This window comes from Aquibacillus albus (assembly GCF_016908325.1).
GTDB classification, from domain to species: domain Bacteria; phylum Bacillota; class Bacilli; order Bacillales; family Amphibacillaceae; genus Aquibacillus_A; species Aquibacillus_A albus.
On record NZ_JAFBDR010000018.1, the window covers coordinates 1 to 57,671 of the forward strand.

At 35.7% G+C, this 57,671-nt stretch carries 53 protein-coding genes, 2 tRNA genes, 1 other RNA gene and 2 other annotated features (1 of these 58 running past the window's edge); of the genes, 27 read left to right on the plus strand and 29 right to left on the minus strand.

The features are described from left to right. Positions 1-343: 343 nt before the first annotated feature. From JOC48_RS14675 to tadA, 7 genes are all read right to left on the minus strand, one after another. On the minus strand, positions 344-610 hold the full coding sequence (locus JOC48_RS14675; RefSeq protein WP_204500906.1) for a pro-sigmaK processing inhibitor BofA family protein: 267 nt from the start codon (positions 608-610) through the stop codon (positions 344-346). 68 nt (positions 611-678) lie between these two features. Continuing rightward, positions 679-897 carry a YaaL family protein gene (locus JOC48_RS14680; RefSeq protein WP_204500908.1) on the minus strand — a complete coding sequence of 73 codons (219 nt, stop codon included), beginning with the start codon at positions 895-897 and terminating at the stop codon, positions 679-681. Between the two features lie 20 nt (positions 898-917). Further along, positions 918-1,514 (minus strand): recombination mediator RecR, encoded by a 597-nt coding sequence (gene recR / locus JOC48_RS14685; protein WP_204500910.1) that lies wholly within the window; start codon positions 1,512-1,514, stop codon positions 918-920. 12 nt (positions 1,515-1,526) lie between these two features. Further along, complete coding sequence (locus JOC48_RS14690) at positions 1,527-1,850, minus strand: YbaB/EbfC family nucleoid-associated protein (RefSeq protein WP_204500912.1); 324 nt, start codon at positions 1,848-1,850, stop codon at positions 1,527-1,529. Between the two features lie 31 nt (positions 1,851-1,881). Then, entirely contained in the window at positions 1,882-3,576 is a 1,695-nt protein-coding gene (gene dnaX, locus JOC48_RS14695; protein WP_204500915.1) for a DNA polymerase III subunit gamma/tau, read from the minus strand. 197 nt (positions 3,577-3,773) lie between these two features. Further along, positions 3,774-4,039, minus strand: an RNA gene (gene ffs / locus JOC48_RS14700) — signal recognition particle sRNA large type. Between the two features lie 124 nt (positions 4,040-4,163). Next, positions 4,164-4,625 (minus strand): tRNA adenosine(34) deaminase TadA, encoded by a 462-nt coding sequence (gene tadA / locus JOC48_RS14705; RefSeq protein WP_204500916.1) that lies wholly within the window; start codon positions 4,623-4,625, stop codon positions 4,164-4,166. 979 nt (positions 4,626-5,604) lie between these two features. Between tadA and JOC48_RS14710 the strand changes: the two genes are divergently transcribed. The 3 genes from JOC48_RS14710 to JOC48_RS14720 all read left to right on the plus strand — a co-directional run bounded on the left by JOC48_RS14710 (position 5,605) and on the right by JOC48_RS14720 (position 8,716). Then, a complete protein-coding gene (locus tag JOC48_RS14710) occupies positions 5,605-6,894 on the plus strand; it encodes a glycoside hydrolase family 18 protein (RefSeq protein ID WP_204500918.1) in 1,290 nt (429 codons plus the stop codon). Positions 6,895-7,037: 143 nt separating this feature from the next. Beyond that, positions 7,038-8,105, plus strand: a complete 1,068-nt coding sequence (locus tag JOC48_RS14715; protein ID WP_204500921.1) for an LCP family protein — start codon at positions 7,038-7,040, stop codon at positions 8,103-8,105. Continuing rightward, positions 8,102-8,716, plus strand: coding sequence for a DUF421 domain-containing protein (locus JOC48_RS14720; RefSeq protein WP_420829223.1), 615 nt, complete (start codon positions 8,102-8,104; stop codon positions 8,714-8,716). Before JOC48_RS14715 ends, JOC48_RS14720 begins: the two co-directional genes overlap by 4 nt. A 94-nt stretch (positions 8,717-8,810) precedes the next feature. On the opposite strand, the gene acsA is transcribed toward JOC48_RS14720, so the two are convergent. Beyond that, the gene (acsA, locus tag JOC48_RS14725) at positions 8,811-10,526 is read right to left on the minus strand and encodes an acetate--CoA ligase (RefSeq protein ID WP_204500923.1); all 1,716 of its coding nucleotides are present in this window, start codon (positions 10,524-10,526) and stop codon (positions 8,811-8,813) included. Positions 10,527-10,841: 315 nt separating this feature from the next. Between acsA and JOC48_RS14730 the strand changes: the two genes are divergently transcribed. Further along, a complete protein-coding gene (locus tag JOC48_RS14730; protein ID WP_204500925.1) occupies positions 10,842-11,375 on the plus strand; it encodes a YceI family protein in 534 nt (177 codons plus the stop codon). A 47-nt stretch (positions 11,376-11,422) separates the two neighbouring features. Here JOC48_RS14730 and JOC48_RS14735 read toward each other — a convergent pair whose 3' ends face one another. Then, a complete protein-coding gene (locus JOC48_RS14735; protein WP_204500928.1) occupies positions 11,423-12,076 on the minus strand; it encodes a carboxymuconolactone decarboxylase family protein in 654 nt (217 codons plus the stop codon). 177 nt (positions 12,077-12,253) lie between these two features. Between JOC48_RS14735 and JOC48_RS14740 the strand changes: the two genes are divergently transcribed. Genes JOC48_RS14740 through JOC48_RS14755 form a run of 4 tightly spaced genes read left to right on the plus strand, consistent with a single transcriptional unit; the run spans position 12,254 to position 16,277 of the window. Next, positions 12,254-13,777 (plus strand): spore germination protein, encoded by a 1,524-nt coding sequence (locus JOC48_RS14740; protein ID WP_338024328.1) that lies wholly within the window; start codon positions 12,254-12,256, stop codon positions 13,775-13,777. Beyond that, complete coding sequence (locus tag JOC48_RS14745) at positions 13,774-14,859, plus strand: GerAB/ArcD/ProY family transporter (RefSeq protein WP_204500930.1); 1,086 nt, start codon at positions 13,774-13,776, stop codon at positions 14,857-14,859. Before JOC48_RS14740 ends, JOC48_RS14745 begins: the two co-directional genes overlap by 4 nt. Beyond that, positions 14,856-16,112 (plus strand): Ger(x)C family spore germination protein, encoded by a 1,257-nt coding sequence (locus JOC48_RS14750; protein WP_204500933.1) that lies wholly within the window; start codon positions 14,856-14,858, stop codon positions 16,110-16,112. The genes JOC48_RS14745 and JOC48_RS14750 overlap by 4 nt, the downstream gene beginning before the upstream one ends. Continuing rightward, positions 16,113-16,277, plus strand: coding sequence for a hypothetical protein (locus JOC48_RS14755; protein WP_204500935.1), 165 nt, complete (start codon positions 16,113-16,115; stop codon positions 16,275-16,277). Positions 16,278-16,361: 84 nt separating this feature from the next. Here JOC48_RS14755 and JOC48_RS14760 read toward each other — a convergent pair. The 11 genes from JOC48_RS14760 to guaB all read right to left on the minus strand — a co-directional run bounded on the left by JOC48_RS14760 (position 16,362) and on the right by guaB (position 27,400). After that, positions 16,362-16,434, minus strand: a tRNA-Arg gene (locus JOC48_RS14760). Between the two features lie 231 nt (positions 16,435-16,665). Beyond that, positions 16,666-17,487, minus strand: a complete 822-nt coding sequence (proC, locus tag JOC48_RS14765; protein WP_204500937.1) for a pyrroline-5-carboxylate reductase — start codon at positions 17,485-17,487, stop codon at positions 16,666-16,668. An 86-nt stretch (positions 17,488-17,573) separates the two neighbouring features. After that, a complete protein-coding gene (locus JOC48_RS14770) occupies positions 17,574-17,957 on the minus strand; it encodes a bactofilin family protein (protein WP_204500939.1) in 384 nt (127 codons plus the stop codon). Next, the gene (locus tag JOC48_RS14775) at positions 17,947-18,963 is read right to left on the minus strand and encodes a M23 family metallopeptidase (protein WP_204500941.1); all 1,017 of its coding nucleotides are present in this window, start codon (positions 18,961-18,963) and stop codon (positions 17,947-17,949) included. Before JOC48_RS14775 ends, JOC48_RS14770 begins: the two co-directional genes overlap by 11 nt. A gap of 1,114 nt (positions 18,964-20,077) precedes the next feature. Then, positions 20,078-20,170: transfer RNA gene (locus JOC48_RS14780), tRNA-Ser, on the minus strand. A gap of 99 nt (positions 20,171-20,269) precedes the next feature. Continuing rightward, positions 20,270-21,544: a serine--tRNA ligase gene (gene serS / locus JOC48_RS14785; RefSeq protein ID WP_204500943.1), complete on the minus strand. Its 1,275-nt coding sequence runs from the start codon at positions 21,542-21,544 to the stop codon at positions 20,270-20,272. A 69-nt stretch (positions 21,545-21,613) separates the two neighbouring features. Further along, positions 21,614-21,828: a binding site (T-box leader), on the minus strand. Positions 21,829-21,868: 40 nt separating this feature from the next. After that, a complete protein-coding gene (pdxT, locus tag JOC48_RS14790; protein WP_204500945.1) occupies positions 21,869-22,462 on the minus strand; it encodes a pyridoxal 5'-phosphate synthase glutaminase subunit PdxT in 594 nt (197 codons plus the stop codon). 21 nt (positions 22,463-22,483) lie between these two features. Continuing rightward, the gene (gene pdxS / locus JOC48_RS14795) at positions 22,484-23,368 is read right to left on the minus strand and encodes a pyridoxal 5'-phosphate synthase lyase subunit PdxS (RefSeq protein WP_204500948.1); all 885 of its coding nucleotides are present in this window, start codon (positions 23,366-23,368) and stop codon (positions 22,484-22,486) included. Between the two features lie 199 nt (positions 23,369-23,567). After that, on the minus strand, positions 23,568-24,902 hold the full coding sequence (locus JOC48_RS14800) for a D-alanyl-D-alanine carboxypeptidase family protein (protein ID WP_239584394.1): 1,335 nt from the start codon (positions 24,900-24,902) through the stop codon (positions 23,568-23,570). Between the two features lie 210 nt (positions 24,903-25,112). Beyond that, the gene (locus JOC48_RS14805; protein WP_204500950.1) at positions 25,113-25,826 is read right to left on the minus strand and encodes a uracil-DNA glycosylase; all 714 of its coding nucleotides are present in this window, start codon (positions 25,824-25,826) and stop codon (positions 25,113-25,115) included. 104 nt (positions 25,827-25,930) lie between these two features. Further along, the gene (gene guaB, locus JOC48_RS14810) at positions 25,931-27,400 is read right to left on the minus strand and encodes an IMP dehydrogenase (protein ID WP_204500953.1); all 1,470 of its coding nucleotides are present in this window, start codon (positions 27,398-27,400) and stop codon (positions 25,931-25,933) included. Positions 27,401-27,634: 234 nt separating this feature from the next. On the opposite strand from guaB, the gene JOC48_RS14815 reads away from it, so the two are divergent. Further along, positions 27,635-28,594 carry a YaaC family protein gene (locus JOC48_RS14815; RefSeq protein ID WP_204500956.1) on the plus strand — a complete coding sequence of 320 codons (960 nt, stop codon included), beginning with the start codon at positions 27,635-27,637 and terminating at the stop codon, positions 28,592-28,594. Between the two features lie 107 nt (positions 28,595-28,701). Here the strand turns inward: JOC48_RS14815 and JOC48_RS14820 are convergent, their stop codons facing one another. The 8 genes from JOC48_RS14820 to dnaA form a co-directional block, all read right to left on the minus strand. Then, entirely contained in the window at positions 28,702-29,811 is a 1,110-nt protein-coding gene (locus JOC48_RS14820; protein WP_204500958.1) for an HD-GYP domain-containing protein, read from the minus strand. A 79-nt stretch (positions 29,812-29,890) separates the two neighbouring features. Beyond that, positions 29,891-32,410, minus strand: a complete 2,520-nt coding sequence (gene gyrA, locus JOC48_RS14825; protein ID WP_204500960.1) for a DNA gyrase subunit A — start codon at positions 32,408-32,410, stop codon at positions 29,891-29,893. A gap of 131 nt (positions 32,411-32,541) precedes the next feature. Then, complete coding sequence (gyrB, locus tag JOC48_RS14830; protein WP_204501072.1) at positions 32,542-34,461, minus strand: DNA topoisomerase (ATP-hydrolyzing) subunit B; 1,920 nt, start codon at positions 34,459-34,461, stop codon at positions 32,542-32,544. Between the two features lie 159 nt (positions 34,462-34,620). Next, positions 34,621-34,905, minus strand: coding sequence for an extracellular matrix regulator RemB (gene remB / locus JOC48_RS14835; RefSeq protein ID WP_204500962.1), 285 nt, complete (start codon positions 34,903-34,905; stop codon positions 34,621-34,623). A 19-nt stretch (positions 34,906-34,924) separates the two neighbouring features. Next, complete coding sequence (gene recF / locus JOC48_RS14840) at positions 34,925-36,034, minus strand: DNA replication/repair protein RecF (protein WP_204500964.1); 1,110 nt, start codon at positions 36,032-36,034, stop codon at positions 34,925-34,927. 188 nt (positions 36,035-36,222) lie between these two features. Next, positions 36,223-36,441 carry a S4 domain-containing protein YaaA gene (gene yaaA / locus JOC48_RS14845; protein ID WP_204500965.1) on the minus strand — a complete coding sequence of 73 codons (219 nt, stop codon included), beginning with the start codon at positions 36,439-36,441 and terminating at the stop codon, positions 36,223-36,225. Between the two features lie 430 nt (positions 36,442-36,871). Next, entirely contained in the window at positions 36,872-38,014 is a 1,143-nt protein-coding gene (gene dnaN, locus JOC48_RS14850; RefSeq protein WP_204500966.1) for a DNA polymerase III subunit beta, read from the minus strand. A gap of 280 nt (positions 38,015-38,294) precedes the next feature. Beyond that, complete coding sequence (dnaA, locus tag JOC48_RS14855; protein WP_204500968.1) at positions 38,295-39,647, minus strand: chromosomal replication initiator protein DnaA; 1,353 nt, start codon at positions 39,645-39,647, stop codon at positions 38,295-38,297. Positions 39,648-40,267: 620 nt separating this feature from the next. On the opposite strand from dnaA, the gene rpmH reads away from it, so the two are divergent. From rpmH to JOC48_RS14910, 11 genes are all read left to right on the plus strand, one after another. Then, a complete protein-coding gene (gene rpmH / locus JOC48_RS14860) occupies positions 40,268-40,402 on the plus strand; it encodes a 50S ribosomal protein L34 (protein ID WP_204500970.1) in 135 nt (44 codons plus the stop codon). Positions 40,403-40,557: 155 nt separating this feature from the next. Further along, positions 40,558-40,896: a ribonuclease P protein component gene (gene rnpA / locus JOC48_RS14865; protein ID WP_204500973.1), complete on the plus strand. Its 339-nt coding sequence runs from the start codon at positions 40,558-40,560 to the stop codon at positions 40,894-40,896. A gap of 166 nt (positions 40,897-41,062) precedes the next feature. Continuing rightward, positions 41,063-41,845 (plus strand): YidC family membrane integrase SpoIIIJ, encoded by a 783-nt coding sequence (spoIIIJ, locus tag JOC48_RS14870; RefSeq protein WP_204500975.1) that lies wholly within the window; start codon positions 41,063-41,065, stop codon positions 41,843-41,845. Continuing rightward, positions 41,842-42,456 carry an RNA-binding cell elongation regulator Jag/EloR gene (gene jag / locus JOC48_RS14875; RefSeq protein ID WP_204500978.1) on the plus strand — a complete coding sequence of 205 codons (615 nt, stop codon included), beginning with the start codon at positions 41,842-41,844 and terminating at the stop codon, positions 42,454-42,456. Before spoIIIJ ends, jag begins: the two co-directional genes overlap by 4 nt. Positions 42,457-42,780: 324 nt before the next feature. Continuing rightward, positions 42,781-44,157 carry a tRNA uridine-5-carboxymethylaminomethyl(34) synthesis GTPase MnmE gene (gene mnmE, locus JOC48_RS14880; RefSeq protein ID WP_204500980.1) on the plus strand — a complete coding sequence of 459 codons (1,377 nt, stop codon included), beginning with the start codon at positions 42,781-42,783 and terminating at the stop codon, positions 44,155-44,157. 168 nt (positions 44,158-44,325) lie between these two features. Then, positions 44,326-46,215 carry a tRNA uridine-5-carboxymethylaminomethyl(34) synthesis enzyme MnmG gene (mnmG, locus tag JOC48_RS14885; protein ID WP_204500982.1) on the plus strand — a complete coding sequence of 630 codons (1,890 nt, stop codon included), beginning with the start codon at positions 44,326-44,328 and terminating at the stop codon, positions 46,213-46,215. 21 nt (positions 46,216-46,236) lie between these two features. Further along, positions 46,237-46,953 (plus strand): 16S rRNA (guanine(527)-N(7))-methyltransferase RsmG, encoded by a 717-nt coding sequence (gene rsmG, locus JOC48_RS14890; protein WP_204500985.1) that lies wholly within the window; start codon positions 46,237-46,239, stop codon positions 46,951-46,953. 358 nt (positions 46,954-47,311) lie between these two features. Next, positions 47,312-48,169: a nucleoid occlusion protein gene (gene noc, locus JOC48_RS14895; protein WP_204500987.1), complete on the plus strand. Its 858-nt coding sequence runs from the start codon at positions 47,312-47,314 to the stop codon at positions 48,167-48,169. Positions 48,170-48,373: 204 nt separating this feature from the next. Further along, positions 48,374-49,156 carry a ParA family protein gene (locus JOC48_RS14900; protein WP_204500990.1) on the plus strand — a complete coding sequence of 261 codons (783 nt, stop codon included), beginning with the start codon at positions 48,374-48,376 and terminating at the stop codon, positions 49,154-49,156. Next, positions 49,128-49,967: a ParB/RepB/Spo0J family partition protein gene (locus JOC48_RS14905; protein ID WP_204500991.1), complete on the plus strand. Its 840-nt coding sequence runs from the start codon at positions 49,128-49,130 to the stop codon at positions 49,965-49,967. The genes JOC48_RS14900 and JOC48_RS14905 overlap by 29 nt, the downstream gene beginning before the upstream one ends. 125 nt (positions 49,968-50,092) lie before the next feature. Next, on the plus strand, positions 50,093-50,797 hold the full coding sequence (locus tag JOC48_RS14910) for a DUF554 domain-containing protein (protein WP_204500994.1): 705 nt from the start codon (positions 50,093-50,095) through the stop codon (positions 50,795-50,797). A gap of 285 nt (positions 50,798-51,082) precedes the next feature. Here the strand turns inward: JOC48_RS14910 and yyaC are convergent, their stop codons facing one another. Continuing rightward, the gene (gene yyaC, locus JOC48_RS14915) at positions 51,083-51,709 is read right to left on the minus strand and encodes a spore protease YyaC (RefSeq protein WP_204500996.1); all 627 of its coding nucleotides are present in this window, start codon (positions 51,707-51,709) and stop codon (positions 51,083-51,085) included. A 92-nt stretch (positions 51,710-51,801) separates the two neighbouring features. On the opposite strand from yyaC, the gene JOC48_RS14920 reads away from it, so the two are divergent. From JOC48_RS14920 to serA, 7 genes are all read left to right on the plus strand, one after another. Continuing rightward, positions 51,802-52,821 (plus strand): YkvI family membrane protein, encoded by a 1,020-nt coding sequence (locus tag JOC48_RS14920; RefSeq protein WP_204500998.1) that lies wholly within the window; start codon positions 51,802-51,804, stop codon positions 52,819-52,821. Between the two features lie 154 nt (positions 52,822-52,975). Beyond that, a complete protein-coding gene (locus tag JOC48_RS14925; protein WP_204501000.1) occupies positions 52,976-53,173 on the plus strand; it encodes a DUF951 domain-containing protein in 198 nt (65 codons plus the stop codon). 222 nt (positions 53,174-53,395) lie between these two features. Beyond that, positions 53,396-54,496, plus strand: coding sequence for a redox-regulated ATPase YchF (ychF, locus tag JOC48_RS14930; RefSeq protein WP_204501002.1), 1,101 nt, complete (start codon positions 53,396-53,398; stop codon positions 54,494-54,496). 135 nt (positions 54,497-54,631) lie between these two features. Continuing rightward, positions 54,632-54,922, plus strand: coding sequence for a 30S ribosomal protein S6 (gene rpsF, locus JOC48_RS14935; protein WP_204501003.1), 291 nt, complete (start codon positions 54,632-54,634; stop codon positions 54,920-54,922). 12 nt (positions 54,923-54,934) lie between these two features. Then, positions 54,935-55,402: a single-stranded DNA-binding protein gene (gene ssb, locus JOC48_RS14940; RefSeq protein ID WP_204501005.1), complete on the plus strand. Its 468-nt coding sequence runs from the start codon at positions 54,935-54,937 to the stop codon at positions 55,400-55,402. A 19-nt stretch (positions 55,403-55,421) separates the two neighbouring features. Continuing rightward, positions 55,422-55,652, plus strand: coding sequence for a 30S ribosomal protein S18 (gene rpsR, locus JOC48_RS14945; protein ID WP_204501008.1), 231 nt, complete (start codon positions 55,422-55,424; stop codon positions 55,650-55,652). Positions 55,653-55,860: 208 nt separating this feature from the next. Next, positions 55,861-56,092 (plus strand) — a binding site (T-box leader). A gap of 160 nt (positions 56,093-56,252) precedes the next feature. Continuing rightward, positions 56,253-57,671 carry the 5' portion of a phosphoglycerate dehydrogenase gene (serA, locus tag JOC48_RS14950; protein ID WP_204501009.1) on the plus strand. Its footprint extends 168 nt past the window's final position, so only the first 1,419 of its 1,587 coding nucleotides appear in the window; the start codon lies at positions 56,253-56,255; its stop codon lies beyond the right edge, outside the window.

Here is a 57,671-nt window from a genome sequence, read left to right on the forward strand (position 1 = left end):
TTACGCAAGCTTATCTATCCGTACGCCATTGACCAGTCGCCTACGCTTTCTATTTAACATACTGGTTGTTTTGTTCAGTTTTCAAAGATCAAATGTTTGTTGTTCCTTAACGCGACAACTTTTATAGTATATCAAGTTATTTCGCGGAAGTCAACAACTTTTTTATACTTTTTATGTTTCGTGCTGTTTGCTTAACAGCGACTTAAATAATATATCACTAACCACTTCATAATGTCAAATGTTTTTTAAAACTTATTCATTTAATCGCTTCTGTGGTTTTTCAATTAGATAAACGGCCGGTCTCTAGGCAACAAAAAAATGAGCCACCTTAGTCGATAGCTCACTATGCTAAAACAAAGATATGAAGTGCTGTTAATGATGCCAAACCAGGGAGTCCTAAAAAACCTGCAATGATAGCCGTGAATACATTGATTGGTATATGCAATCCAATAGAAGCTCCAAATACATTGAAAAAAAATAAAAACAAGACACCAATCACCAATTTAACCGAACCTTGCGCAAGAAATTGCATTGGTTTTAAAGGTGCACCCACAATTAGTAGTAAAGCAATTAATACGATCAAACTTGTTATTACTACGGTTGTATCCACTTTTTCTCCTCCTTCTATTCTTGTCCTATAGCTAAACTATGAAACTAGAAAGAGAAATAGAACATTATTTATCTTTTTGCACTTATTTTACGAATTCGAGCTTCTCTTAATAAGTAAAAATACTTCGTTTCTGCAACTGCCAAATCAAAAAGACCTGTTTCACTTGGTTCTAAACTTCTTTCAAGAATGGATTTTAAATTCATCCATTCTTGTTTTAATAGAAGGATTTCATCAAGAAGCTGTTGATCGACTTGCTTTTTTTTACGAACCTTTGTATTTGATAACATAAAAAAGTCACCTTACTTTATTATAGTTCTCTTCTTCCTTCCATTGCTTTTGAAAGGGTTACTTCATCAGCATACTCTAAGTCTCCTCCCATAGGTAAACCATGAGCAATTCTTGTTGTTCGAATTCCAGAAGGTTTTACTAGGCGCGAGATGTACATGGCAGTGGCTTCTCCTTCTATATTTGGATTGGTTGCTAAAATCAATTCTTGAACTTCTTCGTCCTTTAATCGATTTAATAGACTTGGAACATTTATGTCTTCTGGGCCAATACCATCCATCGGAGAAATAGCACCATGAAGAACATGGTACTTTCCATTAAATTCTTTCATCTTTTCCATAGCAATAACATCTTTTGGATCTTGTACTACACATATAACGGCTTTATCCCTAGATTCATCCTGACAAATAGCACAAGGATCTTGATCAGTAATCTGCCCACAAATAGAGCAGTGTGTGAGCTCTCGTTTGGCATTCACAAGAGACTTTGCAAAATCTAAGACATCATCTTCTTTCATATTAAGAACAAAAAAAGCCAGGCGAACAGCCGTTTTCGGCCCGATTCCTGGCAATTTAGTAAAGCTATCAATCAGCTTTGAAATCGGCTCTGGATAATACATGAAGCATGCCTCCTAGAACATTCCTCCAGGTAAATTTAATCCCTTCGTGAACTGTCCCATTGTGTCATTCGATTTTTCTTCCACTTGTTTCAAAACTTCATTTGTTGCAGCTAAAATAAGATCCTGTAGCATGTCTATATCATCTGGATCTACTACTTCTTCATTAATCTCTATATCGGTAATCTCTTTTTTTCCATTTGCAACAACTTTGACCATACCGCCGCCTGCTGTCGCTTCAAAAGACATTTCTTGTAACTCTTCTTGTGCCTTCATCATATCTTTTTGCATTTTTTGCATTTGTTTCATCATTTTGTTCATATTTCCACCACCACGCATGGAAATCCCTCCTTATTTTTCATATATAATTTTAATCACGTATTTCTAATAAATCATCACCAACTAAATTGCGGGCTTCTTGAATCAATGGATCTTCTTTCGGTGATTGTTCGCTCTCATTCTCTTGATTTCTTTGATTTTTTAAAAAGTCCTCCCTAATTTCCTGCCAATTAACTTCTGGGATAGGAATAATAGAAAGTTGTTTTCCAACCACTTCAGCTAATAATAATTCTATCGTTTGTTTATGGTCCAAAGCAAGTGAACAATGAATTTCGTACTTAAAACCTAATACTAATGCTTGTTCAGATGCAGCTCTAGGTTTACTATCTTGAACCGTCGCATGTGCTGGTGCACTTTTTTTCTTTAAAGCATCCATAAAATTAGCCCATTGGGACTGAACAGATTTCAGTTCAGATTTTGATGCTTCACTTAAAACATGACGAATACGTTCAAATGGTATTTTATAACTATTTTTATTGCTTCTTACTTGTGGTCTTTTTGGTGCATGATTAGGAGTCACTGCTGTTTGGCCCAGACTCTCGGAGCGTTCTTTTAATGTATGTAACTCCTTTTCGAGCTGTTCAATCTTAGTAAACAACGTGTTAAGCTTTGGACTATCTTCCATTTGAGTAGATGAAGATTGCTGCTGATCTGTTATACGAAGCAAGCATATTTCAATAAATACCTTTGGGCTATTGGTCCATTTAATCTCCTGCTGACATTGATTTAATTCAGAAATAGCTTGCTGAATCCATTGTGCATCTAATCGTTTTGCTAACTCCTCAAATGTGTCATTCAACACTGCGCGTTCCAATATATTTCCAAGTTCTGGAGCGCTTTGATACAGTAGTAAATCCCTCAAGTAATAGATTAAATCGAATACGAAACTCCCAGGGTCTTTTCCACCTTGTATCACTTCATCGACAATTCGTAATGCTTGCTGAACATCTTTATCATTCAAAGTTTCTACAACTTGAGTCAACTTTTCTTGTGAAACAGATCCCGTTACTTCCAATACATCGTTCAAGCTTACTTGGTCATCACTATAGGAAATTGCTTGATCCAATAAGCTTAATGCGTCACGCATCCCACCTTCAGCAGAAAGGGCAACTGCCTCTAATGCCTCGGTTGTAATCGATATGCTTTCTGCTTCCGTGATATACTTCATTCTATCAACCATAGATGCCTGTGAAATTCGTTTAAAATCGAATCGTTGACAACGTGAGATTATCGTTAATGGTATCTTATGTGGTTCTGTTGTAGCCAAAATAAAGATAACGTGCTTTGGCGGCTCTTCTAATGTTTTTAATAACGCATTAAATGCGCCAATGGATAGCATGTGAACCTCATCAATAATATATACCTTATACTTAACAGCACTCGGCGCATATTTAACTTTATCTCTAATATCTCTAATTTGCTCGACTCCATTATTTGAAGCAGCATCTATTTCTATGACATCAGAAATCGATCCGTCTTGAATGCCAAGACAAGCAGCACATTTGTTACAAGGTTCTAATACAGGCGATTCTTCACAATTAATTGTTTTGGCAAATATTTTTGCTGCACTTGTTTTACCTGTTCCACGAGGTCCAGAAAACAAATAAGCATGCGAAAATTTTTCCTGCATAACTGCATTTTGTAGCGTGCGCGTTATATGCGATTGTCCTACAACATCGGAAAAGCTTCTTGGCCTCCATACACGATACAGGGCTTGGTAGCTCATTTTTCACGATCCCCTCTTTAAGTTCCCTTTTATTATAACTGAAATGGAACAGTGATGTGAACTATCGAATTAGAAATAACATATGTCGTTAAACTATAATTTCACAGAACCTATTTAAAAGGTATTTACACAGTATATGCATTATGTAAAAAGCCTCTTGTCAAAGATGACAAGAGGCTTGATTGCTATATTTAACACCGTGCACCCAGCTTCGATGAAACAACCTTAAGCGCTACTCAAGTTCATGGCTCGACTCAGGCTTCCCCACGGCACACGAGAAAAACCGCTTACTGCTGCTTCCTTCCGGACCTGACAGGGTTCACGGGCACCCGTTGCGCGGGACCCGAGTGTCAACACCAATTCCTTAAGGCGGACCTTAAAATTGTTCCACCTCAGCAGGGAATTCAGCCTCGCTATAGCGGCTTGCGAGTACAGGGCACCGCTACCTCCCCGCTTAGCACGGCAAATTTGCTAACAATATTTAGTTGCGCTTTTAATAGCGCATAAACAAGTATAACGAGTTTTAATTGAAAATGCAATGGTACAAGCTTGTTAATATTTTCCGATATCACATGAAAAATTATTTATCATTCTTTTCGTTTATTCCGAAGTGTTTGAAAAAAGTGTGTTAAAAGGAGTCCACACTCTTTTTCCAATACTCCTCCTTGTACCTCGGCTCTATGATTAAACCGTGAATCGTCTAATAAATTCAGCAAGGTACCAACACAACCAGCCTTCGGATCATAGGCTCCAAATACAACTCGAGGTATTCTTGCTTGAAGGATTGCTCCAGCACACATCGGGCAAGGTTCCAATGTTACATATAGCGTACAATCCTCTAGTCTCCAGCTTCCAACTTGCTCATTTGCCTTGTCAATTGCAATTAATTCAGCATGGGATGCCGTTGTTTGTAAAGACTCTCTTAAATTAAACGCCGATGCAATGACTTCATCTTTATATACGATTACAGCCCCAATAGGTACTTCGCCAAGCTGCTCTGCTTTTTTTGCTTCTTCCATCGCCAATTTCATGTACATTTGGTCATCCAATTTAAATCACCCCACACTTTTTAAGACAAACTTCAGTTTAACTTACTTTCTATTTTATCAAAAATCATGGCTGTATTCTAAATGATTGTTTCTTTTTTATTATTATAGGATGAGACTAATGCGTAACATAAGATTAATGCGCCAGAGTGATAGCTTCGAATATCGCTGCGGAAATACACTTCGCTTTCCGCGGGCGGCTGGTGAGCCTCCTCGAGCTTTCGCTCTGCGGGGTCTCACCGATGCCATTCCTCCCGCAGGAGTCTACGTGTATTTCCTCCGCTATATAGTAAAGATTTATAAAAGCTTCTTTTCAACATCTTATCTATTGCAATGGGACAAATTCTTATTTAATCAAGAGAACAAATCCGAGCTGTTGAAAATGTCAGACTCTTCTTTTACTTTTGTGATGTTGAATACTTTAGTAGCGTTATATCGCACGCAAGAAATTGGTCTATATTTTCGAAGATTCGACCTGCCTTGTTTTGTAAAAAAAGCGAAGAGAAGCATTCCACGTAATCATGATTCCCAGTACATAAACTTACCATTAATCGTAGTATCCCTTTAAGCGTAGGCAGAATACGTAGACTCCTGCGGGAACAGCACGTGTCCGAAGACCCCGTGGATGCGCCTGCGTCTTCTAGTAACGCTTCGCAGCTTGCTTCCTCGGCGCAAGGGAACAAAGAAGCTTATTCAAGTAGCACCCTGGCTGAGGCCGTACCCGCGGAAAGCGAAGTATTCTGCCGAAGCGATTATTGCACCCGATTCAAAAAGAGTGTATTAAAGCAAATCCTTGCAAGGGTTATTGCGCATTATAGGTCAATTGTGTAGTAAAAAACGAAGAATACGAAAAAGCCAAAATAATAGAACAGCTCCAAAATTAAGCTGGAAATATCTCTACTCTAGTGTATTCACCTTTTTGCTTTTACAACATAGGCTAACTTAGGAAATATTGGCTTATTTATGGAAGGAGGAATTTGTTTTGCAAATACATGTTGTAAAGCAAGGACAATCATTATACTCTATTGCCAATACGTATGGCACAACGATGGATGCAATTGAAACAGCTAATGAATTAGATGCACCAGAAGGATTAGTCGTTGGTCAAACATTAGTAATACCAATTATTGGGGAATTCTATGACGTTCAACCCGGCGATAGCTTATATACAATTAGTCAACGGTTTGGAATATCGGTAGAAGAATTAGCAAGAACTAATAACATCTCTGTGAACCAGCCATTACCAGTTGGAATGCGTTTATATATTCCAGAAGGACCTAAACCTACAATAGAAGTAAATGCTTATGTAGAGCCATTGGGGGGGACAGTTTCTGAGACATTGGAAAATTCAACCCGTAAAAATGCGCCATACCTCACTTATTTAGCTCCTTTTAACTATCGAATTACGAGAACAGGAGAGTTGGTACCTCCACCATTAGATGATTTTGCTTCGATTGCTCAGGAAAATAACGCTACATTAATGCTTGTTGTCACCAATTTAGAAGAAGGAGAGTTTAGTGCAGAGTTAGGTAGAATCATTGTAACGGATGAAGCTGTTCAAAATACGTTATTAAACAATATCATTGCAACCGCTAATGAAATGGGATATCAGGATGTACATTTTGATTTAGAATTTTTACCGCCTGAGAACAAAGAGGATTACAATCAATTTTTAAGGAAAGCAAAAAGACGTTTATCTGCTGAAGGTTTACTTATGTCTACAGCACTTGCACCAAAAACAAGTGCTACTCAAGAAGGCGAATGGTATGAAGCGCACGATTACGCAGCCCACGGTGAAATTGTAGACTTCGTCGTATTAATGACTTATGAGTGGGGCTACAGTGGAGGTCCAGCTATGGCAGTATCTCCAATTGGTCCTGTTCGTGACGTAGTAGAGTACGCCTTAACAGAAATGCCCGCTAATAAAATTATGCTAGGTCAAAATTTATATGGCTATGATTGGACACTTCCTTACGAGCCCGGAGGAGAATACGCGAAAGCACTTAGTCCTCAACAAGCCATTTCCTTAGCAAGAGAACAAAATGTTGCCATTGAATTTGATAATGAAGCACAAGCGCCATTCTTTTTCTATACAGATGCAGAGGGTAATCGGCACGAAGTTTGGTTTGAAGACGCACGGTCTATCCAAGCAAAATTTGACTTGATGAAAGAATTAAATTTACGAGGTATCAGCTATTGGAAGCTAGGGCTTGCTTTCCCTCAAAATTGGGTTCTTCTTGAGGATAACTTTACGATACAAAAACAAGCATAATTAAAGAAAGCCGGGAGCATCATACAATGTATGCTTTCGGCTTTTCGTCATTATAACCTATTCTCGATTATCCATTTTCTCTGTATTTATTTTGCAACTTATGAAAAACATAAGAAAAAAGCAGGAAAATGGAGGGATAGAACTTGGAACAATCTAGAACTTCGAGAAATAAACAGTCAAATAGGTGGAAACGAAATATTAAATATGTACTTCTTTTCCTGCTCATCATCTTTATTAGTGTTGGTTCTTATTTAATATATGAAGTGTATACAGCTGCAAATAAGTCCTATCAAGAACTCGAGCGAGCTGACAACAAATCTGATTTACGAAAAGAAGCAATTACCTTTAGCGATGATCCAATCTCGATGTTATTAATTGGCGTTGAAAATTACTCAACAGGTGGCAAAGATGGACGAGCAGACACACAAATTGTTGTAACACTTAACCCAGAAACAAAAAAAGTGACAATGACTTCCATTCCTAGAGACACCCGAGTGAAAATTGATGAAATAGAAGCGTACAGTGGATATCACAAAATTAATGCAGCATATTCGTTTGGGTCTCTCTCTGGCTATGGTGGAAGCAAATTAACTGTGGAAAAGGTTGAAGAGCTATTAAACATACCGATTGATAAATATGTTGCTGTCGATTTTGATGGATTTCGGGATATTATTGATACGTTAGGCGGGGTTACCGTAGATGTAAAAGAAGGTTTCTGGGAAGAAAATATTTATCAAAATAACGAACGCATCTATTTTGAAGAAGGACCTACACATTTAAATGGAGAGGAAGCACTGGCCTTCGTTCGGATGAGAAGGCTTGCTGTTAATTACACATACCCAAGAGAGGAAAGACAAAGACAATTAATTAGAGCTGCGATTAAAGAAACGATTTCAGCAGGAACTATTTTTAAAGCAAATGAAATTTCTACGATCCTTGGTAAAAATATAGAAACTAATTTAAAGCCTAAGGAAATTTATCATTTAGAAAGAAGCTATTCGTCCATTGGAGAAGATGAGATGGAAACCATTCACATTGAAGGAACTAACCAGAGGGTAGAAGGTTTATCTTTCTTTATTCCAAATGAAGATAATCTAAATGATGTTTCTGAACAATTAAAGCAACAGCTAGAATTAACGAACCCACAAAAATCTATCCCGACAATCGAGGAGAAATTTGACCAGATTTATAAGGAGGTAAATCAATCGTGAATGTAGATATGCAATTCATTTTTAATTGTTTTCTATTAGTTGTTGCTGGAATACTTCTTCTCCGAATTGCTGGAAGAAAATCGATATCACAAATGACGTTGGCACAAACCGTCATTATGATTTCGATCGGTTCTATTATCATTCAACCAATAATCGAAACAAGTGTTGTTCGAACCTTGATTGCGACCACTCTTTTTGTCCTCACCCTTATTATAGTGGAATGGCTCCAATTAAAGTTCAATGTTATTGAAAAATTAGTAACGGGAAAATCAAAAATATTAATTGAAAATGGACAGCTACAAACACAGCAATTAAAAAAACATCGAATAACCGTAGATCAGCTTGAAATGTTCATTCGCCAACAAGGAATTAATCAATTGTCTGATATTAAAACTGCAACATTAGAACCCAATGGTCAGCTTGGATATGAATTAAAGGAAGATGCTCGACCTCTTACGATTGGTGAATTTAAAAAAATGATGAATCCAAGCATGCTGAATTCATCGTATTTACCTATATATCCGAATAATGATAACCAAAAACAGCAAGACCAATTATTTGATGAGCTAAAATATCAAAATAATTCAAAACATGATGATTATTTGCATTAGAGGATTAAAGTACTGTTAAAGCTATACCAAATAAGCGTTTTCCTTTCTAAAAATACTAGATACCAGCGACTGAAACGCTGGTATCTTTTATTACTTATTCTTCTAACGTAGAAGTGTCGCCAGTAGGTAACCCTAATTCCCAAGATTTTAATAAACGTCTCATGATTTTACCACTTCTAGTTTTTGGTATCGTTTTGGTAACTTCAATTTCACGTGGAGCTGCATGAGCACTTAAACCTTTTTTAACAAACAATCGAATTTCTTCTAATAAATCATCTGAATTCTTATAGCCTTCATTTAGTGTAATAAACGCTTTAATAATTTCTCCACGCTCGGGATCTGGTTTTCCAATTACCCCCGCCTCAGCTACTGCTGGATGCTCAATTAATTTACTTTCTACTTCAAATGGACCAACACGTTCTCCAGAAGTATTGATGACATCATCTAGTCTTCCTTGGAACCAGAAATAACCATCCTCATCTTTATAAGCGCTATCCCCTGAAACATACCAATCATTAATAAAATAGCTTTCATATTTACCTGGATTCTTCCAAATCGCTCGCATCATCGATGGCCAACCTTTTTTAAGTGCAAGGTTTCCCATTTGGTTAGGTGGTAATTCATTTCCCTCATTATCAATAATGGCTGCTTCAACACCTGGAAGTGGTTTCCCCATGGAACCAGGTCGAATATCCATAACCGGATAATTAACAATCATCATCGCACCAGTTTCCGTCATCCACCATGTATCATGAATACGTAAACCTAATGCATTAACTCCCCAAGTAATCACCTCTGGATTCAACGGTTCTCCTACACTCATGACGTGTCTTAGTGACGATAAATCATAGTTTTTAACAATTTTTTCACCTGCACTTACTAGCTTTCGGAAGGCAGTAGGAGCTGAATACCAAACAGTGACGTTATTTTTATCGATTGTTTCATACCATGATTCGGGTGTAAATCGACCACCGCGGATGACATTGGTCACACCGTGTAACCATGGGGCAAAGATACCGTAACTTGTTCCTGTTACCCAACCAGGATCGGCCGTACACCAATAAATGTCATCCTCCTTTAGATCAATAACCCAATCTCCCGTTGCATAATGCTGAATCATAGCGTTATGGACATGATAGACACCTTTAGGCTTCCCGGTTGAACCTGATGTGTAATGAAGTAACATACCGTCTTCTAAATCTACCCATTCGATATCAAAATGGATAGATGCTTTTTCCATCTCGACATAATAATCTACATATCTATCGGATTGTTTATCTGAATCCCCAACCAATACCACTTTCTTAAGATTTGGTAATTCGTCTTCAGGAACTCTCTCTAATAACTCTGGTGTTGTGATTAATACGCTCGCTTCACTATCCTCCAAACGATCGCGGACCGCTTGCTCCATAAACGCTTCAAATAGTGGTCCAGCAATCGCGCCAACCTTCAGGATCCCAAAGAAAGAAGCATAGAATTCCGGACTCCTTGGCATAAACAAGAAAACTCGATCACCTTTCTGCACACCTTGGTCCTTCAATATGTTAGCAAATTGATTACTCTTATTTTTTAATTGTTCAAAAGTCAATCTTTCTTCTCGATCAGGAGCAGAGTAAAGCAATGCAACTTGATCTTTTTTATCTGGGTTTTCTGCATGACGGTCAATTGTTTCATACGCAATATTGACTTTACCCGTTTGATGCCAACTGAAATTCTTTTTTACTTCTTCCCAACTGAAATTTTCTCGCTTCTTTTCATAATTAGGAAGGTTATGGTTTCCTTCTCTTGCTGGAATTGGCTGCATATCCATCAAATCACCTCTTCGTAAATTTTTGCAAACGGTTTCAAATAACCTTAGAACCTAATACATCTTATGAGAGCATCATAGATAGTATTTTAAATTTTATAAATATTCCATCATTACCCCATATTTTAGACGATTTTGATCAAAAATGAAAGGAAAAAACATTGTTTAACTTGAATTCATTCCCTTTTAATAACACTCTTTTGAAAAATATCCTAGTTTCGAGATAAAGTTGTTGACGTCTCATATTTACTAATATATACTAACTTACATAAAGTAACTTAATTATCAAAAATAACAAAATTAATGGAGGTATTTTAGATGGCTAAAACAAAGTTAGTTGTTGATCCAGCACATAGTAGTATTGATTTCTCTGTAAAACACATGATGGTAACAAAAGTAAAAGGAACTTTCCATGAGTTTGATACAGCGATTGAAGCAGATCCAGAAGATTTAACAACAGCAGATATTGAATTTAATATCGATTTAGCTAGTGTTGATACTGGTAGCGAAGATCGTGATAATCATCTTAAATCAGCTGATTTCTTTGATGTTGAAAACAATCCAAAAATGACTTTTAAAACAACAAATATCGTCAAAGCTTCAGATGATGAATACAATGTAACTGGTGATTTAACCATTAAAGATGTAACAAAATCAGAAACGTTCAAAGTTGTATTCGAAGGTCAAGGGCAAGATCCTTGGGGAAATCAAGTATATGGTTTTACAGGAGAAGGGAAAATCAATCGTGAAGACTATGGTCTAACATGGAACGCTGCTCTAGAAACTGGTGGAGTATTAGTAGGCCAAGATGTAAAAATCTCAATGGACTTCCAACTAAAACAAGACGCATAAAAAAAAGCATGAGCCTTTAGCTCATGCTTTTTTTATGAAACAGTATCTTAAGCTTCATCATAAGAATTTAATGCATTAACACTATGTGCAATAGCAGACCCTGCTTTTAATGCAGTTGCTACAAAAATGCTTTCTGCTAATTCTTCTTTCGTTACTCCTTGTTTTTTTGCACCTTTCGTATGTACATCAATACAGTAAGGACAACCAGTAGTATGAGCTACAGCAATTGCTACTAACTCCTTTTCCTTTGCCGTTAAAGCGCCATCTTTCATTGATTGCTGGTCAAAATCGATAAATGCTTTGAAGTTTTCTCCAGAAATATCAGCAAACTCTTTAATTCGATTAAAATATTCCGCTTTATACAATTCTTCATCCTGATTTTCATCATATGTATTCAGTGCATTCACTCCATGAGCAATTGCTGACCCTGCTTTTAGTGCAGTTGCTACAAAAATACTTTCAGATAATTGTTCCTTTGAAACTCCTGCTTTCTTCGCATTACCAACATGTAAATCAATACAGTAAGGACAGCCTGTTGTATGTGCCACAGCCACAGCTATCGTTTCTTTTAATGCATGTGACAACTTTCCATCTGCTACAGCTGAATCATTAAATGCCATAAATGTTTTAAATTGTTCTGGTGCTAAATCTGAAAGCTCTGGAAGTCTAGAAAAGTATGACTTTTGGTATAAACTACTCAAATTTCCCCACTCCTTTTTTCTTAATAATTAAAATAATACATAAATACCCAGTAAATTTAAACCACTTTGCTTCATTTTGTATTCATCATTAGAAAAAAGAGGAGCAAAAAATTTCATATTTTTCACTTTCTGACAAACACTAAAAAAAGATTTGACTCATTGTGAAGAGGTGACGATGTGTTTCCTTTATTTAAGAAAAGTGAAAACAAAGAAAACAAGCAACAAACCAACGTAGACAAAGTTTCCATATATAAAGATATAAAGAAAAATGAACAATATACGAAACAATTATTTTCGTCTGATATAAATAAAGATTTTACCTTTCGAACTGTAACAGCAAAATATTGTGATAAACAGGTAGATATGTTCTTTTACTCTTCTATTGTCAATAACGAAAAAATATATAAGGGAATTGTGCGGCCACTATTAGAAGCAGATGGAAAAACAATTACAGATGTCATTACAATTGAGAGCCTAACGGAAATCAAGGATTTCGATACGGTTGTTAACCAAATCAATAGTGGGAAAGCTGTTATTTTTATTGATGATGAAGATACGGCATATTCCGTTAATGTCGCTGACTTCCAAGCACGTACTGTGCAAAAGCCAGAAAACGAACGGGTTGTCAGAGGACCAAAGGAAGCATTCACAGAAGGTTTAGGGACAAATGTTTCCCTTATTAGAAAAAGATTTCATAACCGAAATTTAATTGCAGAAACAGCTTTAGTCGGGGAGCGATCCCAATTAGAAGTTAGTCTAATGTATGTAAATGACCTAGTAGATAAAGATATTTTAAAAAATGTTAAAGATCGATTAGAAAACTTATCTGTTGATAACATATCAAATGTCGAATTACTGGAACAATATTTGGAGGAACGACCTTATTCCCTTTTTCCTACTATTTTATATACAGAAAGACCAGATTACGCTGCCCAGTTTATTGAGGATGGTTATATTGTACTGCTAATGGATAACTCATCAGCTGCACTGATTTTACCTGCAACGTTTTGGTCTTTTTTCCATTCACCGGAGGATCGATATTCTCGTTTCCTTTTCGGTAATTTCACAAGAATCCTTCGCATGACAGCCTTTGCGATTACGATTCTTAGCTCTGCAACTTATATCGCAATAACAAATTTTCATAGTGAGATGATTCCACCTGACTTATTATTGGCAATTACAAACTCAAGGGAGCGAATACCTCTCCCATTGTTTATTGAAGTTATTATTATGGAAATTGCCTTTGAATTAATTCGCGAGGCTGGTATACGTGTACCAAATCCACTCGGTCCTACCATTGGTATTGTTGGTGCACTTATTCTCGGTCAGGCAGCGGTAGAAGCAGGGATCATTAGTCCAATTATTGTCATTGTTGCAGCATTATCAGGTCTTACTTCCTTTGCCATTTCAAATACTAGTTTGAATACTGCTGTGAGAATTTCTAGGTTTTTATTTATTTTCTCCGCTTCCTTTTTTGGTATGTTTAGTCTTGTTGGCGCACTTTTTCTTTGGGTAATATACATGGCTTCCATAAAATCCTTTGGTGTACCTTATTTTTCACCTTTATCTCCGTCATTTAAATCGAGTGGAGATATGTACTTTAGAAACATAATCAAGCACGAAATGTGGAGACCTGGACAGATTAAACCGAACAATCTTCAAAAGAAGAATATTCCTAATAAAGGTGATTCTAAACCATGAAAAAAACAAGGTTAAAAGGTAGAGAAATAATTGCCATTGTTCTTTTAATCATTGGCTTTAAACTTGCAGATACAACACCTGCCCAATACGCACAGGAAGGGAAAAATGCTTTTTGGTTAATGCCGATTGTCTCTTTGTTAGTCATGCTACCTTCCTTCTTATTGCTTATGTATTTATTAAAGAAATATAAGGACAAAAATCTAATCCAACTAATCTTTTCCATTTTAGGGAAAAAAGTTGGGGTGTTCATGGGATTCATTATCTTCTTGCTTTCTTATCTATTATTAATCCTAAGTGCAAGAAATTACACCAATCAAATAACGATGCTATATTTTCCAGAATCGCCTACCACAGTCATTATGTTTTTATTTTTAACGGTGATTTTTTTTGGAGCGAAAAGAGGACTACAAGCAATCGGTACGGCAACCTACATTACACTTCCATATCTTAAGCTATCTATTTTAGTACTAGCTGCTGCCATTATTCCAAAAGTAGTATGGCTTCGTATCTTTCCTATATTTGGGGATGGATTAGGGACTATTTTACTAGAAGGAGCGAAAAGAGGTTCTATTTTCTTTGATTTATTTATTCTTACGATTGCATACACAGCAATAACTAGTAATAAATCCTTCGCAAAAGGGATTTATTTTGGTGGTGCCATTGCTTTTATGGAAATTATATTTTTCTTTTTGTTATATACAACCCTATTTGATTATAAATCGATTGATAAGATCGCCTTTCCCTTTCATGATGTCACACAATATGTGAATTTTGGAGAATTTTTCACAAACGTCGAAACATTTTTTATGGTGTTTTGGCTCGGTGCAGCTTTCCTACGATTTGTAATTCTGATTTATTTTGGTAGTTGGCTATTAGGGGAAACATTACAGCTAGATGAATTTGAACCACTTATTTTCCCATTAACGCTTTTTGTTTTTCCATTTAGTATGATTGTGGAAAATACAATTACGAATGAATTAATTTTTCGTAATTATCTTTTAAGCATTACTACTCCTGTATTGATTATATTTCCAATTATTTTGTGGATCGTGGCAAAATCGAAGGGAGCGCTAACGAAATGAAAAAACAATATTATTTATTTTTCATTGCTTCTCTCCTATTTGTGCTCACTGGCTGCTATGACCGAATTGAATTGGAACAGCAAGCCTATGTTATTGCGATCGGTATTGATTTAACGGACAAAGAAGAAGAAAAGGGTGTCTTTAAATTTACATATCAAATCGCAAATCCAGAAGTAGGAACAACTGCCTCTGGCGGTGGAGCGGATGAACCTGCTAGAGAGACGGTTACATTAAAAGGCTCTGATTTAATGTCGGCAACGACAACAGCTAATGCATTTGTCTCGAAAGAATTAAAGCTGGATCACACAAAAGTAATTGTTATATCGGAAGAATTTGCACGTACTGGCGAATTTCTCCGTGTCTTACAGACAGCCGGACGTACGACTCAACTAAGAGGAGGCGTTCAAATTCTTGTATCCAAAGAGAATGCGAAGGATTTTTTGAATAACAACAAACCAATCATGGAGAAGAGACCACATAAATATTATCAACTCATGCTTAACCGTGCAACAGAAGTAGGCATTATTCCTGATGCAAATATTCATCGTTTTTTCCAAATTACGGAAGGAGATGCTGACTTATATCTCGCACCTTATGCTACGACGGAAATAGAGGAACCGAAAGAATATGAAGGAGAAGAAAACTTTATTGCTGGTAACGTCCCACAAGAAGGAGGAAGTCAATCGCAATTTATGGGATCTGCTGTTTTTAAAGAAGGACAGATGATTGACATTCTGAACGGGGCAGAAACAAGAGTCGCAGCAACGCTTGATAATACGGTAGAGTTAACGAGTGTTTTTTCAACTTATCAGGATCCGATAAAGCCAGAGTACCAAATAGCTGGCTCGTTTATAAAAAAGCAAAATACGTCAGTTGAGATTGACTACAAAAAAAATGGGACGACTACAATTGATGTAAAGGTTCCATTCCAAATGGAGATTTTTGCAATTCCGTCACTCGTTAATTATTCACAAAATATGAAAAATCAAGATCTACTAAAAAAATCGATTGAAGAGCAATTAACTAGCTTTGCAGAGGATTTAATTAAAAAATCACAAGAGGAATATGGATCAGATCCATTTTACTGGTCGTTATACGTACGAGACCATTTTAAAACGATCAAGGAATATGAAGATGCAGATTGGAATAAAAAAATCTTTCCGAATGCAGATATTAACATCACTTATGAATTGGAAAGATTAGAATTTGGAAAAATGATAAACGATACCAATTTAAATGAGGTGAGGGATTAAATGTCTGTAATTATTATTGCCATCGTATCCATATATGCTGTACTTTACTGTTTTGCTTATGCAAGAGCTTATATTATAAACGGTAATAAACTTGCTGGTTCTGTTTATGCAATCATGGTTGTTATCGCTATGGCAACGCCGTTTGTTTATTTTTTTGGTAGGTAAACATGGGGAAAAATTAATCAATAACAGCAAAAGAAGAACAATCGGAAGGGTAACAAACAATAACCCTTCCGATTGTTGAATAGACGGCCCCAGCAGGATTCGAACCTGCGACGCATGGTTTAGGAAACCAACGCTCTATCCCCTGAGCTATGGAGCCATATAGATGACGTGACAATTATATATTATACAGAATTACGTAGAAATTTTAAAGGAACAACGATTATAATTGCAAAGAGCTTTGAAAAAGGGGAAGTACTGAAGTTATCGTACGAGAGGTGAGGGAAGTATCACTAGTTGCTGGGCGCTCGGAGTTACACATCAAAACGCCAAATTTTTATACTTTACCTATTAAAAAAGAAATTGAGCCACAGTGTGCTCAATTTCTTTTTTATGATTGAAATGGTTTGCCTAATTCTTTGGAACGGTTTGCAGCTTTTTTTACACAAGCTTTGATTGCTTCTTGATAATCATAAGATGCAAGTGTTTCAATACCAGCTTGAGTGGTACCTCCTGGACTAGTAATTCGTCTTCTTAATTCTGATGGTTCTTCCTTTGTTGTTTTAAGCATTTCAGCCGCTCCTACTAGCGTTTGAACAATCAATTCCTTGGCAACCGGACGATCTAAACCAGCTTCCTTAGCAGCCTCTTCCATCGCTTCAACAAGATAATAAATGTAAGCAGGACCACTACCAGAAATAGCAGTAACAGCATGTAAATCTTCTTCTTCTACAACCGTCGTTGTCCCTATTGTTTCAAAAAGCTGTACTATTTTGCTTACATGGTATTCATTTGCAAAGGAGCCAGCCGCAATAGCTGTTGCAGAATAACCAATGGTTGCAGAAGTATTTGGCATCGTTCGGACAACTGGTGTAGCACTATTCAATTCCTGAGAAATATAATCCGTTGGGACTCCAGCCAATATGGAAACAACTAGTTGTTCTGGTTTAATATATGCTTTTATTTCTTTTAAAGATTCCGTTACATCCTTTGGTTTCATTGATAATACGATGACATCTGCATCTTTAATAACCGCTTCCTTATTAGCTGATCCAACAACACCATATTTTTGGTGTAACCGATCTAATTTATCTTTACTCGATTTATTTGTTACATTTATTTGTTCTGGCTTCAAAAATTTTTTTTCTACAATTCCTGCAATGATTGCTTCTGCCATTGATCCTGCACCTACAAAAGCTATTTTTTGAATCATATTTTATCCTCCTAAACCCTATTAATACCCTATTACAATTAAAATAGAAGAAATAGGGTAAAAACAGGTAGTGATATCTATTCTAATTATTCAGCTACTACTTCCATTTTTTTTTCAGATGAATGTCCACTAGCTTTTCCCATATTACTTTGCCCTTCAAATATCCCACCTTGATCAATAACAAATGAATCCATTTGGGCATTTCCTTGTAATTTCCCTTTTTCTTCTATATGTAACGTTCCACTTGCTTGCACATCTCCCGTCACAATACCTGCAACTATAATATTTCTAGCCCTAATATTTGCTTCAACAACACCATCAATTCCTACCGTTAAATCACCAGTACAATTAATTTCTCCAATCACTTTACCTTCAATACGAATGCTTCCTTCTGTTTGAATTGACCCTTCCATTGTTGTAGAAACACCTATTACCGTGTCTAGCTTGTCTAACTGTTTTTTATTTTTCATCAATGTTATCATTCACCTGCCCATTCGATTGATCTAGTACTCTATCAATAAAGGTCATATAAGAATAGGGATCTATCGGTGTTCCATCCTTTATAATTTCGTAATGCAAATGGACTCCGGTACTTCTCCCTGTTGAACCCATATGCCCAATGATGTCTCCCTTATTAACTTGCTCACCTTCTTCTACCGTTATTTCGGCTAAATGAGCAAATTTGGTATCTAAGACAGGCGTATGCTCAATAACAACTGCCTTTCCATAACCACCATCACGCCCAGCAAATACTACCTCTCCATTTGCTGTTGCATAAATAGAAGTTCCATACGGTCCAGCAATATCGATACCTGTATGTAATGCACTTCTAGCCGTGAATGGATCAGAGCGATTACCAAATTCTGATGTAATTCGATTAGCATCAGCAGGCCATAAAATTGGCGTGTTATTTAATTCTGATTTTATGTCACTAAAATTTTCAATGGAAGATTCAAAACTTTTTATTAAATCTGGTATAGATTGCTCCAGTCTATAATATGTATCGTTTAAACTCTCTTGGTGTTGACTTAATACCTTATGTTCCTTACGATCCATTATTTCTTCTTCTTCGATGGATGAAACTTCAATACCACCTGAAGGACCGTCACTTGTATTTTCTTCTATTCTATCTGGGTTCATCGAAGCAATCATTGACGCTAATTCTTCTTCGAGTTCCGACAAACGACGAAACTCTTGATCTAAGGACTCAGCATCTGCCTTATATTGAGAATTTTTTTCTTGTTCGTTTGCTAGCTGGTCTTTCGTACTAGCTAATTGATTGTTTAGTATATTATTTTTTTCTTTCGTCTCCATCCAAGCGGAATGTGAAAAGTAAAGAGAGATGGATAACGTGAGAATCGTGACAACAATAAATAATAGAAAGAATTTTGGTATCCGTAGTTGAAACACACGTCTACTTGCATCTGATGTAACCAAAATGGTCCATCTTTTGCATCGCTTCTTTCTCATACTCATAAATGGAATCCCTCCGAGCTAAAAATGTCACATGGTGTTCTATTTTTCTTAAATTTTTGTCATTTTTCAATATCAAGATATTCTTCCATAACATTCTTTCTTTCGACAAAAACAAAAGGATTCCTGCTTTTTTCCCATTATTATTTAGGCTGTTTTATAAATCTTTGTTGCTTTTTATAATAAGCTAATTGTAAAAAGGCATCTTCACAACAAAAGATTAATTCGCAGTATACGATTAATGCGACACAATTATTACATGGATTTGCTTTCTTCCAAGTTTTCTATCCAGTGCCATACAATCGCTTCGGCAGAATACTTCGCTTTCCGCGGGCACGGCCTCAGCCTCCTCAGAAGCAAAGAGCGCTTCTTGCGGGGTCTTCGGACACGTGCTGTTCCCGCAGGAGTCTGCGTATTCTGCCTACGCTAAAAGGGATTCTTCGATTAATCATATGTGTAAGTGGAATTCACAATACGTGGATGTCTTCTCATTGTTTTTTGCACAAGACAAGGAAAGCACCACTATTACATCGCACATAAGTAATTGGTTTATCTTTTCGATTAGTCTACATGTGCCTCCACAGCTTAATCATGGAAATTTCATAAAATAACTAATTTTAGTTAAAAGAAATGGTATCAAAGCTTCGTTACAGCAGTTGGACAGTTTCTCACTTATAAAAAATAAATCCAAGCTGTGGAAAAATACGAGACTCCTGTGGGAAAAGCAAATAGTTTTCGGTGGGGCGAGTAATCAAAGTCCCAACAGGTGAAGACCCCGCAGGAAGCGGTTTTCTTCCGAGGAGGCTGAGGCGTTGCCCACGGAAAGCGAGTGTTTTTCCACAGCGTCGGTTATGCACTCTTTTTATTCGTTAGATTAATGACAAATCATCTTTTATTGCGTATCATCTGTCAACTGTGCAGTAAAAAAACAAGAAGAATACGAAAAGATCCTTTATTATTAGGTTTATCTGTTTATTTAAGAGATTATAAATTCTATTACCTAAAAAAGCTATTTTTGATCTTCTTCTCATAGAATTAAAAGAGAGGCTGACATCAAAACAAACTTGTTTTGATACAGCCTCTTCTCTATAATCTCCAATTTTTTAGCGCATAAGTATGGCGGAGGAGGAGGGATTCGAACCCCCGCGGGCCGTGAAGCCCCTGGCGGTTTTCAAGACCGCTCCCTTCAGCCGGACTTGGGTACTCCTCCGTGACTGACGACAAAATTTAATATATCATTTTTAATAGAGTGTGTCAACTACTTTTTAATGAGGCCTGCCCAAAACTTTTGGGACAGACCTCTTTTTCTTTACTTTATTATTTCTATACCACCCATGTAAGGTCTTAATACTTCAGGAATAACAACAGATCCATCTGCTTGCTGATAATTTTCTAAAATGGCAGCAACTGTTCTTCCTAAAGCCAATCCTGATCCATTTAATGTATGGACAAATTCAGGTTTTCCTTTTTCCTCTCTTCTAAATCGAATCCCTGCTCGACGTGCTTGAAAGTCTTCAAAATTAGAGCAAGAAGAAATTTCACGATAGGTTTCATAGCTTGGAATCCATACTTCTATGTCATATTTTTTAGCTGCTGTAAACCCTAAGTCTCCCGTACACATGCTCATCACACGATAAGGTAGTTGTAGTAATTGTAATACCTTCTCAGCATCTGCTGTTAAATCTTCTAATACTTGATAAGAATCCTCTGGTTTAACAAATTGCACAAGCTCTACCTTGTTAAATTGATGTTGACGTATTAACCCTCTCGTGTCTCTTCCTGCAGAACCAGCTTCAGATCGAAAAGAAGCACTAAAGGCAACATATTTCTTAGGAAGATCATCAACTTGTAATATTTCATCACGATAAAAGTTCGTAACAGGTACTTCTGCTGTAGGAACTAAGAAGTATTCCCAGTCTTGAATTTTGAAGGCATCTTCTTCAAATTTAGGTAACTGACCTGTTCCAGTCATACTTGTGCGATTAACCATATATGGCGGCAGCATTTCTTGATAACCATGTTCATCCGCATGAAGATCCATCATAAAATTGATTAGTGCTCGCTCCAACCGCGCTCCAAGTCCTTTATAAAAAACAAAGCGACTACCGGTTACTTTCGATGCACGTTCAAAATCTAATATATCTAAGTCAGTAGCAACATCCCAATGGGCTTTTGCCTCAAAATCAAACGTCTGAACTTCTCCCCATTTTTTTACTTCTACATTATCATCTTCACTTTCTCCAATAGGAGTACTTTCATGAGGTATATTCGGAATGGACAACAATAGCTGTTCTAGTTGCTCTTCTACTTCCTTTAACTCTGTATCGATTTCTTTAACCTTTCCACCAACTTGACGCATTTCTAGGATCATATCCTCTGCATCTTTCTTTTCTTTTTTTAAGACAGAAATCTGCTTGGAAACTTCATTACGCTTTGCTTTTAATTCTTCGGATTCAGCAATTAACTCTCTTCTTCGTACATCTAAATCACCAAATTTATCAAGATCCGATAAATCTTCACCACGATTTTGCAGCTTTTCTTTTACTTCACCAAAATTATTACGTAAAAACTTCATATCTAACATAGTTTAAATTCCTCCTTTTCTTGCTTCTTCCGTGTGAACGAACAAAAAACTCCCATCCCTAAATATACATTTAGGGACGAGAGTTTTTCCCGCGATACCACCCTGTTTGAAGAATTGATTCTTCCGGCTCACTTTGAACAATAACGGCTATTCGCCGGGTATGCTTACTAATATTCTGCATACCTGCTCCAGGATGGATTCACAGGTTTCTTCCACCGATTTTCACCGTCCATCGGCTCTCTTTAGAAAGATAAACTGTTACTATTTCCTATCTTAGCAATTATATCCTATAATTTTCTATTATTGATTAGAATAGCGGAATATCTACGAAGATGCAAGTGTTTTCTTTACTTCTTCTACCAACTGCACAAAATAATTTGTAAAGCGATGATCATTTGTTAACTCTGGATGAAAGGCACTGCACAGGAATGTTCCTTGCTGTGCTGCCACTACATTTCCACGATAAGTTGCTAAAATTTCAACATTGTCACCGACCTCAACAATATATGGTGCACGGATGAAAACAGCTTCAAAATCATCTGCAACTCCAGAAATATCTATTTTTGCTTCAAAAGAATCCTTCTGCCTTCCAAATGCATTACGTTCGACTTTCATATTCATAAGCTGAAGGTGAGCATGATCTTGTCCGACAATATCATTTGCTAACAAAATGAGACCAGCACAAGTACCAAATATGGGTTTTCCTTGTTTACCAAAGTCAATTAATGCATCAAAGAAATCATATTTATCAATAAGCCGGCGCATTGTTGTACTTTCTCCACCTGGAAGAATTAAGCCGTCGACTTCATCCAGTTGTTCTTTCCTTTTTATCGTTAGTCCCTCTGCTCCAGATGCTTCAATCGATTGGATATGCTCTCTTATCGCACCTTGAAGTCCTAACACTCCTATTTTGGTCATCTTTGCATTTCTCCTTTTCACTTACCATCCGCGGTCTTGCATACGTTGTTCAGGAGCAATTGTACCAATTTCAATCCCTTTCATAGCGGTACCAATACCTTTAGAAACTTTAGAAATTAATTCGTAATCTTGATAATGAGTTGTTGCTTCAACAATAGCTCTTGCGTAGTTTTCCGGATTATCAGATTTAAAGATACCAGAACCAACAAACACACCATCAGCTCCAAGCTGCATCATTAAAGCAGCATCTGCTGGTGTTGCTACTCCACCTGCAGCGAAGTTAACGACAGGTAAACGACCTCTTTCTTTAATGTCTAATAATACTTCATATGGAGCACCTAGATTTTTAGCATATGTCATTATTTCGTCATTAGACATACCTACTAATTTACGAACCTGTGATTGAACTTCCCGCATATGGCGAACTGCCTCTACAATATTTCCAGTTCCCGGCTCTCCTTTTGTACGTAACATAGAAGCACCTTCTCCAATACGACGAGATGCTTCTCCCAAGTCTCGACAACCACATACAAATGGAACCGTATAGTCTCGTTTATTTAAGTGATACACTTCATCCGCTGGTGTTAATACTTCACTTTCATCAATATAGTCTACTCCCATTGCTTCCAAAACACGTGCTTCTACAATATGACCAATACGAGCCTTTGCCATTACAGGAATAGAAACAGCATTCATTACCTCTTCTACAATTGTAGGATCAGCCATTCTTGCTACTCCACCTGCTGCACGAATATCAGATGGCACTCGCTCCAATGCCATAACAGCGACAGCTCCAGCTTCCTCTGCAATTTTCGCTTGTTCTGCATTGACGACGTCCATAATAACGCCACCTTTTTGCATTTCAGCCATTCCACGTTTTACACGATCAGTTCCTAAGTTTGACATAGTTATATCCTCCCATTTTGCACACGAAATACTATATTAAGTATAATTTGATTTGATATGCATTATTATTACAACATTGTATAACAATTATGAATCATTACGCAAGCTTGATACGACAACTGGCGACCAATATGATGATTCAGATATGGTCACCTAACTAGTCGATATCAATCATTTATAGGCAACTCCGTTTTTTATACTAAAACCAACTCTTTACAGTATCTGTAATTGTAGAGAAAATATTACCGAAGAATTCTCCAATCGAGCTAATAGTAAGTACAAACCAATTAGCTTTTTCAATGGAGCTCGTTGTCACAACATCTACTGTATCTGTTCCTCCACTGCCATTAATATATCCATAATTCGTATCACCATCATAGACAAGTTCCATTGTTCCGACTTTGTCTCCTTCTTCGATTGGTGCAATTAATTCTCCATCCTCATTAAAATTATCTTCTTCCAAATTGTAAAGGACAGAATAATTTTCCTCTTCACCATTTTTAATTGTCATTGAGATTGCCTCATTAGTTGCTATCTCAATGGTATCCTCTTTGCCTTTTGCTACAGGTAACGTTGATTCACCTTCTAATTGAAAACCTGCCGGATATAATTGTTGTGTTGAAAAATTGGTGAATCCGTACTCCATCAATTTTTTCGTTTCTTCAAATCGTTTTCCCATACTCTCTGTTTTCATTACAACAGTAATTAAGCGTCGACCATCACGTTCTGCTGTACCAGTAAAGCAATATTCAGCTTCTGTTGTCCAGCCAGTTTTTAAACCGTCGACTCCATCGTAACCATATTGGGCAAAATTATTATTTTCCCACGGTAACATCCAGTTTAAATTTTGAAGGGTTCTTCCGTCTAACTCTGATGTTAATTTACTTGAAATATCTAATGCTTCTGGATAATCATTAACTAAATGATAAGCCAACAAAGCAGCAGATTTTGCTGACATTAAATTATCTGCATTTGGATCCGTACCTTCCGGATAATTCTCACCTAAATCTTCATTTGATAGCCCTGTTGAATTAACAAACTGATAATCCGGTAATCCCATTTCTTCTGCTTTATCATTCATCATTTTAACGAATTCGCCTTCTGAACCAGCTATAAGCTCTGCTAATGCAATGGTTGTTCCATTGTCTGAGATGATAGCCATTGCTTCATATAGCTCACTTACAGTGTAATCTTTATCTTGAATTAATCCAATTCCTGATGAAATGTTGTTTGCAGAAATACTGTATGCATAGTCACTAATTTGTGTCGTTGTATCCCAGCTAATGTCACCTTGTTCAATTGCTTCTAAAACTAAGTATTCCGTCATCATTTTCGTCATACTAGCAGGTGGTAACTTCATGTCCGCGTGTTTGGCAAATAAAATTTTCCCAGATTCTGCATCAACCAGAATTGCGGATTCTGCCTCGACATCAAATGTAGCTGCACTTGCTTGAATAGGTCCAATGACAAATCCAAAAGTAGCTATAAATAATATAAATATATTTAAACAAGATGCTTTTATTTTATGTTTCAACTTCCTCTACCCCCACTGTGTTTATTATGCATCTCCGATATTTTATCACACCCATTCTCAAAGTAAAATGGACTTTGGTAGGTGTTTTTGGGTATGTTTACCTTTTTAGTTCACACCTTTATGATTGGTTTCTATTTGGCATCCTTTCAGCATAGCTGAAAGCCGTGTGAAATTTAAACAATTCAAAAATGTTAATGACGGTTGAAAACATTAGCCTAACCAATTAATTTCATCCCAAGTGTTGAGAAAACAGGAGGATTTTAAAAAGTCATCCTCATATTTTTTGCTACACATCATTGGATGTCGACTTTCAAAAAATACCCCATTGCTAATAAATTGTTTATTTAATTTCGCTTCTTTTCCCCATAAAAACCAGTAGATAGAAGGATTAACTTCGGAAATGTATCGCAAAACCCGCTTAGAGAAAGTTTCCCATATATGCTTATGGCTATTTGCTTTACCAATTTCACAAGTGAAAGATGTATTTAAAAATAAAACTCCTTGTTCTTCCAACGAATCAAACCATTGCTGCGGTGCTTTAATTGGAAATTGCTGTTGCTCTATCTCTTGCTTAATTTCCTCAAAACGCTTTATTTGCTCATAGTGATTTATTCCGTTGTAATTCTTATGAATTAGTCTAATGATATTTTTAACAGATACCTGACGAAATGATTCCATCCAACTGGTTAGATGACCTACCTCAAAAGCTCTTCCAGTTGCAATTCCTTTCGCTGGATATACGTCTTGTCCTAACCAAATTACCTTCGTTTGATAAAGATCCGTAGAAAGAAATCTTAATATGTCTTTAGGATTGGTTGGATTATATGTATTTCCTATTTCTCTTTCAATATCCTTTAATTCATGTAACCGATCTTTCGTTAAAAAAGAAGACCAAGAAGGGTGAATGTCATTTGGAAGTATCATTCGTTTCACACCTACCTTAATAAAACTTATCCTCCGCTCATGAGAAAGGACTGAACCTGCTTACCTTTGAGATTCAGTCCTATTCAATCCTTATTCATTTTGCTTTACACAGAATAATTTGGTGATTCCTTTGTAATTTGGACATCGTGCGGATGACTCTCTCTCAATCCTGCACCTGTCATACGAATGAACTTTGCTTCATTACGAAGGAACGCTAAATCCTTGGCACCACAATAACCCATACCAGAACGTAATCCACCGATTAATTGGTGAATCGTATCTGCAAGTGGTCCCTTGTAGGCAACTCTTCCTTCAATTCCTTCAGGTACTAATTTCTTTGCCTCGTCTGTTTCTTGGAAATAACGATCTTTAGAACCAGACTTCATTGCAGTAACTGAGCCCATACCACGATAAACTTTATATCTTCTTCCTTGGAAGATTTCTGTTTCCCCAGGACTCTCCGATACACCAGCAAATAAACTACCGAGCATGACTGCATGCGCACCAGCCGCAAGTGCTTTTACGACGTCACCTGAGTATTTTACTCCACCGTCAGCAATTACTGGAACACCATACTTAGAGGCTTCTGTTGCACAATCATTAACAGCAGTTATTTGCGGTACGCCAACCCCTGCTACAACACGAGTAGTACATATGGAACCAGGACCGATTCCTACTTTAATCATGTTAGCACCAGCTTCAATTAACTCTTTCGTAGCTTCTGGTGTAGCTACGTTCCCTGCAATAATATCAATTTCAGGATATGCTTTTCTTACTCGTTCAACTTGCTCAATAACTCCTTGAGAATGTCCATGCGCTGTATCGATAACTAATACATCTACTCCTGCTTCTACTAGCTTGTCCACTCTAGTCATGGAATCAGCAGTTACTCCAACGGCTGCACCTGCTAATAATCTCCCTTGGGAATCTTTAGCTGAGTGAGGAAATTCAATAACCTTTTCGATATCTTTAATCGTAATTAAGCCCTTTAGTACTCCATTATCATCCACTAGTGGTAGCTTCTCAATTCTATGCTTTTGTAAAATCTTACTAGCTTCTTCTAAAGTAGTACCAACTGGTGCAGTTACTAAATTATTACTCGTCATTACTTCAGATATGCGAATAGAATAGTCTTCAATAAAACGTAAATCACGATTTGTAAGAATACCTACTAACACTTGATCGTCTTCGTTATTTACAATCGGTACCCCAGAAATACGAAATTTTCCCATTAAATGCTCAGCATCAAAAACTTGATGTTCTGGTAAAAGGAAAAATGGATTTGTAATGACACCACTTTCTGAACGCTTCACACGATCTACGTGTTCCGCTTGTTCTTCAATGGACATATTTTTGTGAATGATACCTATTCCACCTTGACGTGCCATTGAAATTGCCATTTCCGCTTCTGTAACTGTGTCCATTCCTGCACTGATTAACGGCACATTTAGCTTTATTTTAGAAGAAAGTTCTGTGCTAACAGAAACATCCCGTGGTAATACATCTGACTTTGCTGGAACTAATAAAACATCATCGAATGTTAGCCCTTCTTTTGCAAATTTATCCTCCCTCACAATGATCCTCCTTCAATTAATTTATGTGAAATTGGTTAAACTAATAAAGATTCGTGATAATAAAATGACGGTTCACACACCGAAAAAATTTGTTTCTAGATTCTTATTGTTAATTACAATACGATATCATTTAGCCTTTTTCAACCTTTTTATCAAGTCAAATGTAAAGAAAACCTTTCCAATTCAAATTTAAAATGATTTGGAGCAAATATTTGGTAAAGAAAGGGAATTTTAATGATAGAGAAGGATATAGAATTATTTTTAGGTTATTTAACATCTGCTCATACATCCCAAAAATTTCTTGATCACTGCTACAAGAAAAATGAGGTACCAAACCCAAGTAAACATAGCTTTGAAAATAGCTATCGATTTCTGTATTACTTACAGCATGGTCTTCAATTTTTTGAATCAGGAAATCAGGGAAATGTTACCGTAAAGCCAATTATGTATTTCTATGGAATGGTCCATTTGTTAAAAGCATGTATTTTAACACAGAGACCCAAATATCCAGAAAATACTGCGATGTTAGCACATGGAGTTTCTACAAGAAAACGAAAAAAACAAGATTACTCATTTCTACAGGATGAGGTCAAGGTTCAATTTAAAGGTTTATTTCCATACTTTTGTAACCATTTGTTTCATGTGGAACAATTTCCTTTTGATAAAACTAATATGGAGCAATTGCTAGCAACTATACCTGAATTAAATGATTTATTTTATTTTCACCGCGGACAGAAAGTACTTGAAAAAATAAGTAGTTTTCAAGATACAACAGTAACAATACCTATAACTGTGTTAGATCACTACCATATGACAGAGAGTGCTTTTTTAACTAAGATCTCAAATTACTTACCAAAAATTATAAATAAGAATACATCAGCTACCAAAATAGAATTAACGCTTTCGCATACATTATCTCCATCTTCTCAAGGTCCTTTTTATTTTCATGTTGCAGATGAAGCATTTTACCTACCAATAAAACGACATCACTTTTCTATTACACATGAAGTAATGAATCACTATTTACTTCTCTACAATTTAAGTATGATTTGTCGTTATGAAACAGAATGGTGGGGGGATTTACTTTATACTTTACCAACCGAAGATTATCCATTTATTAAGCAATTTCTTTCTGTAACAGCAACTAAAATACCTTTTTTACTAGGATACTTTCTTTATCAGCAGAAGGAATGAATACTAGGCGTTTGTCGCTTCTTTTTCACCTAAGTTTCCTAATCGTTGACTATTTTTATAGTAAAAATGGACGAACTCTCTAAAAATGAATTCGTCCATTTGTTTATTTAACGGTTCTCGGAAAGAATCTCTTCAATATAAATGCTTTTGTCATCCTTTAAGGAGATAATCGTTTGGTTATCATCATCCATCCTTACCATAGGTCTAGTCGGATATTTGGATTCTATGAAAACAATTTCTGCCTGTTTATTATTTGATAATTTCACTCGGGTTCCAGTTGAAAAATTAGTCAAGCTCTCAACAAACAATTCTAATAGTTCATGATCGAACTTATTAAATTGATCTGACATCATTTCCTCAATAACCTTAAAAGGAGATTGTCTTGACTGATATATACGTTCAGAAGTCATTGCATGATACGTATCGCTAATAGAAAGAATCGAAGCATAAGGATGAATTTTATTTTTTTGAACACCTAATGGATATCCACTTCCATCAGGACGCTCGTGATGCTGAAGAATAGCCAATTTAACAGCAACAGAAAGAGAGGGAATTTTCTCTACCAATCGATAGGAAAAGGTTGGATGTTTCTTTATTTCTTCATATTCAGGATCGGATAATTTCCCCTGTCTATGAAATAACAAACGGTTAATTTTTGCCATCCCGCTATCTGCTAAAATTCCTGCTAACCCTACTTGAATCCATTCCTTTTTCAATCCTTTTTTCTTGGCTAAAAATGCGGATATCAAACACATGGCCAGACTGTGGTTATAAAAATAATCTTGCTTCGTAGATAGTTTATGTAACAGGAACAAGTCAAGACCAACTTCATCAATTCTCTCCAGTAATGGGACTGCAACGTTTCGCACCTGACTCATATCTATAGAGGCTCCACTTTGCCAATCAGTAAACAGCTTTTTATAGGATTGTACTGCTTCTAAATATTGATCTTGAAATGATTGGTATGGTTTTTTTTCTGATATACTCTGGTCCTCATCTTTATTTGATTCCTCTTTAGGCATATCCTTAGGAACAAAGGGATCACCATAAGAAAGGTTCGGTGAAACATCTACCCTTTCAATTAAAAACTTATCTAAAATGTCAATATACTCCTCGGTTAAAACAGTGTTTTTGGGCATAATTGGACGATTGGTTTTCCCCATTACATCTCTATTGATGACACAACCAGGAATTAATTGTTTCGGATGTACCCACATCCACTTCCCCACCCTTACTAACAAGTCATTCTTGTTGATAAGAGCCCCACTTTATCTGGTGGGACTCTTCCATACAAACTTATTCTTCTTGTTCATCAATCGCTTCTTCTGTATTTACTACTTCTACTTCTTCGTTTTCGTTTTCAATTTCCTCTTCTTCATCATCTTCATCTGTATCTATTCTTGCAACGGTTGCTACTTTCTCTTCTTCCTGTAATCGAATCAATCTTACACCTTGTGTATTTCTACCGGTTACAGAAATCCCTTCAACTGGCATACGAATTAACACACCAGAGACAGTGATAATCATAATGTCTTCATCGCCGGTTACAGCTTTAACAGTAACAATTTTTCCTGTTTTGTCTGTAACATTACTTGTGAAAATACCCTTTCCACCGCGATTGGTAATTCGATATTCTTTAGCAGGGGTTCTTTTCCCATAACCATTCTCTGTAACATTTAATACTTGTAATCCATCCTCAATAATTTCCATCGATACAACACGATCATCGCCTCGCAAAGATATTCCTTTTACCCCTGCTGCTGTACGACCCATGGAACGAATTTGCTCTTCAGGAAAACGAATTAAATAACCATTCTGTGTTCCAATCATAATGTGTTTATTCCCATCTGTTAATCGAACAGAGATCAGCTCATCTTCTTCTCGAAGGTTAAGAGCAATAAGTCCACCCTTACGTATATTAGCAAACTGAGAAAGGGTCGTGCGTTTAGAGATACCTTGCTTCGTCGTAAAGAATAAATACCAATCATCAACAAACTCATTTACTGTAATAACCGCATTGATCCATTCCTCTTTTTCGATCTCTAATAAATTTATAATCGGGATTCCTTTTGCCGTTCGACTAAATTCAGGGACTTCATAACCCTTTGCCTTGTACACCTTCCCTTTATTTGTAAAGAATAGAATCGTGTCATGGGTTGAGGAAGATACTAAATGTTCGACAAAGTCATCCTCATTCGTTCCCATCCCTTGAACTCCACGTCCACCCCTTCTTTGGGTACGATATGTGGAAGATGGCAATCGTTTAATATATCCTTGGTGTGTTAACGTAATGACAATCTTTTCTTCTGGAATTAAATCTTCATCTTCAAAGAAATCTGTCCCACCAAGTACAATTTCTGTTCTTCTTTCATCATTAAATCGCTCTTTTATTTCTGTAAGCTCTTCACGGATAATTTCAAGCACTTTTTCCTCATCCGCTAAAATTGCTTTTAATTCTGCAATTAATTTTAGTAAATCTTGATATTCTTCTTCAATCTTTTCACGCTCTAATCCCGTTAAGCGCTGCAGGCGCATATCCAAAATGGCTTGTGCTTGTTTTTCAGATAACTCAAAGCGTGTCATTAACCCTTCGCGAGCTATATCAGTTGTTTTCGATTGTCTGATCAATGTAATAATCTCGTCAATATGATCAAGAGCAATTCGTAAGCCTTCTAGGATATGTGCTCTTGCTTCTGCTTTTCTTAACTCATAGGCTGTCCGACGTTTTATGACAACTTTTTGGTGTTCTAAATATTCTTGTAAGCATTGCTTAAGATTTAACACCTTTGGTTGCCCATCTACTAATGCAAGCATGTTTATACCAAAAGACGTTTGAAGTGCTGTTTGCTTATATAAATTATTTAAAACAACATTGGCGTTTACATCACGTCGTAATTCAATCACAACCCGCATACCATTGCGGTCTGATTCGTCACGTAAATCAGTAATTCCTTCGAGACGCTTATCACGAGCTAAATCTGCAATTTTTTCAACTAACTTTGCTTTATTAACTTGATATGGTAATTCTGTAACAAGAATGGTTGATTTGCCATTTGCTTGTTCTTCTATTTCTACTTTTGCTCGAATTGTAATCGAACCTTTACCTGTTTGAAATGCCTTTCTAATTCCGCTTCTACCTAAAATTTGTCCAGCTGTTGGAAAATCCGGGCCATAAATGTAATCTTCCATCAACTCGTCAATCGTAATATCCGGATTTTTACTAATTGCCAATACGGCATCAATCGTTTCTCCTAAATGATGTGGAGGAATGTTTGTAGCCATACCAACTGCAATCCCAGAAGCACCATTCACCAATAGGTTAGGAAAACGGGAAGGTAATACTTTTGGTTCTCTTTCTGAACCATCATAGTTATCCATGTAATCAATCGTATCTTTATTGATATCTCTCAATAATTCCATCGATATTTTCGACATTCTTGCTTCCGTGTAACGCATGGCTGCAGCAGGATCACCATCTACAGATCCAAAATTACCATGTCCATCTACCAGCATATAGCGATAACTAAAATCCTGCGCCATCCGTACCATCGCCTCATAAACTGCAGAATCACCGTGTGGATGATATTTACCAATAACATCCCCAACAATACGAGCTGATTTTTTATACGCTTTATCCGAATGCATACCTAGATCATTCATTGCATAAAGTATTCTTCGATGAACTGGCTTTAACCCATCTCTAACATCAGGTAGTGCCCGAGAGACAATAACACTCATTGCATAATCTAAAAAAGAAGTACGCATTTCACTACCAATATTGATTTCTTGAACTTGTGGACGTTGATTATCCACCATAAAACAACCTCCTATCGAGTAAGGAAGAAAGACTAGTTAATTATTTAGATTGTATGAATAGTCTCTCATTTGCTAAGTTATTGAACTTTTAAATATGTACACAGGCGGAGCTCAACTCACACCCGTAAATGTTAAACGTCTAAGTTTTTTACATAAATTGCGTTGTCTTGGATAAAGTTACGTCTAGGCTCTACTTTATCTCCCATCAACATATCAAAAACCTGATCTGCATCCATCGCATCTTCTAAGTTCACTTGAAGTAAGGTTCTTGTTTCTGGGTCCATCGTTGTTTCCCATAACTGGGTAGCATTCATTTCCCCCAAACCTTTATAACGCTGGAGACCCGGCTTTGGTGCTTTTGGAAGTTCATTGATAATTCGATCCATTTCTTTCTCATTATAAGCGTAATGTACTGCTTTACCTTGTTGAATTTTATATAAAGGCGGTTGAGCAATATAAATGTAACCATACTCAATTAATGGCCGCATATAACGATAAAAGAAAGTTAATAATAATGTTCGGATATGTGCTCCATCTACATCTGCATCTGTCATAATAACAATTTTGTGGTATCTAGCCTTTGATATATCAAAGTCTTCTCCGATACCAGTACCTAATGCAGTAATAATCATTCGAATCTCATTGTTAGAAAGTATTTTATCTAGCCTTGCTTTTTCTACATTAATGATTTTTCCACGTAAGGGTAAGATAGCTTGGAAATGGCGATCACGTCCTTGTTTCGCTGATCCCCCCGCAGAATCTCCCTCAACAACATACAGTTCACTAATCGTTGCATCTCTAGAAGAACAGTCTGCTAATTTCCCAGGTAAATTAGAAATTTCTAGAGCACCTTTTCGTCTTGTCAGTTCTCTTGCTTTTTTTGCTGCAATTCTTGCTCGAGAAGCCATTAGTCCTTTTTCAACAACAATTTTTGCTGTATCAGGATTTTCAAATAGAAATTTAGAAAATAGTTCACTAAAAGCCGAATCCGTAACCGTACGTGCTTCACTATTTCCTAATTTTGTCTTTGTTTGACCTTCAAATTGTGGATCTGGATGTTTGATAGAAATAATCGCCGTTAATCCTTCACGAACATCATCACCCGTCAAGTTTGGATCATTTTCTTTAAACATGTTATTTTTTCGTGCATAATCATTTATTACTCTCGTTAAACTTGTTTTAAAACCTGATTCATGCGTTCCACCTTCGTACGTATGGATGTTATTTGCAAACGAATAGATATTACTTGCAAACCCGTCATTATACTGTAATGCTACTTCTACATAAATATCATCAACTTCTTTTTCCGCATAAAAAGGTTCATGAATCGCCTCTCTATTTCGATTTAAATGTTCAACATACGAACGAATTCCGCCCTCATAAAAAAATGTTTCCGGTTCAGATTCTGTTCGCTTATCTTCAATCGTTATTGTTAAACCTTTATTTAGAAATGCTAATTCTCTCAAACGTTGAGCTAATATATCGAAATTATAGGTTGTTATTTCGTTAAAAATTTCTGTGTCAGGCTTAAAGTGTGTTCTAGTACCAGTAATTTCAGTTTCCCCAATTACTTTTAAATCCTCTTGTGGAATTCCTCTTTTAAAACCTTGGTAATGAATTTTACCATCACGATAAACATAAACATTTAATTCACTAGACAAGGCATTTACAACGGAAGCACCTACACCATGTAGGCCACCAGAAACTTTGTAACCGCCGCCTCCAAATTTACCACCCGCGTGTAACACTGTCATAATTACTTCCACAGCTGGTCTTCCAGTTTTTTCATGTGTCCCAACTGGTATACCGCGACCGTTATCAATTACCGAAATACTATTATCTTCTTCAATAATAACTTGGATATGGTCACAATATCCTGCTAGTGCCTCGTCAATACTGTTATCAACAATCTCCCAAACAAGGTGGTGTAATCCCTTCTCGTTTGTAGAACCAATATACATTCCAGGTCTCTTTCTTACCGCTTCTAATCCTTCTAAAACTTGTATCTGATTTTCATCATACACTTGCTCATTTGATAATTTTTCTTCCATTGCCAATTCTTTCACCTACATTTCTAAAATAAGAGGATTTTTCTCAGAACTTAATTAGCACCAATTCTTTTGGCGATGTCGATTGACTAGTTGAACTTATATTTTACAGAACAATAGAATACGTAAAGATTTCTTCATTCCTTCAGAAACGAGCAGGATTTATTCTTCGATTGCTTCTGAATAATCTTCTAGTTTACTAATTGTAGTAATCATGCTTGCACGTTTCTTTAACGTTAAAACCGATAATGGACTGAAGTAAATATAATCTTTTGTAATTACGATTGATTTCGTATCCTTTTGCTGGGGATCTATGACATTTTTATTTTTTCTTTGGTTAAATAACATTTCTTCGTTAATCGTTGAGGAAGATATTAAACTAAAATCAATAATTGAAACTACTTCTTCCGAGCGAATGACATTATCATCACCAATATGAATAAACATTTTATTCCCCCATTTTTGATTAATCGATTATTCCCTGATGAACACGAAAAAGCTCTGCTTTATCTAACGTTTCGTGTTTAATCCCATCAACACTTGTCGTAGAGACAAAAGTTTGTACTTTTCCTTGTATCGTATTCAACAGATGGGATTGTCTAAAGTCGTCCAGTTCACTCAACACGTCATCCAGCAATAAAATAGGATATTCTCCTACCTCATTTTTAATTAATTCTATTTCTGCTAATTTTAACGATAATGCTGTTGTACGTTGTTGACCTTGAGAGCCATAGGATTGAACATCTTTTCCATTCACAAAAAAAAGTAAATCATCCCGGTGAGGACCTATTAATGTATTGCCTCTTTCCACTTCTTTTTGTTCGATTTCTTCAAATTTTTCATAGTATATATTTACTAGTTTTTCCCTATTATGGTCTTCTGATACATTCGTAGAAGGATGATATATAATTTCTAGTTTTTCTATTCCTCTACTTATACCTGTATGAATCGGATCAGCCCATTTTCGTAGCAGTTCTAAAAATAAAAATCGCCTCTCTACTAAGACAGCTGCATGCTCAATTAATTGATCTGTTATTACTTTAAGCATCGTCCGGTCTGCTCGTTGATTTCGCTGAAGCTGTTTTAGTAGATGGTTCCTTTGTTTTAATATTTTTTGGTACTGACCTAGATGATAAATATAAATGGGTTGAACTTGACCAATTTCCATATCAATAAATCTTCGCCGAACTTGTGGGCTGCCTTTGACAAGATTCAAATCTTCAGGTGCAAACATCACAACATTAAGCGCCCCAATATAATCACTGAGACGTCTTTGTTCTAGGTGATTTAATTTTGCTTTTTTACCTCTCGATGAAAATTGCATTTCTAGAGGGAATTTTTGTTTACGTTTATACACACTACCTTCTATTTTAGCATATTCTTGCTCCCATTGGATTAATTCTTTATCTCTTGTTGTTCGATGGGACTTAGAAAAAGCTAATACATAGATGGACTCCATTAAATTGGTTTTCCCCTGGGCGTTCTCACCAATAATCACATTTATTTTATCATCAAATTTTACTTTTAAATAATCATAATTCCGATAATTTGTTAGGTTAAGCTCAGAAATATGCATCTTAATGTCCTTTCTTTAAGTGCGTGTTCAAAAAGTCAGTAAATTTAGAAGCAAGCAGGTCGATGCGGCAAAACTTCTGAGGATCGAAAAAATGAGCCTGCGCAAAGATGCGCCACTTATCATTTGGTGACTTTTTGAACATCCTCTTTGACTGAAGAAAGTTAAAAGCGTTCATTTTGTAACTGTTGTTATTGCTTAATAACTGTGAATTTTCCAATATCTTCAATTTCTACTATATCCCCAGGGTAAAGCTTTCTGCCGCGTCTATTCTCTAATTCTCCGTTTACAAGAACGGGATTATCTGCCAAATATAATTTAATCATCCCACCCGATTCCAATATATTGGCTAATTTTAAAAATTGACCTAGTGGGATGAACTCCGTTTTTATTTCAATGTTTTGATTCACTTGTAATCACCTAACTTTCAATGGCCTTCTATCTATTTTACTAAACGATAAAGTATTAAGCAAAAACAGATAATAATATGAGCTAATATGAAAGAAAAAAACTCTTATCGAACAAAATTCAATAAGAGTTCTCTTCTGTTTTTTAAAAGATTGTTGCTTTTTTATAATAAGCCTAATTGCACAGAAGATATAATGCACAATACAGTGAAATTAAAATGAATGCTAGGTTATCGCTTCGGCAGAATACTTCGCTTTCCGCGGGCACGGAAAGCGAGTGTTTTTCCACAGCGTCGGCTATTCACTCTTTTTATTCTTTAGATTAATGATAAATTACCTTTTGTTGCGCATTATAGGTCAACTGTGTAATTAAAACATCAAAGAATATGGAAAGAGCCTTTTTAAATGAAATGAATTCAGCGTATAAGTGCTTCTAATATGTTCGGACTGGCAATATTAACTGTAAAATTTGATCATTATCGACTGGTCTTATAATAAATGGTCGCATTGCACCAGTAAATTCTATTTTTACTTGTTCATTTTCAATCGCCTTTAAAGCATCCATCATATATTTTGCACTAAAAGAAATTTTAAGTTCTTCGCCTTCTATTGATTTTGCAGTTACCTCTTCAACAACTTGTCCTATTTCCGGAGAATTACTACTAATTTCAACTAGATTACTTGGTTTTGTTTGAAGTCTAACAACATTATTTCTACTTTCTTTAGCCAGTAAAGATGCCCGATCAATTGATTGCAGTAGTTCTTTCGTTTGACCATACAAAATTGTTTTGCTTTGCTCTGGAATCAGTCTAGAAGTCTCTGGATAATTGCCATCTAATAACCGGGATAAGAAATATAAATGCTTTGTACGGAACAGAACTTGATTTTCTGTCACGCTAATTTCAATTGGATCTTCTGTTTCTTCTAATATTTTATTTAATTCGTTTAAGCTTTTACCAGGAATAACGACGTTTGAAAAAGTTAAATTTTGTGTATTACTTTCTAACGGAATCTGTCTTGATGCAAGTCGGTGACTATCTGTTGCAATAAAATAAAGAAATCCATCCTCTATTTTTATATTAACACCCGTTAAGATTGGTCTTGTTTCAACTGTTGATACTGCAAATACGGTTTGTTTAATTAAGTTTTTAAGTAAATCTGTAGGTAAATCAAAACTATTCTCTGTTTGTAAATGAGGTAGTTGAGGATACTCATCTGCATCTTGACCATTTAAGTGAAATTCTGCAGTACCTGAACGGATCGTTACTTTTAAAAGATCATCTGATTCTATTTCTACTGTTTTTTGTGGTAACTTACGAACAATTTCCGGAAAATACTTTGCTTGTACGACAATACTTCCTGGTTCCATTTGGTCTATATTTACAATTCCGTTCTCTTCTTTTGGTATAAAAGATTCAATAGAAATATCAGAGTCACTTCCAGTTAGCTTTATTCCATCATTTTTCACTTCTATTTTTAATCCAGTTAATATAGGGATTGCAGTTCTAGCGGAAATAGCTTTCATAACATGTTGAATACTTTCCATTAATAATTCTCTTTGAATAATAAATTTCATAAATAAATCCTCCTAGTGGAAGTTATATTATATATTATTTTTAATATAAATTTCGTAGTAATAGTATTAGGGCCTGTGAATTTGTGGATAACTTAAAAAAATAAGTGATACTGATAGTTATCCAGATGTGGATAACGTGTTAATAAGTGTGTACTCTTTATTAACAGTATTCACATGTTGATAAATCTCTTTTCATTGAAAATCTAAAAAAGAAATCAAAGGAGTGTAAGAAAAACCTTACTTAAGAAAAAAATATAAGTAAAAGGTTTTTCTTTGATAGTTAAATTGATTTTAATTGTTCTTTAATTTGATCTATTTCCTTTTGGAGCAGTTGGTCCTGACTAATCATTTTTGAAATTTTTTCATGTGCATGAATAACCGTTGTATGATCTCTTCCACCAAATTCCTCGCCTATTTTCGGTAAAGAAAAATCTGTTAGCTCTCTTGATAAGTACATTGCAATTTGACGTGGAAAAGCAATTGATTTTGTTCTTTTCTTTGCAGCAAACTCTTCCAATTTTACGTTATATTTCTCCCCAATCACTTCCTGAATAGCATGTATCGTAATTACTTTTGGTTTAGAGCTTGGAATAATATCTTTCAATGCTTCTGCTGCCAAGGACGCATCGACATCCTCATTAATAAGCGAGGAATAAGCAACGACTCGGATAAGTGCCCCTTCCAATTCCCGAATATTTGTATCAATTTGATTAGCAATATAAAGCATTACTTCGTTTGGGATATCTAATCCTTCTGCTTTCGCTTTTTTACGTAGAATTGCTATTCGCGTTTCTAAATCAGGCGGAGTTATATCAGTAATTAATCCCCATTCGAATCGTGAACGCAAGCGATCTTCTAGGGTTGGAATTTCCTTCGGTGGACGATCACTAGAAATAACAATTTGTTTACTTTCTTCGTGCAACGTATTAAACGTATGAAAAAATTCTTCTTGTGTTTGTTCTTTTCCAGCTAAAAATTGAATATCGTCAATAAGTAGAACATCTACACTTCGGTATTTGTTTCTAAAATTAACAGCTTTATTATCTCTAATTGAATTAATAAATTCGTTGGTGAATTTTTCAGATGATAGATAAACAACTTTAGCTGAAGGGTTATGATCTAAAACATAGTGTCCAATCGCATGCATAAGGTGCGTTTTTCCTAGACCTACTCCACCATAAATAAATAGAGGGTTGTATGCCTTTGCCGGTGCTTCAGCTACAGCTAAAGAAGCAGCATGTGCAAAGCGATTTCCAGAACCTATTACAAACGTATCAAAGGTATATTTTGAGTTGAGCATTGATTTTGGAGATTCACCATTATCTGATTGTTTAACGTTAGGAATTTTTTTCACGGCTGGCTTTACATCATCAATTTCACTTTCTGTCTCAGGAATAATAAATTTAATTTTTAGATGTGTTCCTGTAACTTCAAACAAGGCATCGGAAATTAAATCGGTATATCTGCTTTCTAACCAATCCCTCGCAAATTCATTAGGCGCTGAAATAATTAGTGTATCTTCTTTTATATGATCAGCAGTAGTATTTTTAAGCCATGTATCATAACTGGGTTTGCTAATTTTATTTTGAATGGATTCTAGTGTGTTAGACCATAGTTGTTGAATATTTTCCAAAGAATAGTCACCCCTTCCGTATGTAAACCAATGGGAAATAAAAAGCCTCTCGCAATCTTTCTTTACTAATTTCATCGAGTAGAAAGATCGAAAGGCCCAAGTATAGGATGTGGATAAAAAAACTTGATTAAATCAACTATTTAATAGTTTATACCATTTTCCACAGGATTGTTAATAATTTTAAAAACAAGGTTGTGTGTAAATGTCCACACTCTATCCACAGATTGTGGATAATATATATGTGAACGAAGATTAAATACATAGTAAAACACAAATATAATATCAAATAAATCCAGTATACGCAATGGTTTTTCGACACTTATCCACAAAACCTACAGGTTGTAGACAAATCCTATCCACAGCACTATATTTTGTGATTAATTTGTCGATAACTGTTGTGGAAAGTCGAATGTGGATAAAAAAGTTACGAACAATCCCTGTGGATAAAGTTATTGTAGATATTTTTTATCACAGAGGTTATACTGCTGTAGTAGGTTACAAACTATATGGATTAACTATGAAATTTTTGGAAAGTTGACAATTAGATTAACTATTCCGTATAATATATTAGGCTTTCTTTTAATATTGAATTTGTTAATTCCTCAGGGAGGTGTAGATAAATGAAACGCACATTTCAACCAAATAATCGTAAGCGTAAAAAAGTTCACGGGTTTCGTTCTCGTATGAGCACAAAAAATGGACGTAAAGTGATTGCACGTCGTCGTAAAAAAGGTAGAAAAGTATTATCTGCATAGGCCACTGAATTATGTCAGTGGTCTTTTTTCTAGTGATGTATGTATATTGGTAAATGCTTTTTACTGATTGTGATGACACAAAGATGTTTAGCTTGAAGAAGATATTTAGTAGAGTGGTGTTTGAGTAAGATTGTTTTACTGGAGGATCTCATCCTATGAAAAAAGCGTATCGTTTGAAAAAGAACGAAGAATTTCAGTTGGTATTTAATAAAGGAAAATCATTTGCAAATCGTCAATTGGTCCTTTATTTCTTGAAGAAAACAGATCAACAGCATTTTAGAGTAGGTCTTTCTGTTAGTAAGAAGATAGGAAATGCAGTTGTACGTAATCAAATCAAACGATATATAAAGCAAGCTTTTTTGGAGTTAGATGGAAAAGTTGCTAATAACTATGATTTTATTCTCATTGCTAGAAAACCAGTAAAAGATATGGATTATCACCAAGTAAAAAAAAGTTTGATTCATGTATTATCTAAATCGAAACTAATTAAATAAAATAAATCATATAGGTAACGTAGAACGATAGAAGTATTTTCGTACTAGAATCAATTGTAGAGTTCATGTAAAATATTTAGTATATTTATACATAAACAAAAGAATGATTCGATAAATGTGTACATGCATCGTCGTTCGTGGTAGAAGTTGGTAAGGAGGATAAAAATTGCGTAAAAAGGTTTTGTTATTATTAACCTTAGCTGGGGTATTATTTTTACTTTCTGGTTGTACACAGGTTAATCAAGAAATAACAAGTGAGAGCACCGGGATATGGAACGAATATTTTGTTTATCCATTATCTTGGTTAATTACGTATGTAGCAGAAGCATTTAATGAAAACTATGGATTATCTATTGTTCTTGTTACGATCCTTATTCGTTTAGTATTATTGCCATTAAATATTAAACAATTAAGAAGCTCCAAGGCAATGCAAGCAATACAACCACAATTGCAAGAAGTAAGGCAAAAATACAGCTCCAAAGACGCGAAGACACAGCAGAAGTTGCAGCAAGAAACGATGGAACTTTTTCAAAAAAATGGAGTAAATCCATTGGCTGGTTGTTTACCAATTATTGTCCAAATGCCAATTTTGCTGGCTTTTTATCATGCAATAATGCGTACAGCCGAGATTAAAGAGCATAGCTTTCTATGGTTCCAATTAGGAGACCCAGATCCATACTTTATTTTACCAGTTGTTGCTGCTGTAGCAACGTATGTTCAACAGAAATTAATGATGGCAGGAGGAACATCAGCACCACAGAATGCAATGATGGCACAAATGAAAATGATGCTATATATGATGCCAATTATGATTGGTGTCGTGGCAATCTTTTTCCCTTCTGCACTATCATTGTATTGGGTAGTTGGTAATATATTTATGGTAATCCAAACATTATTTATAAGAAACCCAATGATGAAGGATGCTGAAACGGGAGGAAATTCAAAGTGAAACAAGTGACTGCTACTGGACAAACAGTTGAAGAGGCGGTCCAATCAGCATTGAAGCAGTTAAACATCACAAGGGACCAGGCGAAGATAGAAGTTATTGATGAGGGTAAAAAGGGACTTTTAGGATTATTTGGATCTAAACCAGCAATTGTCAAAGTTTCTTTGGTGGAAAATCAAATTAACCGAGCTGAAAGCTATTTAAAGAGCATGATTAATGAATTAGGTATTGAAGCTACCATTGATAAAACGGTGAAAGATACGGAAGTTACCTTCCATGTATCAGGTGAAAAAATAGCTATTCTTATTGGAAAACGTGGACAAACACTTAACTCACTGCAGTATTTGTTGCACTTAGTTATAAATAAAGATTCGGATAGATTCTATACAGTTATTTTAGATGCGGAAGGCTATCGAGAGAGACGTAAAGAAACGTTGATACAGCTTGCAAACCGATTAGCAGATAAAGCAGGTAGAACAAAGAAAGAAGTTTCTCTTGAACCAATGCCATCTTACGAAAGAAAGATTATTCATACCGCCTTACAAAATCATAAGAGAATTTCGACATATTCTCAAGGATCTGAACCAAATAGACACGTAGTCATTAAACCTTAAACTTGTAAGCTTCTGAAAAGAGGCTTATTTTTTTTGTGTGGTTTTTATGGCATTTTCTAATACTATTTCCACAACAGGAAAAGAAGACAAACCTCATCAACATGTGGATAAAGCAAGAGTGTATCTCGGTTCTTGTTACAAAGGATATTCACATGTGGATAAAAGAGTAAAAAAAGAGTTACAATGAGAGGTGTGGATATCTTTTCAAACATAGCTATATTGTGATAATCTAATAATTTAGTGATTAGAAAATTTTGGTGAATAATTTTATATAAACTGAGATAGAAGAGGGATGAAGTAGTTGGATGTGTGGAGGTGGAAGTGATGGAAACTGATACGATAGCTGCAATATCGACACCGGTTGGTGAGGGAGCAATTGCTATTGTGAGATTAAGTGGTGAGGATGCTATTCCTATTACAAATAAATTATTTAAAGGAAATGATTTAAAGACTGTTGATTCCCATACAATTCATTATGGAAAAATTGTCGATCCTACTACCAACGAAATAGCTGAAGAAGTAATGGTCACTATAATGAGAGGACCTAGAACATTTACAAGGGAAGATGTCGTTGAAATCAATTGTCATGGGGGACTAGCTTCCGTTAATCGATTGTTAGAGCTGGTTTTATCTGAAGGTGCAAGATTGGCGGAACCTGGTGAATTTACAAAAAGAGCATTTTTGAATGGAAGAATTGATTTATCTCAGGCAGAAGCAGTGATGGACTTAATTCGAGCAAAAACGGACAAAGCGATGAATGTTGCCCTGAAACAGATGGATGGACATCTTTCAAACTTGATACAAACATTAAGGCAACAGCTATTAGAAACAGTTGCACATGTAGAAGTAAATATAGATTATCCAGAGTATGACGACGTAGAGGAAATGTCTCATCAAATGTTGATTGAAAAAACAACGGAAGTGAAGAGTGAAATAGAAAGACTATTACAAATGGCAAAACAGGGAAAAATATTAAGAGAAGGTTTAGCTACAGCAATTATTGGAAGACCAAATGTAGGAAAGTCTTCCTTGATGAATGCATTAGTTCATGAAAATAAAGCAATTGTAACGGATATACCTGGTACAACTAGAGATGTGATTGAGGAATATGTCAATATAAGAGGGGTACCATTACGCTTAGTAGATACTGCTGGTATAAGAGAAACAGAAGATATTGTAGAAAAAATTGGTGTAGAGCGGTCAAGACAAGTGTTGAAGGAATCAGATTTAATTTTACTCGTATTGAATTATGGGGAGCAATTAACAGAAGAAGATGTCAATTTGTTTAAGGCTGTTGAAGGTTTAGAAGTAATTGTCATTATAAATAAAACGGATTTGGATAAACAAATTGATTTAGAAAAAGTGAAACAACTATCCAATAATCGTCCTATCATCACTACAACCTTAATTGAAGATACAGGGATTGATGAATTAGAAAAGGCTATTTCTGACCGATTTTTTGAGGGTGAATTGGATGCTGGTGATTTGACTTATGTTTCAAATGTCCGTCATATTCAATTATTAAAACAATCGAAACAATCATTAACTGATGCAATGAATGGAATAGAGCAGGGGATGCCGATTGATTTGGTGCAAATCGATATAACTAGAACATGGGAGTTGTTAGGTGAAATTATTGGAGACACTGTCCATGAAAGTTTAATTGATCAACTGTTTTCACAGTTTTGCTTAGGTAAGTGAGTCAATTTCATCATTACAATATCAAGCCAGATTTCTAAACTAATGGCGATTAATAAGTAGTATGAAATGGATGAAAGTAGCATTTATAATTGATAATCAGTGCTATCTATAAGATTATTTTTAGGTGGGAAAGCACTTTTATTTTAGTTTAATAAAGGAGAGAAAAATATGACTTACGATGCTGGTCATTATGATGTAATTGTCATTGGTGCAGGTCACGCAGGGGTAGAAGCTGCTTATGCTGCGGCACGTCGGGGAGCTAAAACGTTAATATTAACCTTAAATTTAGATATGATAGCATTTATGCCTTGTAATCCATCTATTGGGGGGCCTGCTAAGGGAATTGTCGTTCGTGAAGTAGATGCACTTGGTGGTTTAATGGGCAAAGTAATCGATAGAACCTACATTCAAATGCGTATGCTTAATACGGGGAAAGGACCTGCTGTGCGAGCATTACGTGCTCAAGCTGATAAGCCATTATATATACAAGAGATGAAAAGGATTCTTGAAAAGCAAGAAAATTTAACATTACGACAAGGTATGGTTGAAAAATTAATCGTAGAAGATGGAGTGTGTAAAGGGGTAGTTACTGAAACGAAGGCAGCTTATTATGCTAAATCAGTAGTAATTACGACTGGTACATTTATGCGTGGAAGAGTAATCATTGGTGATTTATCCTATGAAAGTGGTCCAAATAACCAACGAGCTTCTGTTAAATTATCAGAGGATTTAGAGCAGTTAGGTTTTGAACTAGTTCGTTTTAAAACAGGAACTCCACCTCGTGTGATTAGCCACACGATTGACTATTCCAAAACAGAAATTCAACCGGGTGATGAAGACCCTAGACACTTTTCTTATGAGACAAAAGAATCGATCCCAGATCAAATACCTTGCTGGTTAACGTACACGAATGAATTTACACATAAAATCATTGATGAAAACTTAGGATTATCTGCCATGTATTCTGGAATGATTAAAGGGACTGGACCACGATATTGTCCATCAATAGAAGATAAAGTAGTAAGGTTTCATGATAAACCGAGACATCAAATCTTCTTAGAGCCTGAGGGGAGAAATACGGAAGAGGTATATGTTCAAGGTTTGTCAACATCGTTGCCGGAATATGTTCAAAGAGAAATGCTCCGAAGTATTCCTGGGCTTGAGGAATCAGAAATTATGAGGGCTGGTTATGCTATTGAGTATGATTCTGTTGTTCCGACACAATTGTGGCCTACACTTGAGGTGAAAAAAGTACCAGGATTATTTACTGCGGGACAAATTAATGGAACCTCCGGCTATGAAGAAGCAGCTGGACAAGGATTAATGGCAGGTATAAATGCAGCTTCAAGAGCACTAGGTAAAGAATCAGTTATTCTAGATAGGTCTCAAGCATATATAGGAGTTCTTATCGATGATTTAGTTACAAAAGGAACAAATGAACCATATCGATTGTTGACATCTAGAGCAGAACATCGCTTATTGCTACGTCATGACAATGCAGATTTACGATTAACTGAAATCGGCTATCAGTCGGGAATGATAGCTGAAGAGCGTTATCAACAATTTTTAGAAAAGAAACAATTAATTAAAGAAGAAAAAGAGCGGTTAAAAAATGTCATGTTAAAGCCAACGGATGAAGTTCAACAAATTATTGATGAAGCAGGCGGAACAAGATTAAAAGAAGCAATTAAAGCAGCTGATTTATTAAAAAGACCAGAAATTAAATACGAAATGATTGAACAACTTTCTCCTTCAGAAAAAGATTTAGATTGGGAAGTAAAGGAACAGGTTGAAATCCAAATTAAATACCAAGGCTATATTGATAAGTCCAACCAGCAAGTAGAACGAATGATGAAAATGGAGAGTAAGCTCATACCTGAAAACATTGATTACGATGATATTAGTGGAATTGCGACAGAGGCAAAAGAAAAATTGAAGCAAGTTCGACCATTATCAGTCGGTCAGGCGTCAAGAATTTCTGGTGTTAACCCAGCAGACGTTTCCATATTACTCGTCTATATAGAGCAGGGGAGAATAAAAAAAATATCAAATCAATAATGAAGGAAAGGAATATTGTAAATGAATGTTACTACCTTTCTAGCTGAGTTAGAAAAAAAAGAAATACAATTATCAGACAGACAAGTGGAACAGTTTGAAAACTATTTTGATACACTAGTCGAATGGAATGAAAAAATGAATTTAACGGCTATCACGAATAAGGAAGAAGTTTATATAAAACATTTTTTCGATTCCCTTACAGCTGCTTTCTACTTTGACTTTACGAAAGATATAAAACTTTGTGATGTTGGAGCGGGAGCAGGATTTCCTAGTATTCCTTTAAAAATTTGCTTTCCGAATCTAAAAATAACGATTGTAGATTCCCTGAAAAAAAGAATCACTTTTTTAAATCACTTAGCTAGTGAATTAGATTTAACTGATGTTGCGTTTTATCATGATCGGGCGGAATTATTTGGTCAAAAGGAAAGCTATCGTAATAATTTTGATGTAGTAATGGCACGTGCAGTAGCGAGACTTTCTGTTCTAAGTGAATTGTGTCTACCACTTTGTCAAACGAATGGGACTTTCATAGCAATGAAAGGTCCGAATCTAGATGAAGAGCTTCGTGCATCAAAATCTGCTATGGAGTTATTAGGTGGTGAGTTGGAAAAGGTATATACCTTTGATTTACCTGAGGATAACGGAGAACGTAATATTGCAATTATTAATAAAAAAAGAAACACACCAAAAAAATATCCGAGAAAACCAGGAGTACCTAATAAGAATCCACTAACTTAAAAAATATAAATTAGTCGAAATAATTACTTAAGGCGATTATTTCCCACTGCCAATTATTTTTCGAATATGTAGTGGGGATATTCGCCATTTTTTAATAAGAGACTTTTTGACTATACATGTTATATAGGTTAGGCAATGATTTAACTGTAATCAGTAACTTTTTTTGAAATTTAGCGTTCTTCAATCTTACTCATTATCAAAGATGTATGATAGAATAATAGAAAGGAATTAAAACGTTGACGGAAATGTACGTCAAAAATCCTAATTTATTCGTTAGTTTTTCTATGTTTCACGTGGAACATTTTTAATAGATAGAAATATAGAATAATGAGGAACGTTTAAAAGGTGGTGTCTGATTATGTTACACCCATTCAGCCGAATATTTGGTTTAGGTGATAAGTCAGAGGAAGAAGTAGAACAGGAGTATCATCCAGATGAAGTCATTCAAATTCCTGTTGAACAAATCGAGCCTAATAGGTATCAGCCAAGGTCTATTTTCAGCCAAGAAAAAATAGAAGAACTAGCTCAAACGATACATACACATGGTATGATACAGCCAATTGTGGTAAGAAAGTTGCAACAGGGAAGCAGTGGGTATGAATTGATTGCAGGGGAGCGAAGGTGGAGAGCTGTCCAATTTTTAGGTTGGAACAATGTCCCAGCAATTATTCGTGATATGAATGAGGCTGAAACAGCTTCTGTTGCATTAATAGAAAATTTACAAAGAGAAGAACTAACGGTAATTGAAGAAGCAATGGCTTATGCTAAATTATTAGATATTCACGGTTTGACACAAGAAGCTTTAGCACAGCGACTTGGAAAAAGTCAGTCAACAATAGCGAATAAAATGCGTTTGTTAAAGCTTCCTGAAAAGGTCCAAATGGCTGTTTTAGAAAAAAAGATTACGGAACGTCATGCAAGAGCACTCATTGTATTAAAGGATCCAGAAAAACAAGAAAAAATTCTTGAAGAGATTCTTGAAAAAGATTTAAATGTAAAGCAGACAGAGGATAGAATAGCAAAACTATTTGAAAAAAAGGTAATACAAAAGAAACCGAAGTTAAAAGGTATTAACAAAGATATGAGAATTGCTATGAATACGATTCGTCAATCATTGAGTATGGTTAGTGATACGGGAATAGATTTGGAAACAGATGAACAAGACTATGATGACTATTATCAAATAACAATTAAAATACCAAAGAAAAAATCATAATAGATTTTGCTTCCCATCTTAATGTTAGATGGGAATTTTTTGCACGTTTATTACGTCCGTTCAATTATACAAATTCAATAATTGGCAGCGGAAAAGGATAACTCATATTAAGTTTTTATTACCAAATGTGTGAAATACAATTCATATGCGAAAAAAAATGATAAAATAGAGTTTATAGAGTTTTAGAAGTAGGTAGGTGACACCATGGGAAAAGTTATCGCCATTGCAAACCAAAAAGGTGGCGTAGGGAAAACTACATCCGCAGTTAATTTGAGCGCTTGTATTGCATATTTAAACCATCGAGTATTACTTGTGGATATCGATCCACAGGGAAATGCAACAAGTGGTGTAGGAATAAACAAAGCTGATGTTGATCAATGTATCTATAATGTTCTTGTTGAAGATACAGAAGCAAAAAAAGTGTGTATTCCTACAGCTGTGGAAAATTTGGATGTAATACCAGCAACCATTCAACTAGCTGGTGCTGAGATAGAATTAGTACCAACTATATCTAGAGAAGTCCGCTTAAAGAAAGCAATTGATAGTGTGAAGGATGATTACGATTTTGTAATCATAGATTGCCCTCCTTCCCTTGGTTTATTAACGATTAATTCATTAACTGCATCTGATTCTGTTTTAATACCAGTTCAGTGTGAGTATTATGCGCTTGAAGGTTTAAGTCAGTTATTGAACACGATTCGTCTCGTTCAAAAACATTTGAATAAACAGTTAATGATCGAAGGTGTATTATTAACGATGCTGGATGCTAGGACAAACTTAGGAATCCAAGTTATCGAAGAAGTAAAAAAATACTTTCAAGATAAAGTATATCAATCTGTGGTTCCAAGAAATATAAGGCTTGGAGAGGCGCCGAGTCATGGGCAACCAATTATTCTTTATGATCCGAAATCTCGAGGCGCAGAAGTTTATCTAGACTTAGCAAAGGAAGTGATCGCGAATGGCGAGAGGGTTGGGGAAAGGTATTAATGCTTTTTTTCCTGAGTTAGATACGAATGGTGATGAATCTGTTCAAGAGATTTCTATTAAAGAATGTCGACCAAACCCTTATCAACCAAGAAAAACGTTTCACGCTGATGCAATTGAGGAACTTAAAGAATCCATTTTACAGCATGGTATTTTACAACCTTTAATTGTAAGGAAAAGTATTAAGGGGTTTGAAATTGTTGTTGGGGAAAGAAGATTTCGTGCAGCGAAAGAGGCTGGACTAACGACAGTTCCAGTCATAATAAAAGATTTGTCTGATGGAAAAATGATGGAATTAGCGCTATTAGAAAATCTTCAAAGAGAAGACTTAACTCCGATAGAAGAGGCATATGCTTATTCCAATTTAATGAGAGAATTAAAAGTAACTCAGGAAGAATTAGCAAAAAGACTTGGAAAGAGTAGATCACATATCGCAAACATTGTGAGGCTTTTAACGTTACCAGAAAAAATTAGTGCTTTGATTAATAATGGTGAGTTGTCTATGGGGCATGGAAGAGCACTTCTGGGTTTAAAAGATAAAGAAAAGTTAATACCACTAGTGGATAAGGTAAGAAAAGAAGGAATGAATGTTAGGCAATTAGAAAAGCTTATTGTTCAGTTAAATGAAAACTCTGCAACACAATCCAAAAAACAACCTCCGAAAAAAGACATCTTTTTGGCTGAAAGAGAAAGTAAGTTACAAGATTATCTTGGAACAGGCGTAACGATTCATAAAGGCAAACGAAAAGGAAAGATTGAAATTGAGTTCTTTTCGGATGATGATTTAGATCGTATCCTTAATATGTTTAAGTAACGGTTAAAGTCTGATAAAAGGGGAAAGTTATCCTTTGTCAGACTTTTTATTTGATAGTAAATGTTTCACGTGGAACATTTACAATGCAACAATAAGAATAAAACAAAAGGTATGGAGATGTCGTAATGGTACTACTAGGCACATTAGTTAACGGTATATGTATAATTATTGGTACAATCATCGGTTTATTTTTTACAAAAATTCCTGAACGTCACAAAGAAACAATCATGAATGGTATAGGGCTAGCGGTTGTATTAATTGGATTGCAAATGGCTTTGAAAACAGAAAATATTGTTATTGTACTTCTTAGTTTGTTAACAGGTGCAATTTTAGGTGAAACATTAAATTTAGAAACGAAACTAAATAATCTTGGTAATTGGATTGAGTCAAAAGTAAAAACAAAAAATGAAAGTACAATTTCCCAAGGCTTTATAACTGCAACACTAGTTTTTTGTATTGGAGCTATGTCAGTTATTGGTGCGTTAGATGGTGGTTTGAGGAATGATCATGAAGTATTAATAACAAAAGCTTTTCTAGATGGATTCGTCTCACTAGTATTAACGACAACATTGGGGATTGGCGTTTTATTTTCTGTTATTCCAGTTGTCATGTATCAAGGTACAATTGCATTGTTAGCCACACAAATAGAGCGGTGGTTACCAGAATCGTTTTTGAATCAATTTATATTAGAAATGACAGCAACTGGTGGCTTATTAATTGTTGCGATAGGTTTAAATATATTGAATGTAACAAAAATACGAATTGCTAATCTATTGCCTTCGTTATTGATGGTTGCTATTATTGTTTTTTTATATCAATTATATGTGTGATAAGGATAAATGGAGGCAATAAAGTTCGTTTATTATAATTAAAATGGTACTTAAATAGTCGACGAAAAGTGTTTGGCATCAAGCTCTTTTCGTTTTTATTTTGCCTGTTTGCTAAAAATACTGTTTTTTTAAAAAATCACCCTAATTTCAAAGAACAATAATGCGCAATAACAGATTAATGCGACTTAGTGAGAGCTTTGAATATCGCTGGGGAATGCGAGGTGTATTTCGTGAAGCGGTATGTTATAGCGCATTATGTGTCAGCTGTCTATTAAAAAACATCTTTTAAATAGAAGACGAGCGTTGACCATCATGAGCTATTATATTAGTAGAGGGGGAGGGTGCAATTTGTTCTGATAATTGATGATCTAACAGATAAAATGCACTAGAAATTTTTCGTGCCATCTGCATAACAAGACTTAATCTAGTATTTTGTAGTACAAAAAACTCCATATAACCACTCACATTAACAACCCCCGAAATATGAACATCTCCAACTTTAGGTAAGTCTTTATTTAATGCTTTCCCAGGCTGTATTGGACCAGGTGCAGTTATGACAGATCCAATTGATTTTACACGACCTAGACATGCGTCAACTGCAATAATAAAGGGATTATCAAAACTAGAATGAATAGCTTGTAAATGATTTTGTAGATTTGTAGCATGTATAGGTTCATCTAACGTTCCATATACATGTAAATGTTTATGTGGAAACTCAGAAAGAAAAGTTCCAGTCATTGGACCAAGAGAATCCCCAGTAGACCGATCTGTGCCAATACAAAGGATTATTATTTGAATAGAATTGTTTGGAATCAAACTTAATAAACTCTTACTGAGTTTAGTTTCCATCATCGGTTCATCAAAATTGTATCGGTACTCGTTTTTTTGAGAAAATTTTCGTTTTAGATTCATAGCTTATCCTCCACAATCATATTGGTATAAGTATACGAACTTTTTAGTCATTCTATACATCAATAGAAAAATAGAAATTTGGAGGATACACTATGTGGAAATCAGGAATTAAGTGGATGTTTTTAATTATTGGAACTACAATAGGAGCAGGTTATGCTTCAGGTAGGGAACTATGGCAGTTTTTTGGGAGTGAAAGTGGACTAGCTATTATGTTATTTGCTTTCCTGTTTTCCTTATCCTGTAATGTCATATTATTAATCAGTTATAAAAATAAAACATCACATTATCTGCCTGTTCTACGAGAACTCGTCGGAAATAAATTGTCTTATCTTTATGACGGAATGATTGTTGTGTATTTGTTTTCAACAACAGTTATTATGTTGGCTGGTAGCGGTGCCACACTTGAAGCGTTTCATTTTCCAAATTGGTGGGGGATAACGGTTATTTGTATACCATTAATTCTCGTATTTGTTTGGGATATTAATGGTGTTTTATCATTAAATAGCTTTATTTTACCATTATTAATTTTAGGTTTATTAAGCATTCTATTAATTTTTTCTTTTCAACAAGAGCTTTCGTTTATACCGGATTTAGCCCACCAAAGAAATTGGACAGCTGCACTTCCATTTACCGCTCTTAATATTTTGCCGCTTGTTGCTGTTTTAGGGGCAATCGGGAGTGAAATGAGAGGGAAGGGAGAAATATGGGTTGCAAGTATAGGGAGTGGATTAATTCTTGGATCTATCTCATATATATACAATAATAGTCTAATTCAAATTTCTGAAGAAGTTTTGTTATATGAGATACCGTTATTCGCAATTCTAAGACATTATCCATACATCATGTTTCTATTTATTTCTATCCTACTGTGGCTAGCCATTTTCACAACAGCCGTATCAGGGACATTAGGATTAGTAACAAGGTTTAGGCAAAAATTAAATCTTCCTTTATGGATGCTTGCATTTTTTACTATACTAATTATGCTACCATTAACAAGAATAGGGTTTTCTACTTTAATTGAGTATTTATATCCTTTATATGGATTGTTAAATTTATATGTTCTTTCATCAATCATTTTATATCCAATTATAAATCGATACAAAACGGATTAATAAATGATAGAATATGAATAGTAGGATTAGCCGAGTAGTTTTTTGGAAGGGCAAACAGGGAATAAATGTTATGAAGATATAGATATTCCGTTAATACGTGGAGTAATGTATTCTAGAGATAATATGGAAAACGAATAGGAAGGGGTAAGTAAGTATGGCAGATAAGGAATATCAATTAAATGATGTAGTACAAATGAAGAAGCCTCATCCTTGTGGAGAAAATCGTTGGCGCATCATTCGATTAGGGATGGACATACGCATAAAGTGTGAGGGATGCGAACATAGTGTTCTTATTCCTAGAAAAAAATTTGAAAGCAAGTTAAAAAAAGTAATAGAAAAAGCAGAAGGCTAAGCGTAATGTTCCACGTGAAACATTATAAAAATTCTTTGTTTTTTAATTACTAATCAAGTCTAATAGAAAGAAATGAAAGAATATAACGTAAAAACACTAAAAACAAGGGATTTTACCTCCTTGTTTTTTAATTTACATAGCTTGTCATTTCCAACAGTTGTCTCTATAATTGGGTATGACTCAACGTTCATATGAATGGTATCCTTAAGGAGTGAAAGTTAAATGGCTTTAACAGCAGGAATTGTTGGTTTACCTAATGTTGGTAAGTCAACATTATTTAATGCGATTACGCAGGCAGGTGCAGAATCTGCCAATTATCCATTTTGTACAATAGATCCCAACGTTGGAATTGTAGAAGTTCCAGATTACCGCTTAGGAAAATTAACAGAACTAGTAAAACCGAAAAAGACGATTCCAACTGCATTTGAATTTACAGATATTGCTGGAATTGTGAAAGGTGCAAGTAAAGGGGAAGGACTAGGTAATCAATTTCTTTCTCATATTCGTCAAGTTGATGCAATTTGTCATGTGGTGCGTTGTTTTCAAGATGAGAATATTACCCATGTATCAGGACAAGTAGATCCAATTTCTGATATTGAGACAATTAACCTCGAGCTCATTTTAGCTGATTTAGAAACGGTAACAAAACGTTTGCAGCGCGTGGAAAAGATGGCGAAACAAAAAGATAAAGAAGCTGTTGCTGAATTCGAGATTCTTTCTAAGTTAAGGGATGCTTTTGAAGAAGAACAGCCTGCACGTGCCGTATCTTTTACAGATGAACAAATGAAGTTGGTAAAAGGCCTTCATTTGTTAACTAGCAAGCCTATTCTTTATGTAGCTAATGTAGGGGAAGATGAATTATTAGAAGCGGATGAAAATCCAAGTGTAAAAAAGGTTAGAGAGTTTGCTGCAAATGAAAATGCAGAAGTTATTGTTATTAGTGCAAAGGTTGAGTCTGAAATAGCTGAACTTGAAGGTGAAGAAAAAGAAATGTTCCTAGAAGAACTAGGAATTGCTGAATCTGGTTTAGACCAGCTTATTAAAGCAACATATCAGTTGTTAGGATTGGCCACCTATTTTACAGCTGGTGAACAAGAGGTACGTGCTTGGACTTTTAAAAAAGGGATGAAAGCTCCACAAGCTGCTGGTATTATTCACTCCGATTTTGAAAGAGGATTTATAAGGGCAGAAACAGTTTCTTACGATGACCTTATAGAAGCTGGTTCCATGTCAATGGCAAAGGAAAAAGGTAAAGTGCGTTTAGAAGGTAAAGACTATTTGGTGAAAGACGGAGATGTCATTCATTTCCGTTTTAATGTGTAAGAATAAATCCCTCATAACCGTTGTGTTTTTATAGTATGTTTGATATAATGCTTTATTGTGAGTAATTAAAAAACGATTACTCCTTGCTCCTATAAAGGAATAGGGGCCGCTAAGACCAAAAGGAGGTGCAAACGGATGAGAAACTATGAAATTATGTACATCATCCGCCCAAATATCGAGGAGGAAGCGCAAACGTCTTTAATCGAGCGTTTTAATGGAATCCTTACAGATAATGGTGCGGAAATTGAAAAGGTTGATGAAAAAGGCAAGAAACGTCTTGCTTATGAAATCAATGACTTTCGTGATGGCTACTATGTAATAATTAACTTTAAAGGCGACCAAAACGCCATTAATGAATTCGATCGTCAAGCGAAATTCTCTGATGACATTATTCGTCATATAGCAGTTCGTGAAGACGACCAATAAGGAGTGGTTCTGATGTTGAATCGTGTCGTATTAGTCGGCAGGTTAACGAGGGATCCAGACTTACGCTATACACCAAATGGAGTTGCTGTTGCTAACTTTACCTTAGCTGTTAATCGACCTTTTTCAAATCAGCAAGGGGATAGAGAAGCAGATTTTATTAACTGCGTTGTTTGGAGGCGTGCCGCGGAGAACTTAGCAAACTATATGAAAAAGGGTAGTTTAGTTGGGGTAGATGGCCGTTTGCAATCGCGTAGTTTTGAAGGCCAAGATGGAAAAAGAGTATTTGTTACAGAGGTCGTAGCAGATACGGTTCAATTCCTAGAAACAAGAGGTTCTTCTCAAGGTGGAGGACAAGGCTCAACAGGATTCCAACCAAATCAGAATCAACCAAATAATAATCCTAATAGATCAAATGAAGAAGATCCGTTTAAAGATAACGGAGAACCAATTGATATATCAGATGATGATTTACCATTTTAATTAAAAGGAGGGAACGGTTATGGCAGCTCGTCGTGGTCGCGCTAAGCGTCGTAAGGTGTGTTATTTTACAGCGAACGGTATTACACACATTGACTACAAGGATGTTGATTTGCTAAGACGTTTCGTATCTGAGCGTGGAAAAATTCTTCCTCGCCGTGTAACTGGAACTTGTGCAAAATATCAACGTAAATTAACAAAAGCAATTAAACGTGCACGTCAAATGGCATTATTGCCTTACGTGAACGATTAATAGAGACAAGCAGCCCTATTCGTATCGGAACTAGCCGATGAGAATAGGGCTGCTTTATATTTTAAGAACCTTCGAGTCAAAATCAATACTGTACTTTAAAGTAATGCTATATTTAATTTAAATAGAAATCGTTTACATTTTGTATATTGTGTAAAATAGGTTGACAATCACTTTAATTCTGCTATGATATAAAAAAATTCAATTTATTCGATGTATGTAGATGAAGATACATTCATTGCATTAAAAACTTTAGAGAGCTGGTGGTTGGTGCAAACTAGTGTTTTTGGCAGTGAATAGCCCTTCGGAGTAAACAGATTGAACCATGTTAGTAGGTCTGTTCGGCCCATGTCCGTTATCCATGACACCAAATGAAGACTGTTCTATCTACTGAACAGTGAAAAAGGGTGGTACCGCGTAAGTTCCAACTTTTCGCCCCTTATGAAAGCATAGGGGGTGGAAAGTTTTTTTAATGTCACTATTTGGTTGTATCTGTTTTAAAAGAACAATCGATTTATTCAGGAAAGCGAACAAAAGTAAAAACTTTCCTGTTCTCAATGAATCAAAATAATTTTTGTATAAAACATAGGGAGGTTCTAAAAGATGGTTTATAAAGTGCTTATTAGTGATCCTTTAAGTGAAGATGGAATTCAACCTTTAAGAGAAGCTGAGAATATCGAAGTTACGATGAAAACAGATTTCACGCCAGAAGAATTAGCATTGCATATCGGTGAATATGACGCATTGCTTGTTCGTAGTCAAACGAAAGTAACAAGAGAAATTATTGAGCAAGCGAAGCGTTTGAAGATAATTGGTAGAGCAGGTGTTGGTGTAGATAATATTGATTTAGATGCAGCAACTGAGCACGGTGTTATTGTTGTTAATGCACCAGATGGAAACACTAATTCTGCTGCTGAACACACGATTGCAATGCTTATGTCGCTCGCAAGAAAAATTCCACAAGCATTCTATGCATTGAAGCATCAAAAGTGGGATCGAAAATCACATGTTGGTGTTGAATTGAAAAATAAAACATTGGGTGTTATAGGAATGGGTAGAATTGGTGTAGAGGTTGCTGCCCGAGCTAAAGGACAACGCATGAATGTGATTGCCTATGATCCATTTTTAACGGAAGAAAAAGCAGATAAATTAGGGGTCGATTACGGCTCAGTGGAAGATGTGGTGCAAAAAGCAGACTTTATTACTGTACACACACCTTTGTTAAAAGAAACACGTCATTTAATTAATAAAGATGCTTTCGAGAAAATGAAAGATGGAGTACAAATTATTAACTGTGCACGTGGCGGTATCATTGACGAGGATGCTCTTTATGAAGCGATTGTTAATAAGAAGGTAGCTGGTGCAGCACTAGATGTATTTGAGGAGGAACCTGCTGTAAACCACAAATTACTTGAGTTACCAGAAGTGATTGCTACACCACATCTAGGTGCTAGTACGATTGAAGCCCAAGAGAATGTTGCAATTGATGTGAGTCATGATGTCGTTCATTTCCTAACAGGTGGACTTGCAACAAATCCTGTTAATTTACCATCAGTTCCAAGTGAAGTGATGAAAAAAATTGAGCCTTATTTCCGTCTATCTGAAAAATTAGGGACGTTCCTTACCTACTTAGCGGAAGAGGCGATTGAGGAAATTAGTATTTATTATGCAGGTGATTTAACGGATGTTCAAGTTGCCCCACTAACTCGTAATACCATTAAAGGGCTATTAAAGCGCCACCTTGGTGAACATGTCAATGATGTAAATGCTTCCTTTTTAGCTGAAAAAAAAGGCATTACAATTAACGAACAAAAAACGAGTACATCAAAAGGATTTACGAACCTGTTAACGGTGCAAGTCAAAACTTCCAAGACAACTAGAACAGTTGCTGGTACGCTATTAAATGGTTTAGGAGCGAGAATCGTTAAAGTTGATAACTATAGTGTGGATGTTATCCCAGAAGGCCATTTGTTATTTATCCGACACAAAGACCAGCCTGGTGCTATTGGTAGAGTTGGAAGC

Coding starts and splice junctions, on each gene's coding strand:
- mnmG (WP_204500982.1), top strand. CDS start 44,326: ATGACTTACGATGCTGGTCATTATGATGTAATTGTCATTGGTGCAGGT.
- JOC48_RS14690 (WP_204500912.1), bottom strand. CDS start 1,850: ATGCGTGGTGGTGGAAATATGAACAAAATGATGAAACAAATGCAAAAA.
- JOC48_RS14680 (WP_204500908.1), bottom strand. CDS start 897: ATGTTATCAAATACAAAGGTTCGTAAAAAAAAGCAAGTCGATCAACAG.
- JOC48_RS14910 (WP_204500994.1), top strand. CDS start 50,093: ATGGTACTACTAGGCACATTAGTTAACGGTATATGTATAATTATTGGT.
- JOC48_RS14900 (WP_204500990.1), top strand. CDS start 48,374: ATGGGAAAAGTTATCGCCATTGCAAACCAAAAAGGTGGCGTAGGGAAA.
- pdxS (WP_204500948.1), bottom strand. CDS start 23,368: ATGTCAAACTTAGGAACTGATCGTGTAAAACGTGGAATGGCTGAAATG.
- acsA (WP_204500923.1), bottom strand. CDS start 10,526: ATGGATATGCAGCCAATTCCAGCAAGAGAAGGAAACCATAACCTTCCT.
- JOC48_RS14920 (WP_204500998.1), top strand. CDS start 51,802: ATGTGGAAATCAGGAATTAAGTGGATGTTTTTAATTATTGGAACTACA.
- remB (WP_204500962.1), bottom strand. CDS start 34,905: ATGTTTATTCATATTGGTGATGATAATGTCATTCGCTCGGAAGAAGTA.
- ssb (WP_204501005.1), top strand. CDS start 54,935: ATGTTGAATCGTGTCGTATTAGTCGGCAGGTTAACGAGGGATCCAGAC.
- dnaN (WP_204500966.1), bottom strand. CDS start 38,014: ATGAAATTTATTATTCAAAGAGAATTATTAATGGAAAGTATTCAACAT.
- mnmE (WP_204500980.1), top strand. CDS start 42,781: ATGGAAACTGATACGATAGCTGCAATATCGACACCGGTTGGTGAGGGA.
- serS (WP_204500943.1), bottom strand. CDS start 21,544: ATGTTAGATATGAAGTTTTTACGTAATAATTTTGGTGAAGTAAAAGAA.
- proC (WP_204500937.1), bottom strand. CDS start 17,487: ATGATTCAAAAAATAGCTTTTGTAGGTGCAGGATCAATGGCAGAAGCA.
- JOC48_RS14805 (WP_204500950.1), bottom strand. CDS start 25,826: ATGATACTTCCAAATGACATTCACCCTTCTTGGTCTTCTTTTTTAACG.
- JOC48_RS14820 (WP_204500958.1), bottom strand. CDS start 29,811: ATGTGGGTACATCCGAAACAATTAATTCCTGGTTGTGTCATCAATAGA.
- rsmG (WP_204500985.1), top strand. CDS start 46,237: ATGAATGTTACTACCTTTCTAGCTGAGTTAGAAAAAAAAGAAATACAA.
- ychF (WP_204501002.1), top strand. CDS start 53,396: ATGGCTTTAACAGCAGGAATTGTTGGTTTACCTAATGTTGGTAAGTCA.
- dnaX (WP_204500915.1), bottom strand. CDS start 3,576: ATGAGCTACCAAGCCCTGTATCGTGTATGGAGGCCAAGAAGCTTTTCC.
- pdxT (WP_204500945.1), bottom strand. CDS start 22,462: ATGACCAAAATAGGAGTGTTAGGACTTCAAGGTGCGATAAGAGAGCAT.
- rpsR (WP_204501008.1), top strand. CDS start 55,422: ATGGCAGCTCGTCGTGGTCGCGCTAAGCGTCGTAAGGTGTGTTATTTT.
- rpmH (WP_204500970.1), top strand. CDS start 40,268: ATGAAACGCACATTTCAACCAAATAATCGTAAGCGTAAAAAAGTTCAC.
- JOC48_RS14925 (WP_204501000.1), top strand. CDS start 52,976: ATGGCAGATAAGGAATATCAATTAAATGATGTAGTACAAATGAAGAAG.
- JOC48_RS14730 (WP_204500925.1), top strand. CDS start 10,842: ATGGCTAAAACAAAGTTAGTTGTTGATCCAGCACATAGTAGTATTGAT.
- JOC48_RS14770 (WP_204500939.1), bottom strand. CDS start 17,957: ATGAAAAATAAAAAACAGTTAGACAAGCTAGACACGGTAATAGGTGTT.
- JOC48_RS14755 (WP_204500935.1), top strand. CDS start 16,113: ATGTCTGTAATTATTATTGCCATCGTATCCATATATGCTGTACTTTAC.
- yyaC (WP_204500996.1), bottom strand. CDS start 51,709: ATGAATCTAAAACGAAAATTTTCTCAAAAAAACGAGTACCGATACAAT.
- noc (WP_204500987.1), top strand. CDS start 47,312: ATGTTACACCCATTCAGCCGAATATTTGGTTTAGGTGATAAGTCAGAG.
- JOC48_RS14750 (WP_204500933.1), top strand. CDS start 14,856: ATGAAAAAACAATATTATTTATTTTTCATTGCTTCTCTCCTATTTGTG.
- rpsF (WP_204501003.1), top strand. CDS start 54,632: ATGAGAAACTATGAAATTATGTACATCATCCGCCCAAATATCGAGGAG.
- recR (WP_204500910.1), bottom strand. CDS start 1,514: ATGTATTATCCAGAGCCGATTTCAAAGCTGATTGATAGCTTTACTAAA.
- JOC48_RS14815 (WP_204500956.1), top strand. CDS start 27,635: ATGATAGAGAAGGATATAGAATTATTTTTAGGTTATTTAACATCTGCT.
- JOC48_RS14775 (WP_204500941.1), bottom strand. CDS start 18,963: ATGAGTATGAGAAAGAAGCGATGCAAAAGATGGACCATTTTGGTTACA.
- JOC48_RS14745 (WP_204500930.1), top strand. CDS start 13,774: ATGAAAAAAACAAGGTTAAAAGGTAGAGAAATAATTGCCATTGTTCTT.
- recF (WP_204500964.1), bottom strand. CDS start 36,034: ATGCATATTTCTGAGCTTAACCTAACAAATTATCGGAATTATGATTAT.
- rnpA (WP_204500973.1), top strand. CDS start 40,558: ATGAAAAAAGCGTATCGTTTGAAAAAGAACGAAGAATTTCAGTTGGTA.
- gyrA (WP_204500960.1), bottom strand. CDS start 32,410: ATGGTGGATAATCAACGTCCACAAGTTCAAGAAATCAATATTGGTAGT.
- gyrB (WP_204501072.1), bottom strand. CDS start 34,461: ATGGAAGAAAAATTATCAAATGAGCAAGTGTATGATGAAAATCAGATA.
- JOC48_RS14905 (WP_204500991.1), top strand. CDS start 49,128: ATGGCGAGAGGGTTGGGGAAAGGTATTAATGCTTTTTTTCCTGAGTTA.